The 57,671-nt window shown below is 65.0% G+C and carries 48 protein-coding genes and 3 pseudogenes (1 of these 51 running past the window's edge); 35 read left to right on the plus strand and 16 right to left on the minus strand.

Annotated features, from left to right (window positions below):
- Positions 1-559: transposase (locus tag NX05_RS11780; RefSeq protein WP_162231351.1), on the minus strand; the 559-nt coding region annotated here is incomplete at its 3' end.
- 116 nt (positions 560-675) lie between these two features.
- Here NX05_RS11780 and NX05_RS11785 point away from each other — a divergent pair.
- Positions 676-1,212 (plus strand): annotated as a pseudogene (locus NX05_RS11785) (cupin domain-containing protein); the annotation flags it as partial.
- A 215-nt stretch (positions 1,213-1,427) separates the two neighbouring features.
- Here NX05_RS11785 and NX05_RS11790 read toward each other — a convergent pair.
- Positions 1,428-2,072: a DMP19 family protein gene (locus NX05_RS11790; RefSeq protein ID WP_039432107.1), complete on the minus strand. Its 645-nt coding sequence runs from the start codon at positions 2,070-2,072 to the stop codon at positions 1,428-1,430.
- Between the two features lie 141 nt (positions 2,073-2,213).
- Positions 2,214-3,104 (minus strand): phenylalanine 4-monooxygenase, encoded by an 891-nt coding sequence (phhA, locus tag NX05_RS11795; protein ID WP_010370761.1) that lies wholly within the window; start codon positions 3,102-3,104, stop codon positions 2,214-2,216.
- Positions 3,105-3,230: 126 nt separating this feature from the next.
- On the opposite strand from phhA, the gene NX05_RS11800 reads away from it, so the two are divergent.
- Together NX05_RS11800 and NX05_RS11805 are read left to right on the plus strand one after the other, a co-directional pair.
- Complete coding sequence (locus tag NX05_RS11800) at positions 3,231-3,713, plus strand: Lrp/AsnC family transcriptional regulator (protein ID WP_039432109.1); 483 nt, start codon at positions 3,231-3,233, stop codon at positions 3,711-3,713.
- A 293-nt stretch (positions 3,714-4,006) separates the two neighbouring features.
- On the plus strand, positions 4,007-6,220 hold the full coding sequence (locus NX05_RS11805; protein WP_039432111.1) for a TonB-dependent siderophore receptor: 2,214 nt from the start codon (positions 4,007-4,009) through the stop codon (positions 6,218-6,220).
- Positions 6,221-6,420: 200 nt separating this feature from the next.
- Here NX05_RS11805 and NX05_RS11810 read toward each other — a convergent pair whose 3' ends face one another.
- A complete protein-coding gene (locus tag NX05_RS11810) occupies positions 6,421-6,705 on the minus strand; it encodes a hypothetical protein (protein ID WP_010370755.1) in 285 nt (94 codons plus the stop codon).
- Between the two features lie 437 nt (positions 6,706-7,142).
- Between NX05_RS11810 and NX05_RS11815 the strand changes: the two genes are divergently transcribed.
- Positions 7,143-8,420, plus strand: coding sequence for a lytic murein transglycosylase (locus NX05_RS11815; protein ID WP_010379807.1), 1,278 nt, complete (start codon positions 7,143-7,145; stop codon positions 8,418-8,420).
- A 608-nt stretch (positions 8,421-9,028) separates the two neighbouring features.
- On the opposite strand, the gene NX05_RS11820 is transcribed toward NX05_RS11815, so the two are convergent.
- Positions 9,029-10,066 carry a patatin-like phospholipase family protein gene (locus NX05_RS11820; protein WP_039432214.1) on the minus strand — a complete coding sequence of 346 codons (1,038 nt, stop codon included), beginning with the start codon at positions 10,064-10,066 and terminating at the stop codon, positions 9,029-9,031.
- A 135-nt stretch (positions 10,067-10,201) separates the two neighbouring features.
- On the opposite strand from NX05_RS11820, the gene NX05_RS11825 reads away from it, so the two are divergent.
- On the plus strand, positions 10,202-11,614 hold the full coding sequence (locus tag NX05_RS11825) for an amidohydrolase (protein ID WP_039432113.1): 1,413 nt from the start codon (positions 10,202-10,204) through the stop codon (positions 11,612-11,614).
- Positions 11,615-11,642: 28 nt separating this feature from the next.
- Here the strand turns inward: NX05_RS11825 and NX05_RS11830 are convergent.
- Together NX05_RS11830 and NX05_RS11835 are read right to left on the minus strand one after the other, a co-directional pair.
- A pseudogene (locus NX05_RS11830) lies at positions 11,643-12,652 on the minus strand (TIGR00266 family protein).
- Positions 12,653-12,849: 197 nt separating this feature from the next.
- The gene (locus NX05_RS11835) at positions 12,850-13,695 is read right to left on the minus strand and encodes an ABC transporter ATP-binding protein (protein ID WP_010379810.1); all 846 of its coding nucleotides are present in this window, start codon (positions 13,693-13,695) and stop codon (positions 12,850-12,852) included.
- A 146-nt stretch (positions 13,696-13,841) separates the two neighbouring features.
- Between NX05_RS11835 and NX05_RS11840 the strand changes: the two genes are divergently transcribed.
- The 4 genes from NX05_RS11840 to NX05_RS11855 are packed head-to-tail and all read left to right on the plus strand — an operon-like array spanning position 13,842 to position 17,687.
- Positions 13,842-15,047: a DesA family fatty acid desaturase gene (locus NX05_RS11840; protein WP_039432215.1), complete on the plus strand. Its 1,206-nt coding sequence runs from the start codon at positions 13,842-13,844 to the stop codon at positions 15,045-15,047.
- A gap of 46 nt (positions 15,048-15,093) precedes the next feature.
- Positions 15,094-15,432 (plus strand): EF-hand domain-containing protein, encoded by a 339-nt coding sequence (locus tag NX05_RS11845; protein WP_104607716.1) that lies wholly within the window; start codon positions 15,094-15,096, stop codon positions 15,430-15,432.
- Between the two features lie 48 nt (positions 15,433-15,480).
- Entirely contained in the window at positions 15,481-16,218 is a 738-nt protein-coding gene (locus NX05_RS11850) for an ATP-binding cassette domain-containing protein (protein WP_039432115.1), read from the plus strand.
- The gene (locus NX05_RS11855) at positions 16,215-17,687 is read left to right on the plus strand and encodes an ABC transporter permease/substrate-binding protein (RefSeq protein WP_039432117.1); all 1,473 of its coding nucleotides are present in this window, start codon (positions 16,215-16,217) and stop codon (positions 17,685-17,687) included. The genes NX05_RS11850 and NX05_RS11855 overlap by 4 nt, the downstream gene beginning before the upstream one ends.
- 277 nt (positions 17,688-17,964) lie before the next feature.
- On the opposite strand, the gene NX05_RS11860 is transcribed toward NX05_RS11855, so the two are convergent.
- The gene (locus NX05_RS11860) at positions 17,965-19,146 is read right to left on the minus strand and encodes an aminotransferase class V-fold PLP-dependent enzyme (RefSeq protein WP_039432119.1); all 1,182 of its coding nucleotides are present in this window, start codon (positions 19,144-19,146) and stop codon (positions 17,965-17,967) included.
- 65 nt (positions 19,147-19,211) lie between these two features.
- Here NX05_RS11860 and egtB point away from each other — a divergent pair, with 65 nt between their 5' ends.
- From egtB to NX05_RS11875, 3 genes are read left to right on the plus strand one after another with little or no spacing between them, the layout of a single operon-like run.
- A complete protein-coding gene (gene egtB, locus NX05_RS11865) occupies positions 19,212-20,501 on the plus strand; it encodes an ergothioneine biosynthesis protein EgtB (RefSeq protein ID WP_017113554.1) in 1,290 nt (429 codons plus the stop codon).
- Positions 20,498-21,484 carry an L-histidine N(alpha)-methyltransferase gene (gene egtD / locus NX05_RS11870; protein WP_039432121.1) on the plus strand — a complete coding sequence of 329 codons (987 nt, stop codon included), beginning with the start codon at positions 20,498-20,500 and terminating at the stop codon, positions 21,482-21,484. Before egtB ends, egtD begins: the two co-directional genes overlap by 4 nt.
- Before the next feature lie 15 nt (positions 21,485-21,499).
- The gene (locus NX05_RS11875; RefSeq protein ID WP_010370703.1) at positions 21,500-21,769 is read left to right on the plus strand and encodes a DUF3253 domain-containing protein; all 270 of its coding nucleotides are present in this window, start codon (positions 21,500-21,502) and stop codon (positions 21,767-21,769) included.
- 565 nt (positions 21,770-22,334) lie between these two features.
- Here NX05_RS11875 and NX05_RS11880 read toward each other — a convergent pair.
- On the minus strand, positions 22,335-26,042 hold the full coding sequence (locus tag NX05_RS11880) for an indolepyruvate ferredoxin oxidoreductase family protein (protein ID WP_039432123.1): 3,708 nt from the start codon (positions 26,040-26,042) through the stop codon (positions 22,335-22,337).
- A gap of 194 nt (positions 26,043-26,236) precedes the next feature.
- On the opposite strand from NX05_RS11880, the gene NX05_RS11885 reads away from it, so the two are divergent.
- The 13 genes and pseudogenes from NX05_RS11885 to NX05_RS11950 all read left to right on the plus strand — a co-directional run bounded on the left by NX05_RS11885 (position 26,237) and on the right by NX05_RS11950 (position 39,780).
- Entirely contained in the window at positions 26,237-26,872 is a 636-nt protein-coding gene (locus NX05_RS11885) for a tetratricopeptide repeat protein (RefSeq protein ID WP_039432125.1), read from the plus strand.
- An 868-nt stretch (positions 26,873-27,740) separates the two neighbouring features.
- Positions 27,741-28,658 (plus strand): AEC family transporter, encoded by a 918-nt coding sequence (locus NX05_RS11890; protein ID WP_010370693.1) that lies wholly within the window; start codon positions 27,741-27,743, stop codon positions 28,656-28,658.
- A 359-nt stretch (positions 28,659-29,017) separates the two neighbouring features.
- Entirely contained in the window at positions 29,018-29,650 is a 633-nt protein-coding gene (locus NX05_RS11895) for a ParA family protein (protein WP_039432127.1), read from the plus strand.
- Positions 29,651-29,665: 15 nt separating this feature from the next.
- Complete coding sequence (locus tag NX05_RS11900; protein ID WP_017116160.1) at positions 29,666-30,142, plus strand: SixA phosphatase family protein; 477 nt, start codon at positions 29,666-29,668, stop codon at positions 30,140-30,142.
- A gap of 3 nt (positions 30,143-30,145) precedes the next feature.
- Positions 30,146-30,718 (plus strand): YceI family protein, encoded by a 573-nt coding sequence (locus NX05_RS11905; RefSeq protein WP_039432130.1) that lies wholly within the window; start codon positions 30,146-30,148, stop codon positions 30,716-30,718.
- Positions 30,715-32,736 (plus strand): phospholipase D family protein, encoded by a 2,022-nt coding sequence (locus tag NX05_RS11910; RefSeq protein WP_039432131.1) that lies wholly within the window; start codon positions 30,715-30,717, stop codon positions 32,734-32,736. Before NX05_RS11905 ends, NX05_RS11910 begins: the two co-directional genes overlap by 4 nt.
- A gap of 305 nt (positions 32,737-33,041) precedes the next feature.
- Complete coding sequence (locus NX05_RS11915; protein WP_039432133.1) at positions 33,042-33,470, plus strand: hotdog fold thioesterase; 429 nt, start codon at positions 33,042-33,044, stop codon at positions 33,468-33,470.
- 21 nt (positions 33,471-33,491) lie between these two features.
- Complete coding sequence (locus NX05_RS11920; RefSeq protein ID WP_172645702.1) at positions 33,492-34,391, plus strand: lysophospholipid acyltransferase family protein; 900 nt, start codon at positions 33,492-33,494, stop codon at positions 34,389-34,391.
- A 59-nt stretch (positions 34,392-34,450) separates the two neighbouring features.
- A complete protein-coding gene (locus NX05_RS11925) occupies positions 34,451-35,440 on the plus strand; it encodes a YheT family hydrolase (protein ID WP_039432136.1) in 990 nt (329 codons plus the stop codon).
- A 20-nt stretch (positions 35,441-35,460) separates the two neighbouring features.
- Positions 35,461-35,724: a hypothetical protein gene (locus NX05_RS11930; protein WP_017116166.1), complete on the plus strand. Its 264-nt coding sequence runs from the start codon at positions 35,461-35,463 to the stop codon at positions 35,722-35,724.
- Between the two features lie 128 nt (positions 35,725-35,852).
- Positions 35,853-37,925, plus strand: a complete 2,073-nt coding sequence (locus NX05_RS11935) for a tetratricopeptide repeat protein (RefSeq protein WP_039432138.1) — start codon at positions 35,853-35,855, stop codon at positions 37,923-37,925.
- A 154-nt stretch (positions 37,926-38,079) separates the two neighbouring features.
- A complete protein-coding gene (locus NX05_RS11940; RefSeq protein ID WP_039432139.1) occupies positions 38,080-38,691 on the plus strand; it encodes a YbhB/YbcL family Raf kinase inhibitor-like protein in 612 nt (203 codons plus the stop codon).
- A gap of 80 nt (positions 38,692-38,771) precedes the next feature.
- Positions 38,772-39,780: pseudogene (locus NX05_RS11950) on the plus strand (zinc-dependent alcohol dehydrogenase family protein).
- A 64-nt stretch (positions 39,781-39,844) separates the two neighbouring features.
- Here the strand turns inward: NX05_RS11950 and NX05_RS11955 are convergent.
- Positions 39,845-40,654: an META domain-containing protein gene (locus tag NX05_RS11955; RefSeq protein ID WP_039432142.1), complete on the minus strand. Its 810-nt coding sequence runs from the start codon at positions 40,652-40,654 to the stop codon at positions 39,845-39,847.
- A gap of 136 nt (positions 40,655-40,790) precedes the next feature.
- The gene (locus NX05_RS11960) at positions 40,791-41,588 is read right to left on the minus strand and encodes an undecaprenyl-diphosphate phosphatase (protein WP_010370651.1); all 798 of its coding nucleotides are present in this window, start codon (positions 41,586-41,588) and stop codon (positions 40,791-40,793) included.
- 220 nt (positions 41,589-41,808) lie between these two features.
- Between NX05_RS11960 and glnA the strand changes: the two genes are divergently transcribed.
- From glnA to NX05_RS11995, 7 genes are all read left to right on the plus strand, one after another.
- On the plus strand, positions 41,809-43,218 hold the full coding sequence (glnA, locus tag NX05_RS11965; protein ID WP_010379835.1) for a type I glutamate--ammonia ligase: 1,410 nt from the start codon (positions 41,809-41,811) through the stop codon (positions 43,216-43,218).
- A gap of 276 nt (positions 43,219-43,494) precedes the next feature.
- Positions 43,495-43,833: a P-II family nitrogen regulator gene (locus NX05_RS11970; protein WP_002808480.1), complete on the plus strand. Its 339-nt coding sequence runs from the start codon at positions 43,495-43,497 to the stop codon at positions 43,831-43,833.
- A gap of 22 nt (positions 43,834-43,855) precedes the next feature.
- Positions 43,856-45,298, plus strand: a complete 1,443-nt coding sequence (locus NX05_RS11975) for an ammonium transporter (RefSeq protein WP_039432144.1) — start codon at positions 43,856-43,858, stop codon at positions 45,296-45,298.
- Between the two features lie 265 nt (positions 45,299-45,563).
- Positions 45,564-46,619 (plus strand): two-component system sensor histidine kinase NtrB, encoded by a 1,056-nt coding sequence (locus tag NX05_RS11980; protein ID WP_017115809.1) that lies wholly within the window; start codon positions 45,564-45,566, stop codon positions 46,617-46,619.
- On the plus strand, positions 46,612-48,039 hold the full coding sequence (gene ntrC / locus NX05_RS11985) for a nitrogen regulation protein NR(I) (protein ID WP_039432147.1): 1,428 nt from the start codon (positions 46,612-46,614) through the stop codon (positions 48,037-48,039). The genes NX05_RS11980 and ntrC overlap by 8 nt, the downstream gene beginning before the upstream one ends.
- A gap of 589 nt (positions 48,040-48,628) precedes the next feature.
- The gene (locus NX05_RS11990) at positions 48,629-49,231 is read left to right on the plus strand and encodes a superoxide dismutase family protein (RefSeq protein ID WP_039432148.1); all 603 of its coding nucleotides are present in this window, start codon (positions 48,629-48,631) and stop codon (positions 49,229-49,231) included.
- 48 nt (positions 49,232-49,279) lie between these two features.
- Positions 49,280-49,927, plus strand: a complete 648-nt coding sequence (locus NX05_RS11995) for a superoxide dismutase family protein (RefSeq protein ID WP_039432150.1) — start codon at positions 49,280-49,282, stop codon at positions 49,925-49,927.
- 328 nt (positions 49,928-50,255) lie between these two features.
- On the opposite strand, the gene NX05_RS12000 is transcribed toward NX05_RS11995, so the two are convergent.
- Together NX05_RS12000 and NX05_RS12005 are read right to left on the minus strand one after the other, a co-directional pair.
- Positions 50,256-50,693, minus strand: a complete 438-nt coding sequence (locus NX05_RS12000; RefSeq protein WP_039432151.1) for a VOC family protein — start codon at positions 50,691-50,693, stop codon at positions 50,256-50,258.
- Entirely contained in the window at positions 50,690-51,574 is an 885-nt protein-coding gene (locus NX05_RS12005) for a hypothetical protein (RefSeq protein WP_017112150.1), read from the minus strand. Before NX05_RS12005 ends, NX05_RS12000 begins: the two co-directional genes overlap by 4 nt.
- Positions 51,575-51,663: 89 nt before the next feature.
- Here NX05_RS12005 and NX05_RS12010 point away from each other — a divergent pair, with 89 nt between their 5' ends.
- Together NX05_RS12010 and NX05_RS12015 are read left to right on the plus strand one after the other, a co-directional pair.
- Positions 51,664-52,959, plus strand: coding sequence for an acetyl-CoA C-acetyltransferase (locus NX05_RS12010; protein WP_039432152.1), 1,296 nt, complete (start codon positions 51,664-51,666; stop codon positions 52,957-52,959).
- A 127-nt stretch (positions 52,960-53,086) separates the two neighbouring features.
- On the plus strand, positions 53,087-53,611 hold the full coding sequence (locus NX05_RS12015) for a hypothetical protein (RefSeq protein ID WP_039432154.1): 525 nt from the start codon (positions 53,087-53,089) through the stop codon (positions 53,609-53,611).
- A gap of 285 nt (positions 53,612-53,896) precedes the next feature.
- Here NX05_RS12015 and NX05_RS12020 read toward each other — a convergent pair whose 3' ends face one another.
- The 3 genes from NX05_RS12020 to NX05_RS12030 form a co-directional block, all read right to left on the minus strand.
- The gene (locus tag NX05_RS12020) at positions 53,897-55,162 is read right to left on the minus strand and encodes a heme biosynthesis protein HemY (protein ID WP_039432156.1); all 1,266 of its coding nucleotides are present in this window, start codon (positions 55,160-55,162) and stop codon (positions 53,897-53,899) included.
- Complete coding sequence (locus NX05_RS12025) at positions 55,159-56,136, minus strand: uroporphyrinogen-III C-methyltransferase (protein WP_039432158.1); 978 nt, start codon at positions 56,134-56,136, stop codon at positions 55,159-55,161. The genes NX05_RS12020 and NX05_RS12025 overlap by 4 nt, the downstream gene beginning before the upstream one ends.
- Before the next feature lie 103 nt (positions 56,137-56,239).
- Positions 56,240-57,043: a uroporphyrinogen-III synthase gene (locus NX05_RS12030; protein ID WP_080764509.1), complete on the minus strand. Its 804-nt coding sequence runs from the start codon at positions 57,041-57,043 to the stop codon at positions 56,240-56,242.
- A gap of 175 nt (positions 57,044-57,218) precedes the next feature.
- Here NX05_RS12030 and NX05_RS12035 point away from each other — a divergent pair, with 175 nt between their 5' ends.
- On the plus strand, positions 57,219-57,671 hold the 5' portion of the coding sequence (locus NX05_RS12035) for a glycosyltransferase family 25 protein (RefSeq protein WP_039432161.1). The gene runs 357 nt beyond the window's last position; the window shows 453 of its 810 coding nt (coding positions 1-453); it begins with the start codon at positions 57,219-57,221; its stop codon lies off the right edge, out of view.

A 57,671-nucleotide genomic window follows, 5' to 3' on the forward strand; every position in this document is an offset into this window, starting at 1 on the left:
CATGCCGCTTGGCCAGCAGCACCAGCTTCTTGCGGGCCACCTCCAGCAGACGGCTGTCGGTCGGATAAGCGATCGCCTTTTCCTGCACCGTGGTATCCACGATCACCCGCGACAACTCGCGTGCGTCCACCGCCTGCATGGCATGCGCGGCGTTGATGGTGTGCGCCAGCAACTCTTCCATCCCCGCTTCGCCAAGCCGCTGCCGCCAACGCGTCAGCGAGCTGGCATCGCACGGCAAGCGCGTCTGGAACACGACCTCGCCAGTGAAAAACTGCCAGTACGGATTTTCCAGCCAACGCTCGCACACCGCTTCATCGGACAGGTCGTAGGCGTGCTTGAGGTAGAGCAAACCAGCGATCAGCCGCACCGGCAATGCCGGCCGACCGCCACCGGCCGGGGTGGCCGGCAAGCGCGATGAAAGTGCTTGCTCCAACGCCGTCCACGGCATCCGTTGGCTCAGCTGCGCCAGCGGATGCTGCAGATCGATCTGATTCTCCAGACGCGAACGGAACAACTCGTCGGCGGGTCTGTCTTCGGCAGCAGGACGGCGTGTACGCATGGGCGGAAATTGCAAGAAACCAGCCTTCAGCGTAGCGAACACTGGTAGTTTTAGCACGCCGGTGCAGACATCAAGGCCTTGCGGTCGTTGGGTGGTTGGGGTTTTTCAGGGGCGACTATTTCCTGTTCGTGCCCGACCAAGGCAAGGCCGACGGCACTCACTTCAGCCGCGCCGGCGCCACCGCCATCGCCTGCCTGGTGGTGCACGGCTGGGTGCAGCTGCAGCCAGCGCTCAAACCGCAGCTGCGTCGCGACGCCGATTGCGGTGTCGCGCCCGACATCGGCGCCCAACGCGCTGCACAGGCGCATCCCTCGCTGATGGTGCACGAGCGCGATCTCGCCCGCGAACAACCCGGCCCGCATGGCGGCGCCGGCCCAACCACGGCGTATCCGTTCTTCGCCGACGCACCTGGGTTGAAATTCGTGCTGCGCAAACGCGTGCTGCACAAAGGCGCCGGCATCGGCCTGCACCTGCACAACAAGGATGAGATCTATTACATCGTCAGTGGGCGCGGTTTATACGCGCTGGACGGCAAGCAATACGATGTCGCCGCCGGCGATGCATTGTTGACGCGGCCGGGCAGCACGCATGCCTTGCAGCAAACCGGCGAAGAGCCGCTGGTGCTGTTGCTGGCATATACCGCATCCAAGTAACCGTCGCGCCTCATACGGCGCAGCTGTAATGAGGCGACGCCATATCTTTCATGCGCGCCGCTCTGTCACTCGGAACGGCCTGACTGCAGTGACCTGCTTCCATTTGCAGATTAGCGCGCCGGTGGATCGGCGAAGCGTGGCCGTTCGTATGAGTACCGTATTGCGGCAGTCGTCGCCGCGGCCGGGAGCAAACAGCTGCAAGCGTTTCAACAGCGTCAGGCTTTATCCACCCCGTAATGCGTCAACCCCAGGCGCGCCAGTTCGCCCGAGCGGCGGTAGTAAACCTCTTCCCAGCCATCCACGCGCTGGCGGTCGGTTTCGTTCATGGCATCGAGAATGTCTTCGATGCTGAGCAGGTTGGGATCTTCTTCCAGTCGCTCGAACACGGCGCCCAGGCCTTCGATGGCTTGGCGCAGTTGTGCCGCGCCCATCGCGGCCAGCCCCCGCACCGCATCCTCGCGGGTGGCGGCATCCCAGCGGTCGAAATAGCGCGCGTAGTCGCTCTCGCGCATGTCTGCGTCCAGGCGCGCCAACGCCACCAGTTCGCGTTCGCCAGGCGATAACGCGTCCAGACGTCCGCGCAGGCTGGTGAGTTTTGCCAGCGCCCGCGCGCTGCGGCGTCGCCACAGCAGCTCGGGCATGTTGAGCAGGCCTTCCGGGGTGGGCGGCGCTACTGCGGGCCAATTCACCCCGAAGCCGTCTTCGGTGATCTGCCACTGCGCGCGCTGCGGCTGCGATGCCTTGAGCAATAACCGATGCGCCTGGATGGGCTCGTCGATGCGGATGCCGTTGGCCAGGGTGAACAGCAGGCGGGTGTCGTCCAGCTCCAAGCGCCGGATGCGCAGATGCGTCAGGTCCATTGAGCCAAGGCGGTGTGGGGAGGTTTGACCTTAGTCTGCGTTGGCAACGGTGTCGAGTAGGCGTACGTCACATCGCAGCTTCACCACCGCGCGGCGTTGCAGCTCGCAGCGGCCGGCGGTGCGTTATTCCATACAGTTGCCTCACACGTCGCCGTCACGGCTCCACCCCTCGCCGCTGCCACGCTGGATCACCCGATCGGTCGGCAGCACATCGCCGGCCGGCACCTGCGTCTGTTGCGCAAGATCGGCATAAATCGGCGTGAAGTCCGGCGCGGTGGCCTCCATCAGCTGCGCAAAGCTGTCGATGACGAAATAGGTCTTCTGGAAGCTGTCGATGCGGTAACGCGTGCGCATGATGCGTTGCAGGTCGAACCCGACGCGGTTCGGTGCTGCCGATTCCAGCGAATGCAGCGATTCGCCCTTGGACGATACGATGCCCGCGCCATAGATGCGCAGGCCGTGCGGCGTGTCGATCAAGCCGAATTCCACCGTGTACCAGTACAACCGGGTGAGGTTCTGCAGCGCATCCGGGCCGATGCCGTGCGCCTTGACCCCGCCGCGACCATAGGCCTGCATGAAGTTGGCAAACAGCGGATTCATCAACAACGGCACGTGCCCGAACAGGTCATGGAACAGGTCCGGTTCGGCGATGTAATCGATCTGATCGGGGCGGCGGATCCACCACGTCACCGGGAAGCGCTTGTTGGCCAGGTGATCGAAAAAATCCAGCTCCGGCAGCAGGCCCTGCACGCCGACCAGGGTCCAGCCGGTGGCGGCTTGCAACACCTCGTTAAGCGCATCGAAGCGCGGAATGTGCGTCTGGCCCATGCCCATCGCGTCCTGCGCCTGCAGGAATTCGTCGCAGGCGCGACCGACCAGCAACTCGCGCTGGCGCCGATACAAGGTGCCCCACGTGGCGTGATCGTCGGCGCTGTAGCTTTCCCACGGCTGCTCCACCACGGCGGTGGTGTAGACCGGCACATAGCCTTTATCGGTGAGTTGGTTTTCAACGCGTTGCGGGGCGGTATTCATGCGGCGGCACTTCCGATGATCAGCGCTCACCTTAGCCGGATGTGTGCGCAACGGGATTGCGAATCTTGTGTGGCGCGGCCGTAATAGCGCAAGATTCGTGCGTCATCGCCTGCTGCTGCGCAACATATGGATCAGCCCATCGCTCTGGACCGCACCGATTTGCGCTTGCTTGCCTTGCTGCAGAACCAGGGGCGCACGAGCAATGCCGAGCTGGCCGTGCAGGTCAATCTGTCTGCATCTGCATGCCTGCGACGTACCCAGCGGTTGGAGGCTGCCGGCATCATCGCCGGCTATGGCGCGCGCCTGGATGCCCGCGCGCTGGGGCTTGGCTTGCAGGCTTTCGTGCGTGTGCAGCTGGAGCAGCACGGCCAGGCCGATATCGAACATTTTGCCGAAGGCGTGCGCGGCTGGGATGAGGTGGTGGCGTGTTGGGCGCTCACCGGCGACATGGATTATCTGCTGCAGGTGCAGGTGCGCGACCTCGAACATTTCTCGCGGTTTCTGCTCGATCGCCTGCTCAATGCCACTGGTGTGTCGGATGTGAATTCCAGCTTCGTGTTGCGCACGGTGAAAGCGCCGGAAGGTCTGCCGCTGTCGCATCTGGCATAAGCGGGCCGAAGGGCTGAAGACGCATTGCCTTGCGCGGGTGATGCAACGCTGCAGGCAGCCGCCGCATGTGGTGCGACTTCTCGCTGGCATGCAAGAAATGTCCGGTTGCTTGCCCCGCAAACGATAACGATTTACATTTAACTCACATCTTGGCCGCGTCCGGCCATGTCGTTCGTGTCGCATCGCCAGCCCCTGCAGGGTCAGCCAGTCGGTTCGAGTGGACGCCCGCGTGTGCCTGTGCCTTTCCCTGTTGCGTGACGCGTTGCGTCCGCAGCGATCGACGAGAACCCCCCATGTCTGCTGCCATCGCTCCCCTTGGCCTGTTGTCTGCCGCGCTGCTATGCGCGCTGTCGACCTTGGCTTCCACCGCGTACGCCGACGAGGTCGCCGATGCGACCAACGCCAAGACGCTCGATCAAGTCAGCGTCAACGGTACGGTGAGCCGCGCGCAACCGGCCACCACCACGCGCTTGCCGCTGACCCTGCAGGAAACGCCGCAGTCGGTCAGCGTGATTGGGTTGCAGCGGTTGGAAGAGCAATCGCTTTTCAGCATCGACGATGTGATGCGTCACGTCACAGGCGTCAACGTGTCGTTCTACGACACCCAGCGGCCGTTGTATTTCGCGCGTGGCTTCCAGATCACCGATTTCCAGGTCGATGGCTTGCCGACCTACAGCGGCGCCACCAATCAGGAATACGACACGGTCTTCTACGACCGCATCGAAGTGATCCGTGGTGCCAATGGCCTGCTCAGCGGTGCGGGCATTCCCTCGGCCACGGTCAACCTGTTGCGCAAGCGCCCCGGCAAGGACTTCGACGCCTCGTTTGCAGTGAGCGCGGGCACCTGGGACTTCCGCCGCATGCAGGCCGATGTCAACGCGCCGCTGACCGAAGACGGGCGTTTTCGCAGCCGCGTGGTGGCCGCCTGGCAGGACCGCGATTACTACTACGACCGCTACCACGACAACAAAATGTCGGGCATGGCGGTGCTGGAAGGCGACCTGACCGAGAGCAGCACGCTCACCGTGGGCTACCAGCGCCAGGACAACACCCCGGTGGGTTCGACCTGGGGCACGGTGCCGTTCTTCGCTGCAGACGGCTCCTACGCCAACCTGTCGCGCTCGACCAACATGGCGCCGGAATGGACGCGCTGGCAGCGCGAGACCAGCACCGCGTTCGCCAACCTGGAACAACGCATTGGCGAGGACTGGTTACTGCGCGTCAATACTGCCCACACCAAGGGCACGGTGCAGAGCTTGCGCGTGTACGGCACCGGTTACCCGGCCGCCGATGGCAGCGGGGTGTTTCTACGCACCGGCGCCGGCCAAACGCAGGACACGCGCGACAGCGTCGACGTGTATCTCTCCGGCGGGTTTGCGCTGTTCGGCCACCAGCAAGATGTGGTGATCGGCGGCAGCTGGCAAGACCTGCAATCGACCACGTATAGCGTGGCGCAGCGCTATCCTGCCGATTGGGCGAGCTGCCCCAATGCGTTTGGCCCGCCCGAGCGCTGCTATTTCATTCCCAACATCCGCAACTGGAATGGCGATGCGTCCGAAGTGACGTATACGCGCACCGGCGCGCGTGGCGAGGCACGCACGACCCAGCGCGGTGTGTATGCATCCACACGCTTTCGGCTGGCCGACCCGCTGTCGTTGATTGCCGGCGCGCGACTGAGTTCGTGGGAAACGCGCACCCAGGCTTTCGATGCCAGCGGCACGTACACCGGCACCAGTGGCCGCTATGAAGTGAGCGACGAAGTCACCCCGTACGTGGGGCTGGTCTACGACATCGTGCCGGATGTGTCGGTTTACGCCAGCTACACCGAAATCTTCAACCCGCAGAATTACCGCGACAAGGACAACAACCTGCTTGCACCGGTGGACGGCTCCAACCTGGAAGCCGGCATCAAGGCGCAGTTGTTCGATGGTTATGCGATGGCCACCGCCGCCGTGTTCGAGGCCAAGCAGGACAACTACGCAGTGCGCGACATGACCCAGCCGGAGGCCTCGCTACCGGATGGCAGCTCGGCGTACATCGGCGTGGACGGCACCAAGAGCCGCGGCTGGGAAGTGGACTTCAATGGCGAGGTGCTGCCCGGTTGGACCATCAACGCCGGCTACACCCACGTCAAGGTGACGCGCGCGCCGACCGATGCGATCTACGCTAATCTGCCCGAAGACTACCTGCAGCTTTCCACCCAGTGGCGCCTGCCGGGCGCATGGGACCGGTTGAGCATCGGCGGCGGCGTGAGCTGGCAGAGCGCGGTGCGCGGCTTCAATATCGAACGCCCCACCGGTGACGGCAGCGGCGCCACCACGCCGGTCACCGTGGTGCAGAACCCGTATGCGCTGGTGCATTTCAATGCCAACTACCGCATCAGTGCGCAGTGGACCGCATCGCTTGCGGTGCGCAATGCGTTCGATAAAACCTATTGGGCGAATCTGGATTATCAGAACTACGGCGAACCGCGTTTTGTCAGCGTGTCGCTACGTTGGCGTTACTGAGGTCGATGGCGATGCAGGCGCCTGAGTGAGGCATGGCGCCGAGCGATGACAATTGGCAGAGTCTTTGTGCCGTTGCAGTCGTTCCAACGCCCCGCTTCACGCGGAGCTTTCTTGTGCTTGCGCCAGTCGCCGGCGACGCGTAGCAGCGCGCCGATCAACGTTTTGTACGATGACGGTGTACCCAGACCTCGCAAAGGCGATCAACTGAGACGTCTGCGGCGGATCTGCTCGCGTTCGTCTGCCGTCAGATCATCAATGTGGATGTAGTGGACGCCTAGACCGCGTGGTGCGCTCAGAAGCTGCGATTCGCTCTCGTCCTGGCTATTGTCGGGCGAAGAGATCAGGCCAACGATCGTTCCATGCGGGGCCACCCGCCATAGCGCCACGCGCTGGAAGACGCGTGGCTCATCGGCCTCGGCAGCTTGTGGATAGATGGCGTACCAACCATCGGCAGGCAGGTAGCGATAAGAACCGTAGTCGTTCATAGCGTCTCTAGGCGGATGCGAGATGACGCTCTGATTGTCGATATACGCGGGTAGGCGGGATGCGGGAGTTTCTGATTTGGCGCTGCAGCTACGCATCGGGCCATCTGGGCTTCGCTGCTGCGAGAAGGGTTTCGCGCATGACGCTCAGAGCACCGGATGGGCTGCGAGAGCTAACAGCTACGTGTGGCGGGGCGTTGGGACGGCCAAGCCGCACCTGAGCGGTCGACGCTGGCACCCTGCTCGCAATGCCAATGCGAGCGTGCCGATCGACTCCTCCCGGAGAATTCTTACGGCGACAACGCGTTAGGACGCAATCGGCTATTTTTTACCGGGCGAATCCTGCCTTCCCCTCGCGGTCAAAAATGCATAGCTGCAATAATTATATCCTGGGAACAGGAGGACTAGAGTGGCCGCTCAACCACCACCTCGGGTATCTCATGATCATGCCTTCGCGCCTTTTGCGTTTAACGCTTGGTGTCAGCGTCTGTGTGGCCGCAACTAGCGTAGCAGCGCAAGCCATCGCTCCCGAAACAACCGCATCCTCCGTAACCGACGCCGGTGGGCAACAGCAGGATTCCGCACCCACTGCGAGCTTCGAACAGTGGCTGGCCGACTTCCGCCAGCGTGCGCTTGCCGCCGGCATTGAAGCCACCACGCTGGATAATGCATTCGCTGGTGTCACACCCGATCCATCGGTGCAGAAACTTGATCAACAGCAACCCGAATTCACCAGCTATCTATGGGACTATCTCGACGCGCGTGTTACACCTTCCGCCATCCAGGAAGGACAGCAGCTGCTGATCAGCCAGCACGCCCTCTTCGAGAAGTTGCGGCAGCACTATGGTGTGGATCCGGGCATTCTGACCGCCATCTGGAGCATGGAAAGCGGGTACGGCACGCAGATCGGGGACTTTTATGTCATTCGCTCGCTGGCGACATTGGCGCATGAGGGGCGGCGCACCACATATGGCAACACGCAGCTGCTTGCGGCCCTGCAAATCCTGCAGACGGAAAAAAGCATTGCTCGCTCACAACTGGTGGGTTCGTGGGCCGGCGCCATGGGACAGACGCAATTCATTCCGAGCACCTATCGCGACTACGCCGTCGACGAGGATGGCGACCAGAAGCGGGATGTCTGGAATTCCAAGGCGGACGCGTTGGGCTCTGCGGCGAATTATCTCAAGCAGAACAATTGGACCAGCGCTGTTCCCTGGGGCCAGGAAGTCCATCTGCCAGCCGGCTTCGACTACGCGCAGGCCGACCTGACGATCAAGAAGACCGTCGCCGAATGGCAGCGCCTGGGCGTGGCGTCCCGCAAGCCGATTGCACCCGCACTGGCGCAGCAGCAGGCATCGGTGTTATTGCCCACCGGATACCGCGGCCCGGCCTTCCTGGTGTTCGATAACTTCCGCAGCATTCTGCGCTACAACAATTCCACCGCCTATGCCCTGGCGGTCGGCTTGCTGGCAGATGGCTATGCGGGCAGGGCCGGGGTCGAGCAACCCTGGCCTAAAGACGATCCGCCGCTCAATAGCACGGCCCAGATCACCGAGCTGCAGCAGAGACTGACCGATAAGGGATTCGACGTGGGCGGCATCGACGGTGTGCTGGGGGCGCAAACTCGCCAGGGAATCCGTGCATTCCAGCGTAGCCAGCAATTGCCGCAGGACGGTTACGCCAGTACGTCGCTGCTGGCGCGGCTGCGGGCCGCCTGATCGGGGGATGTACGTCAGAGAAGACGTAGGCGACCCGGTGCTGGGCGGCCCCGCTCGAGCGGCGCAGGGAGTGCGTGGCCCCCCGCGTCGGCCGTACTGCACCCGGGTTGCAGCTGCAGGTCGCCAGCGTCGCCACCCCTGTACCAGGCTAGTACGGGCGCTCGAGAGTCGACGCCGACTTGGTGTGGCCGCTAGGCTACGCACGGCGCCCTGCAGGCACCGCTGACCAGCAGGGGCTACTGAGAGTTGCATCCTCTTTGCCTAGTTGCACTGACTCTGCCAATTCACACGCGACACGCATTGCAGTGCGATGTGTGCGGTGTGGTAACCGGGACGGCATCGCGGCCAGAGCCGCTCCTACAAGAGCGGCGCTGGCCGTGCCGACGTCGCCGATACACCCAAAGACCCCCGCCCCGGTAGGAGCGGCCCCGGCCGCGACCTTGTCCGGCCACCCTCAGTGCATCAACACAAGGCATCAACAACGCAGTCGCTCTACGCATCTGGTTTGAATGCGCGCGTCTCGAAACAGGTGCCCCACGCCCGCTCAGCTCCGCATGAACTTGTGCGGCACCCGCATCAACTGCGCATCGCCTCGCACCGCAGCCGCATCACGGTGCTACGCAGGCCTCTTCCTTGCCGCGCAATTTTTCCCAACGCGAACGTTGTTCCAGGCAGCGCTCGTAAGCCTGCTGCTTTGCCGCTTTCGCCTGGTCGGCGGCGGTCCGTGTGGCGCTGCTGCGCGCCGCCTGCAGCTGCGCGATCTTGGCGCGAATCTGCGGCATCACCGCCATTGCAGCGCGCTCGCCTTCCAGGATTGCCGCCGCACGCTGGTTGAAATCGGCCGAGCCGATCTCGTTGACCTTCGGGCGAACGACCACATCGGCACGTTTGAGTTCGGCCTCGCCCAGGCGCTGGCCCATGATCGAAATCGACTGGTTCACCGTGCCCAGCAGGTCGCCCGGATTCTTGCCGCTGGCTTTGCTGGAAATATCCACCGCCACCACGAATTCGGCACCCAACTGGCGCGCCGCATCCACCGGCACCGGGCTGACCACGCCGCCATCGACGAAGTGATAGTGGCCGATGGTCACCGGCTCGAATACGCCCGGGATGCTGCTGGACGCGCGCACCGCCTGGCCGGCATTGCCGCGCACGAATACGGTGCGTTCGCCATCTTCCAGCCGCGTGGCGACCGCCGCGAACGGCTTGCGCAGTTTTTCGATCGGCTTGCCGCCCAGCTGTTCGTTGACGTAGTCCTGCAGTTTCTGGCCCTGCACCAGCCCACCGGAAAACAGCCGCACATCGCGGATGCTGGTCTGGTCGAGCGCGACGGCCTTTTCTTGCATTTCGAACGCATCCATGCCGCTTGCATACAACGCGCCCACCACGCTGCCGGCGCTGGTGCCGGACACCACCACCGGTGCGAAGCCGTTGGCCTCGAGCATCTTGATCACCCCGATATGCGCAAAGCCCTTGGCCGCACCGCCACCGAGCGCGACGCCGATCTTGATGGGCTTGGGGGCTGCGGCCGAAGGCGCCTGCACCACCGGCGCCGGTGTCGCCGAGCGCGGCTCGCCCCCGCAGGCGCTGAGCAGCCAGGCCAGTGACAGGGACAACAGGACACACTTACTAGGAAAGGCGGTCATGGCGAGCGTGCACAGGGCGCGATGTGGACAGCGGCGCAGCATACACGCCGCAGCCCTGGCCGCCGTCTGCATCGGCGGCGGGCGGCGGGGCGTCGATGCGCAGATATTGCGCGCTGCGCGCACACCTCGCCTGTCATGATGGTATCGGGCGTCCTTGTGTTGATAGCGTACGGCATGAACTCGGCCAACCCCACAGTTTGCAGAAGCATCATCTTCAATCACGTATCGGCGCGGTTTCCGCTGCGTGCACTGGCGCTGTTCCTGCTGGTAGCCGCATCGCCCTGTCATGCGCTGGACGCGGTAGCGGTCAAGCGGCAGGTCGATGGCATTCTGGATCGAGACTATCCACGGTGGGAGGCCCTATACCGGACCGTACACCAGCATCCCGAACTCGGCTTCGAGGAAACCGCGACTGCGCAACGGCTGGCCAAGGAAATGCGCGCGCTGGGGTTTCAGGTCAGCACGGGCATTGGCCGGACCGGGCTGGTGGCGATGTACCAAAATGGCCCCGGCCCCACGATCATGGTACGTACTGAACTGGATGCGTTGCCGATGCGCGAAACCACGGGGCTGGCGTATGCCAGCGACGTCCATCTGCAGTCCAGGGAACGCGATACCTATGTGGCGCATACCTGCGGTCACGACATTCACATGGCGGCCTGGGTCGGGACGGCCGCAACCTTGGTGCAGCTGCGCGCACAATGGCGCGGCACGCTGATGTTCATCGCCCAACCGGCGGAGGAAAAGGGCCGCGGTGCGCAGGCGATGCTTGACGATGGCCTGTTTGCCCGGTTCGGCAAGCCGGACTACGGCTTTGCGCTGCATGTCGGCCCGGACGCCTACGGCCATGTGTTCTACAAGGCCGGGGCGGTGACTTCCAACTCCGATGCGCTGGAGGTGGTGTTCCAAGGCAAGGGCGGGCACGGCGCGATGCCCGCCGCGACGATCGATCCGATCCTGATCGCCGCACGTTTCGTGGTCGACGTGCAGAGCGTGATCAGTCGCGAAAAAGACCCGGCTGCGTTTGGCGTGGTCAGCATTGGGGCATTCAATGCCGGCACTGCCGGCAACGTCATCCCCGACCGCGCGCAGCTGCGCGGCACCATCCGCAGCCAGGACCCCCAGGTGCGCGACAAGCTGCTCGACGGCGTGCGACGTACCGCGCTGGCCAGCGCGCAGATGGCCGGCGCGCCGGCGCCGCAGATCGCCCTGGGCGAGCGCGGGTCCAGGGCGGTGATCAACGATGCAGCGCTGGCCGAGCGTACCGGGGCGGTGTTCGCGCAGGCGTTCGGGGTCGACGCGGAGCGCCAGCGCGAACCGAGTGCCGCCAGCGAAGACTATTCGGCCTTCGTCGCTGCCGGCGTGCCGTCGTTCTACTTCGGCATCGGTGGACTCGATCCGCAGTGGCTGCAGCAGGCCCGGCAAACGGGCGAGCGCATTCCGGTGAACCATTCGCCGGACTTCGCGCCGGTGCCGCAGCCAAGCATCCGGACCGGCGTGGAAGCGATGACACTGGCGGTGATGAACGTGATTCCGCCGCCGTCCTGATCTCGGTGCGGCCGCGCCGGGATGGTGGTCAGAAGTTGTTATCGCCATCCAGCAAGCGGCCCAGTCCGCCCAGCACCGAGCCTTCGCCGCGCTGTTGGCCACCGGCTTGCGGGGCGGCCTGCAACATGCGGCCGGCCATGCGCGAGAACGGCAGCGATTGCAGCCAGACCTTGCCCGGGCCGGTGAGGGTGGCCAGGAACATGCCTTCGCCGCCGAAGAGCATGCTCTTCAGGCCGGCGACACGGCGCACGTCCATGTCCACGCCGGCGTGGTAGGCGACCACGCAGCCGGTGTCCACGTCGATGCGCTCGCCGGGGCCCAACTCGCGTTCGACGACCGTGCCACCTGCATGCACGAACACCCAGCCGTCGCCTTCGAGTTCTGCATAATGAAACCCTCGCCGCCGAACAGGCCGGTGAGGATCTTGCGCTGGAACGCGATGCCCAGCGACACGCCGCGGGCGCCGGCCAAAAAGCTGTCTTTCTGGCAGATTAGCTGGCCCCCATGTTCAGACAAACGCAGCGCCAGCACCGTGCCCGGGTAGGGCGCGGCGAACGCGACCTTGGCCTTGCCGCTGCCGGCGTGCGTGAACACGGTGGTGAACATGCTTTCGCCGGTGACCACGCGTTTGCCGGCCGACAGCAACTTGCCCATCAGCCCGCCGCCGCCGCTCTGGCCGGCATGCGAATCATCGCCGAACACGGTGTCCATTTGCACCGCGGCGTCCTTGTACATGAGTGCACCGGCCTCGGCGATGGCGCTTTCACCCGGGTCCAGCTCGACTTCGACGAACTGCATGTCGTTGCCGACGATGCGGTAGTCGATCTCATCGGCGCGCCCGGCCGCACCGGTCAGCGGTGGCGGCGCGCTGCTGCTGCCATGCAGCTCGGCCAGCTGACGGGCCGGGGTCCAGCCATCGAGCCCATCGCGCCAGGCCAGCGCATTGGGCTGGCGCTGCGCATGCGCGCGGGCGTTGGCATCGTCGAGCGGGCCGATACGCTCGGCCTGTCCGGGAGTATGGAAATACCACTGCGCCATCGGACGACTCCTGTCTGTGTGTGCGGCGAGTCTAAGCGCAACCGCGGCAGATGCGTCCCTTGTCCAAGGTCATGTCTGAAGTGCGTGGTTGGGACGTGGTTGCGGCCCGTCCGGAGCGCTTCGCCGTCGCGATGCCGAGCGTCGGCGAGCAACGCGTGCAAGGACGCGGCCTGTGCGCGCTGCGGGTGGGGCTGCCCTTAGTCGCCCACCGTCGCCCAATAACGCTCGCCATCGCGCTGCACTCGCACTGGGCCGTCGAACACCGCCGACAGGCTGGCATCGGTGAGCAGCGCATCGCGCGTGCCATCAGCCACCACCTTGCCGGCGCGCAGCAGGATCACCCGCGCGATCTCCGGCACGATTTCTTCGATGTGATGGGTCACCAGCACCAGCGTGATGCCTTGTTGGGCGAGATGCCGCATCGTGTTGAGCAGGTGCTGGCGCGCGACCAGATCCAACCCGGTGGACGGCTCGTCCAATAGCAGCGCCTGCGGGCGATTGACCAGCGCACGCGCAATCAGCACCCGTCGGGTTTCGCCGGCCGACAACTCGGCAAATTGCCGGTCCACTAGCGGCAATGCGCGCGCCAGCGTCAGCGCTTCGCGCGCGCGTGCACGCATGTCGTCGCTGATCTCGCGATGTGGCGGCACCACGTAGCTGGCGAAGAAGCCCGACAGCACCGCACTTTCCACATCCAGCCCGGGCATGTCGGCCAGATTGACGCTCAGATCGCCGGTGACGATGCCCAATTGCGAGCGCAGACGATCCACCTGCCAGCGCGTTTGTCCCAGCACTTTCACGGCCGGCTGGCCATCGGCACGCGCCAGCGGGTACAGCTCGCGCGTGATCAATTTGATGAAGGACGATTTACCGCAGCCGTTGGGGCCCAGGATCGCAGTGTGCTGCCCCAGCGCGATGCGTAGACGCAGCGCATGCAGAACACGGACCTGGCCGCGCATCACACTGGCTTGGTCGAGTTCGATCAATGGGGTGGCGTTCGCAACGGCAGCGGAATCGGCAGCATTCTCGGTAGCAACAGTCATACGGGCGACATCAGGCGCAATGGGGAGGGAACGTGTGAACCGCTTTAGAAATGTAGGTGCAACTCTACGCATCCGGAGGGTGAAGTTTGCCGCGATCGCCCCCATCATGTCTGCATCACCCCGAGAGCGCTGCTGTGGAGATGCCGATGTTGTCCGAACCGATCATCGACTTTTTGACGTCAGGCGTTGCGGGGCTGGGGGTGTGGGGCATGCTGGCAGTGCTGCTGGTGTTCACCCAGCTCACCATCTTTGCGGTGACCTTGTACCTGCATCGCAGCCAGGCGCATCGCGGTGTGGATTTCCATCCGGTCATTGCGCATTTCTTCCGCTTCTGGACATGGTTAACCACCTCGATGATCACCCGCGAGTGGGTAGCGATCCATCGCAAGCATCACGCCAAGGTCGAGACCGAGGAAGACCCGCATAGCCCGCAGACCAAGGGCATTTCGCAGGTGTTCTGGCGCGGCGTGGAGTTGTACCGCGAGGCACGCACGCAGCGCGCCGATATCGAGCAGTACGGCAAGGGTGCGCCGACCGACTGGATCGAGCGGCATCTGTACACCCCGCATGCCAACGCCGGCCCGATCGCCTTGCTGGTGATCAATTCCTTGTTGTTCGGGTTGCCGGGCATTGCGTTGTGGGCGATCCAGATGGCGTGGATTCCGTTCTGGGCGGCCGGTGTGGTCAACGGCCTCGGTCACTGGTGGGGCTACCGCAATTTCGAATCGGCCGACACCTCCACCAACCTTACGCCGTGGGCGCTGTGGATCGGCGGCGAAGAACTGCACAACAACCATCATGCCTTCCCGAGTTCGGCACGCTTTTCGATGCGGCGTTGGGAGCTGGATATCGGTTGGGTCGTGATTCGTGGCCTGCAGGCAATCGGCCTTGCCAAGGTGTTGCGGGTGGCACCGTCGCTGGATATCCGCCCCAATATCGCCGTGCCCGATGCCGACACGCTCAAGGCGCTGTTGTCGCACCGCTTCCAGGCCATGACCGACTATCAGCGCAACGTGCTCAAGCCGGCGCTGTGCGAAGAAGCGGCCGCCACCGGCGCCAAGCTGCGCGAGTTGCTGCCGCGCCGCCTGCGCAAGGGCCTGGTCGACGACGGGCGCTGGCTCAAGCCGCAGGCACGTGCGCAGTTGCAGACGTGGGTGGCGCAGCGTCCGCGCATGCGCACGCTTGTCGAGTACCGTGCGCGGCTGACGGCCGTGCTGGAAGCGCGCAGCCACGATGCCTCCGAACGGCTCAGGCAGTTGCAGCAGTGGTGCCACGAGGCCGAAGCCAGCGGCAATGCAGCCTTGCAGGCATATGCGGCACGGCTCAAAGGGTATGCGTTAAGTGGTGCGTAACGCGGGTGGCAGGCGCGCCGTGGTGCGTGCACGCGGCGCGTGCGGCGTGATCGTGCGGACTGGACTGATCGCATGTCTTGCGTCCTTGTCTGCAGTTGCAGCGCATGCCCAGGTGCAGGACAGCCAGCAATATCTGCAACGCATGGACACCGATGGCGATGGACGGGTGAGTCTTGACGAGTATCTGGCCTGGATGAGTTATGCCTTCGACCAGCGCGATACCAATCACGATGGCGTGCTGCAAGGCGATGAACTGCCCGGCCGTCGCGGCAAGCCGATCACCCGCGCGGCGCATCGCGCCACCTTGATCGGGCGTTTCGCGCGGCAGGATGCCAATGGCGATGGTTACCTGAGCGCGCGCGAACTGCTGGCGCCGCCACGCTGATGCGCGCCTTCGCGCGCGTCTGACGCTGCGTTCGGCAAGCTCGGCCGCATGTTCACTCTCGATCAGGTCAGCCGCCGCTACGGCCAAGCCACCGCGCTCGACGCGGTCACGCTGACGTTCGCCAGCGGCGTCACAACTGCATTGATTGGCCCCAGCGGCGCCGGCAAATCCACCGTGGTGCGCATGCTGGTCGGGCTGGAATGGCCGGACAGCGGCACGGTCGCCTTCGACGGCAGGCCGTTGCAGCGCGCCAACCTGCAGGCGCAGCGGCAGCGCATCGGCTACGTGATCCAGGAGGGCGGCTTGTTTCCGCATCTGGACGCGCGTAGCAACGTGAGCTTGCTGGCACAGACGCTGGGCTGGACGCGTGAGCGCATCACCGCGCGCTTGGAGACGCTATGCGCGCTGTGCCAACTGCCAGCGGACTTGCTGGTGCGTTACCCGGCCGAACTCTCCGGTGGTCAGCGCCAGCGTGTCGGACTGATTCGTGCGCTGATGCTGGACCCGCCGGCCTTGTTGCTGGACGAACCGCTCGGCGCGCTCGACCCCATCGTGCGCTACGACCTGCAGGCGCAGATGCGCGAACTGTTTGCGCAGCTGGGCAAGACCGTGGTGCTGGTGACGCATGACGTCGCCGAAGCCGCCTATCTGGCCGATAGCCTGGTGCTGATGCGCGCTGGCCGCGTCGTGCAGCAGGGCAGTGCGCGCGACTTGCTGGAGCAACCAGCCGATGCGTTCGTGCAGCGCTTTCTCACCGCGCAGCGCAGCATTGGCGATGCCGCATGATGGCGCGCGCGCTCATCGCCGTGGTGTTGCTGATCTGCAGCCTCGGCGTGCAGGCCGCGCAAGTCACCATCGGTTCGAAGAACTTCACCGAAGCGGTGATCCTGGGAGAAATCGCCACCGCCGCCGGCAAGCGCGACGGTGTGGATGTCCAGCACCGCGCTCAGCTCGGTGGCACGCGCATTCTGTGGCGCGCGCTGGAGACCGGACAGATCGATGCGTATGCCGAATACACCGGCACGCTGGCGCAGGAACTGCTGCAACTACCCAACGCCAATCAAGCCGAACTGCGCGCCGCACTCGACGCGCGCGGGCTGGCGATGACCGATTCGCTGGGTTTCCAGAATACCTACGCGTTCGGGATGAAGCGCGAACGTGCGCAGGCGTTGGGCATCGCCGCGTTGTCGGATCTGGCACGGCATCCCACGCTCAAGATCGGTTTGAGCAATGAATTCATGCAGCGTGCCGATGGCTGGCCGGGTGTGCGTGCGGCGTACGCGTTACCGCAGAGCGCGACTGGGCTGGATCATGACCTGGCCTATCGCGCGCTGCAGAGTGGCGCGATCGAAGTTACCGACCTGTACAGCACCGATGCGGAAATTCCGTATTACCAACTGCAGGTGCTGCGCGACGACCAGCATTATTTCCCGGACTACCAGGCGATTTTTCTGTATCGCAAGGATCTGGCGCAACGCTCGGCGGCGATGTTGCAGGCATTGCAGGGGCTGCAAGGACGCATCGATGAAGCCACCATGCAGCGGCTCAACGCACAGGTAAAACTGGAGCGGCAGTCCGAAGCGGCGGTTGCCGCGCATTGGTTGGGCGTCACGCCGGCCTCTGAAACGGACTCGCGTGTGACGCGGTTGCTTGTGCATACGCGCGAGCATCTGGCGTTGGTCGGCAGTTCGTTAGGGCTGGCGTTGCTGCTTGCGCTACCGCTGGGCGTGCTGGCAGCACGGCGTCCACGTCTGGGGCAGGTGGTGTTGTCGTTGACCGGTGTGCTGCAGACGCTGCCGTCGCTGGCAGTGTTCGTTTTCATGATTCCGGTGTTCGGGATCGGCGCAAAACCAGCGATTGCTGCGCTGTTTCTATATAGCCTGCTGCCGATCGTGCGCAACACCCATGCCGGGCTGACCTCAATCCCGCGCGAGCTGCGTCAGACCGCGCATGCCATTGGGTTACCGGCGTGGACACGCCTGTGGCGTGTGGAACTGCCGCTGGCCCGCCGCACGATTGTGGCCGGCATCCAGACCGCCGCGGTGATCAACGTTGGCACCGCCACGCTGGGCGCGCTGATCGGCGCAGGCGGCTACGGCCAACCGATTCTCACCGGTATCCGCCTGGACGATATTGGCTTGATTCTGGAAGGCGCCATTCCCGCCGCCGTGCTCGCGCTGTTGGTGCAGGCGGTGTTCGAAGGACTGGAGCGCTGGGTAACGCCGCGTGGGTTGCGGATGAGTCAGCGGCAGTGACGTGCTGTGGGCATCGGTGGCCGCAGGTGTGATGGACATGGGCACGAATGCCCTTCGCGGACGAGCCCGCTCCTAGAAAGGCTGGGCCAGTGGGCTTGCTAAAGGTCCTGGGCACTGCATCGCTGTTACCACCAACAATTGCGCGGAATCATCACCGGTCAGAGCGCGCTGGCGCGCGATGAAGCTCTATCGGTAATGCCTCATCGCGTGCGTTCGCTGCTACGCATGCCGGGCAACATACGCCAGATGCGTGTTATTCAACGCTAGCGCGCCTCGCTCACCTACCCGGGAGCGCTGCAATCACCCGTGACAACGCCTCGTCGGTGACGCTCAAATGCGGCGCGATCCGCAAGCGTCCGTGCCGCCGGGTGCAGATCACGCCGAGCGTGCCGAATAGGGTCGCCACTGCGTCCAACGCAGCTGCCGGTGGCCGCAGCGCAGTGAGATGCGGTGCATGACCAGGCGTGCACCAGCTGCCTAGACCACGCGCCTGCAAGGCCGCGTCCCAGTGCGTGGTCAATGCCCCCAACGTGTCCGCGATACGCACCGGCTGCCACGCATTGATCTGCTGCAATGCCACTGTGGCCATCGCGATCCGTAGCGGATCGGCAACTCCGCCGGCATCGAATCGCCGTGCACCGCTGCGATACAGCGGCGCGGTGGCAATCGGAAATTCCCAGCTGCTGCCGGCATCGCGGCCGATCCAGTGTTCTTCGATCGGCAGCCCGTCTGTGCGCCACTGCGGTGCCACCCAGAGCCACGCCAACCCCATCGGCCCGAGCAACCATTTGTGCCCGACGCTGACCACGAAATCCGGTTGCCAGCGCGGTAGATCAGGCGGCAACACGCCCAGGCTTTGGCTCAGATCCAGCACCAGCGCTGCCCCGCGCGCGTGCACGGCGGCGCTGATGCGGTCCAGATCCAGCGCCCGCCCGTCCAGCCAGTACGCATGCGGCAAGCTTGCGATACGCAGCGCAGGGGTCTCGGCAATGGTTTGCAGCACTGCATCGGTCAAGCTGCCATCGGTGCCCGTGGAGACCTCCACAAGATGCGCACCGGCCTCTGCGCAGCGGCGCTGCCAGATCAACAGATTTGAAGGGAATTGCCCTTCCAGCACCAGCACTGCGTCGCCGGGTTGTACGGGCAGATTGCGTGCGGCTGTCGCCAAGCCATGCGCAGCGGATGGCACCATCGCCACCGCGTGGGCATCGCCGTCGAACAGCGCGGCGGCAAGCACGCGCAATTGCTCGATCTGCTGTAACCATGTATCGAATGGCAACCGCCACGGCGCGGCCATCGCATCGACCGCCTGGTGCGCCACCGTCTGCACGGCGCGTAACAATGGACCGCGCGATGCTGCATCCAGATAAGTGACCTCGGCAGGCAGCGCAAATGCGTGATGGCGCTGGCTCCAATCGAGGGGAGTGGGAAGCGTGCTGGACAGAGAAGGCGATGACATTCCAACAGCTTACCGCTGGCTGCCACGCTGCCGACACGGCACGTTCACGGGCGCTCCCCAAGCATATGGGGATGTCTGCACTCTCCCCTCTGCTGGGCCACCACCAGCAACAGCAGTTGACGCTGCTGGAACGCTACGCGCAGACCCGCGCGCTGAGCGATCGTCTCGCCGCACCCTTGAGCGCCGAAGACGCGATGGTGCAGAGCATGCCCGATGCGAGCCCGAGCAAATGGCATCTGGCGCATACCACCTGGTTTTTCGAACGCTTCGTATTGCAAGCCGACCCGGCGTACCGCGTGTTCGACCCGTCCTGGGATTTCCTGTTCAACAGCTACTACCAGAGCGTGGGCCCGATGCATGCGCGCGCGCGGCGCGGGGTGCTGTCGCGCCCCTCGTTGCAGCAGGTGCGCCATTACCGCGCTGCGGTCGATGCACAGATGCAGCAGCGCCTGCGCGATGGCCTGCTCGATGCGCAGGCTTGCACCATCGTGCAGCTCGGCATCCAGCACGAGCAGCAGCATCAGGAGTTGCTGCTTACCGACATCAAACATGCGTTGTGGAGTAACCCGCTGCAGCCGGCCTATCGTGAGGCGGCAACGCCGCCCGCGGCTGTGGCAAGTACGCTGCGCTGGCATGCGCGCGACGAACAGATCGTCGAGATGGGGGCCGCAGCATGGCCGCAATCGGACACCTTTGCCTACGACAACGAATCGCCGCGCCACCGCGTGCTGGTCGGTGCACATGCGCTGGCAAGCCGCGTCGCGACGAACGCCGAGTTCCAGGAATTCATCGATGCCGGCGGTTATCGCAGCGCCGGTGCCTGGCTCAGCGATGGCTGGGCGATGGTGCAGGCGCAAGGTTGGCAACATCCCTTGTACTGGGATGCCGATGGCCGCGAGTTCACGCTGGACGGTTGGCGCACGCGCGATCCGCATGCGCCGGTCTGCCATCTGAGTTTGTTCGAAGCCGATGCGTTCGCACGCTGGGCCGGCGCGCGCCTGCCCACCGAAGCCGAGTGGGAACAGGCCGCTGCAGGCGTGTCGGTGCAGGGCAATTTCGTCGACAGCGATGCATTGCATCCGCGCGGCGCTGAAGCAGTCGACACCGGTATCCAGCAGCTGTTCGGCGATGTCTGGGAGTGGACCGGCAGTGCGTACCTGCCGTATCCAGGCTTTACGCCATGGCCCGGTTCGCTGGGCGAATACAACGGCAAATTCATGAATGCGCAGTGGGTGCTGCGTGGCGGCAGTTGCGCTAGCCCAGCCAGCCACCTGCGTGTCAGTTACCGCAACTTTTTCCCCTCCGATGCACGTTGGCAATTTGCCGGCGTGCGCCTTGCCAAGGATCTGCCTTGAACGCCGCCGCCCATGCCATGCAACGCGCGCACGCTGCGCTGACCGACCTGCGCCCACAGCCGGACGACATCACCGCCGACGCATCGGCGGGTCTGTCGCAAACCCCCAAGACGCTGCCGTCGAAATATTTTTACGATGCGCGCGGCTCGCAGTTGTTCGAAGCCATCACGCAGCAGCCGGAGTATTACCTCACTAGCACCGAACTGAGTTTGCTGGAAGCCAGCATGGCCTCGATCGCGCAGGCGATCAGTGCCGGCGTACATGTGGTCGAATACGGCAGCGGCAGCGGCCGCAAGACCGAATTACTGTTGCAGGGCCTGCGCGATGTGGTGGCCTACACGCCGCTGGAAATCTCGCGCACCGCGCTGCTGGAAAGCACCGCGCGGCTGACCCAGCAATTTCCAAAGATCCAGATGTTGCCGGTGTGCACCGACTTCACCAAGCCGTTGCGTCTGCCCGATGCGCAGCGCCCGGCGCGGCGCCACGTGGTGTTCTTTCCCGGCTCCACGTTGGGCAACTTCACCGACGCTGCGGCGATCGAATTGCTGGATGCGATGCGCCAGACCATGGGCAGCGACGGCTGCGCGCTGATCGGCATCGATCTGGACAAGGATGCCGGGCTGATCGAAGCCGCCTACAACGATGCGGCCGGTGTCACCGCCGAGTTCACCCTGAACCTGCTGGCGCGGCTCAACCGCGAGATCGGCAGCAATTTCGATCTGGACGGCTTTCGTCACCACGCGGTGTATGCACGTGAGCGCGGCCGCATCGAAACCTTCCTGATCAGCCAACGTGCACAGCGCGTGCAGGTCGGCGGCAAGGACGTTGACTTTGCCGAAGGCGAAGCGATGCAGGTCGAATACAGCTACAAATACACCGACGCGCGCTTTGCCGACCTGGCTGCCGCAGCCGGGCTCAAGGTCACGCATGGCTGGAACGATGCCAAGGATTGGTTCGGCCTGCGCCTTCTGCGTCCACTGTGATCACCCGGGGCAGGCGTGCAGCCGCCCGATGATGCGCAAATTGCCGCGCTGATCCGGCATTTGCTTGCGCAACGGCAGCCTGAGCAATCGATCTGCCCCTCCGAAGTGGCGCGCGCATTGAGCGATGACGCTGCCGTGTGGCGCAACCTGATGCCGCAAGTGCGTGCGGTGGCCGCAGCGGCCGCATGTGCTGGTGTCATTCGTGTCACCCAGCAAGGCAGAACAGTGCAATTGCCTGATGTTCGCGGGCCGATTCGCCTGATGCGCGGGCCGCGTTTCGGTTGAGGTTCGGCCTGCGCACTCAGGTCCCGATAGGACGACTTCGCATTGATCCATTGCAGAGCAGATGATCTCGACCCGCTGGTCGAAGATCGGTCGATCTGAAGCTTGGCTGCAGGGCCCTTGTCCGCCCACCATCGCAGGACACGCTGCAAGTACGTCCTTGTAAGCTCCAGTGCAGGCAACCAGCGAAGTTCGCTCTATGGAATAGACGCGGTCAGCTTGCAGCGCCCGAGCGCGAAGTCGTGCCGCCCTCGTATGGCGAGCTACTCCTTTGAGCCGCCGACCAATAACCTGGTGCGGTGTCCTTGCCGCTTGCGGGACCGTTGGCGGCATGGATGCGGCCATCGAGCCCCATGGACGGGTTTACGGCGTGTCCCGCGAGCGGCGAGGGCGCCGCTCGCTCGATTCAGCACGCTTTGCTCCAATCATTGAGTACATCCGAACGACGCAACGGTTTACCTGCCTCTCGCCTTGCCCCGATAAAGCAAACAGCAAAGCGGCGAAAAGGCCACCTCCTCATCAGAAAAAGTCGCAACCGTCCGCGCTAAAACGCTCGCCGAGCGCGGCCTCAGGCCGCCTGCACCACATGCAACGCCTTCGGATTGCGCCACTGCGCCAGCAGCGCGGTTTCGCGCGCCTTGGCTTCCTGCAGATGCGCATGTTTGACGTGGCCATAGCCACGGATATGTTCCGGAATGCTGGCAATCTGCGCTGCCAGGCCGACGGTATCGGCATCCAGACGTTCCAGGAGCATCTCGACCGTTGCACTGTAATCGGCAATCAACTGGCGCTCGCCACGCCGCTCTTGGCTGTAGCCGAATACGTCTAGCTTGCCGCCACGCAGGAACTTCAACCGCGCCAGTAGTTTGAAGGCAGTGAACATCCACGGCCCGTATTCGCGTTTGATCAGGTTGCCGTGCGCATCTTTCTTCGCCAGCAACGGCGGTGCCAGATGGAAGCGCAGCGTGTAGTCGCCTTCGAACTGCTGCTGCAACCGGCGCTGGAAGTCGCCACGCGTGTAGAGCCGCGCCACTTCGTATTCGTCCTTGTAGGCCATCAGCTTGAAGGCGTAACGCGCCACCGCCTCGGTGAGTGCGCTGCTGCCAGGCACGCGCTGCAGCTCGTGTGTGCGCACGCGTTCGACCAGGCTGCGATAACGCTGCGCATAGGCGGCATCCTGGTAGTCGGTCAAGAACCCAACGCGACGCGCGATGGCGTCGTCCAGCGATTGCGCCAGCTGCTCGTCGTCGAGCGGATCGGCCGGTGCAGCGACTTCGCCATGCAGCGTGCTGCCATCGGTCTGCGCCAGCGCACGCGGTGCGCCCTGACCGCTAAGGTCGTGCTCTTCCCAGCTGCCTGGGTCGCGCGCTTGCGGTATGTCGCCGTGCAGGTATGCAGGCGCGTCGGTGCCGGCCAGACCCGCGGCGCGTTGCACCGCCGGCAGATCGATCGCAGCCAAGCGGCCCCAGGCAAATGCCTGCTGATTCATCGCAACGGCCGCGCCATTGAGCTCGATTGCACGCATCAATGCGGCATGCGACAACGGCACCAACCCGTGTTGCCAAGCGTAGCCGAGCACGAACAGATTGCTGGCGATGGCATCGCCCAGCAATCCAGTTGCCAGCTGCGTGGCATCCAGCAACAACGGCTCCTTGCCACCGAGTGCGGTGCGCACACCGGCGATGATCTCGGCAGCGGGAAACTGCAGATCCGGTTGCGTGGTGAAGCTGCCTGGCATGGCTTCGTAGGTGTTGAGCACCACCTGGGTGCGGCCGTCGCGCACCTTGGACAGCACCCAATAATCGTTGACCACCACCATGTCGCAACCCAGTACCAGGTCGGCTTCGCCGGCAGCGATGCGCACGGCGTGGATGTCGTCAGGCTGGCGTGCGATGCGGATATGCGTGGTCACCGCACCGCCCTTTTGCGCCAGGCCGGTCTGGTCCAGCACCGTGGCGCCCTTGCCTTCCAGATGCCCGGCCATGCCGAGCAGCGCGCCGATCGTCACCACGCCGGTGCCGCCGACGCCGGTGATCAAAATATTCCAGGGCTGCTCCAGCGAGGTGCGCTTGGGCGGTGAGGGAAGCGTGTCCAGCAGCGTGCTGGCATCGCGCCGCTTACCCTTGCGCGGCGCGCCGCCATGCACAGTGACAAAGCTCGGGCAGAAGCCAGAAACGCAGGAATAATCCTTGTTGCAATTGGATTGATCGATCTGCCGCTTGCGCCCGAATTCGGTTTCTTTCGGCAACACCGACACGCAGAAACTTTTCTCGCCGCAATCGCCGCATCCTTCGCACACCAGCGAATTGATCATCACGCGCTTGGGCGGATCGATCAGTTTGCCGCGCTTGCGACGGCGGCGTTTTTCGGTGGCGCAGGTCTGGTCGAAGATCAGGATCGACACGCCTTTGGCGGTGCGCAGATGCTGCTGCACCGCATCCAGCTCAGCACGATCGTGAAACGCGACCTCGGCAGGAAACAGGTCGCGTCGCCGCGTCCACTTGCCGATGTCGTCGCTGACCACCGCAATGTCGTGGATGCCTTCGGCGCGCAGTTGATGCGCGATGTCCGGCACGGTGAGCGTGCCGTCCACCGGCTGGCCGCCGGTCATCGCCACCGCATCGTTGTAGAGAATCTTGTAGGTGATGTTGACCCCGGTGGCGACCGACTGCCGGATCGCCAACGAGCCACTGTGGAAATAGGTGCCATCGCCCAGGTTCTGGAACACATGCGGGGTATCGGTGAACGGCGCTTGCCCCGACCATGTCACGCCTTCGCCGCCCATGTGGGTGAAGGTGTCGGTGGCGCGATTCATCCAGGTCACCATGTAGTGGCAACCGATACCGCCCAGCGCGCGCGAGCCTTCCGGCACTGCGGTGGAGGTGTTGTGCGGACAGCCCGAGCAGTAATGCGGCACGCGCGGGAATTGCGCGCGCGGCAAGGCCATTTCCGCTTCCTTGGCATCCATCCAGCGCAGACGCTGTTCGATCGAATCGGTATTGATCGTGCTCGATTGCAGCAGGGGCTGGATGCGCCTGGCGATCACCCCCGCAATGGTTGCCGGCGTCAGCTCGCCGGTGGAGGGCAGGATCCACGCGCCCTGCTCATCGTACTTGCCGACAATGCTCGGCCGCGCGCCGGCACTGACCGGCCAGTTGTAGAACAGCTCCTTCATCTGGCGCTCGATGAAAGCCTTTTTCTCTTCCACCACCACAATGTCTTCCAGACCCTGCGCAAATGCGCTGATGCCCACCGGCTCCAGCGGCCAGCTCATGCCGACCTTGTACACGCGGATGCCGATCTGCGCGCAAGCCTGCGCGTCCAGGCCCAGGTATTCCAGCGCCTGCAGCACGTCCAGATAGCTCTTGCCGGTGGTCACGATGCCCAAGCGCGCGTGCGGCGAATCCAGCACCACCTTGTCGATGTGGTTTGCGCGTGCAAAGGCTTGCGCTGCGGCAATCGCATACCGGTGCAGGCGCATCTCCTGATCTACCGGCGGGTCTGGCCAACGGATGCTCAAACCGCCCGGCGGCAGTGCGAAATCCTCCGGCAGCACGATCGTGCGTGCGAACGGATCGATGTCCACCGACGCGGACGATTCCACCGTTTCGGCAATCGTCTTGAAGCCGATCCAGCGCCCGGTGTAGCGGCTCATCGCCCAGCCCAGCAGGCCCATGTCCAGGATGTCCTGCACCCCGGCGGGGTTGAGGATGGGCATCATCGCGCTGACGAATTCCTCTTCCGACCCATGCGGCAGGGTCGAGCTGCGGCACGCATGGTCGTCGGCGGCCAGCGCCAGCACGCCGCCGAAGGGAGAAGTCCCGGCGGCATTGCCGTGCTTGAACACGTCGCCGCTGCGGTCCACGCCCGGGCCTTTGCCGTACCACATGCCGTACACGCCCTGCACTTTCGCGCCGGGGAACAGGTTGGTCTGCTGGGTGCCCCACACCATGGTGGCGGCCAGGTCCTCGTTGAGGCCGGGAGTGAACGTGACCTTGGCCGCGTCCAGGTGTTTGCGCGCACGCCACAGTTCCAGGTCCAGCCCGCCGAGCGGGCTGCCACGATAGCCACTGATGAAGCCGGCGGTTTGCAGCCCGGCGGCGTCATCGCGCAGCCGCTGCAGCAGCGGCAGCCGCACCAGCGCCTGCACACCAGACAGATAGATGCGCCCATCGGTGCGCGTGTACTTGTGGTCCAGCGTGTAATCCGTATCCACCTGGCCGAGCTCCGGCGTGTTGGCAGAGTCGGGAGAAGAAAGCGCAGCGGTACTGGTCATGGCGTGCCCGGAAAGGTGGCTGGGCCCCGGTGCGCGTCATCTAAAACTATCTGACGCACCCGACGGATTCCAAAACGGCGGCGCAAAGTGTAACAGTCAGCTTTCACGCACCCGTCCCCGTGCGGATGCGCAGCCGACGCGCTGCAGGTAGGATGGGGACGGGAAGGAGTCGTTTGCTGTCAGGGGAAAATACAGTGAAAAGGAAATACGCGTGTGCCGCTCTGGCCCTGCTCGGAGGGGTGTGGTCGTTGGCGCAGGCGCAGAGCCTGCCCAAGCCCAAAGAGTTCTATTTCGACGAAGACCGCAGCACAACCAAGGCCGTGGTCGCCGTACAAGGCCAGGGCGATGCAGTCGTCGATCGGCTTGCGGCGATGGTGCAGCGTGATGCCCGTGCGGCCGATCCGCGCGCGCAGCTGGCGTCGCTGGCCTACGCCGGCGGGCGCACGCAGTTAGGTGATGAGCTCTACCAAGGCGCGCTGGCGCTGGTCTCCAACGGCAGTCAGCAGTACCGGGCCATTACCTGGAACTACGGATGGGATCTGCTGCGTGCCGACCAGCCTGACAAGGCGCTGCAGCAGTGGGCCAACCTGGCCAACGGCCGTCCGGCGACGGCGGCCTGGTTGCCGACGACGGCTGCACTCGCGCTCTGGCGCACAGGGCGCAAGCAGGAGGCGGTCGAGTGGTATGCGGCAGCCGTGCGCACCTGGCCCGACCTTTGGAGCAGCACCGCCAACTACGCAACCCTTTTGCCGGAATGGCGCGAAGCAGAGCGCGCCACCCTGGCCGAGGTCTTTGCCGCCTGGCAGGCCAAGCCGCCCGCGTTTCCGTAACCGCCTTGCCGCGCTGCGGGGATCTCCTGCAGCGCGGGTTGTGCACCGGATCGACGGGTTGCCGTGTACCTGATCGCTCGCTATCGATCTGGTGCGTTGCCTGCCGCTTACCTGCAGCGAAGGTTGGTAACGTCGATCCGCTAGCTCAGTGAAAGGCTGATCAGGTCTGCGCCTGATCGCGCAATCACGGCTGAGAACTTTGGCTTCCTGACATTGTGAGGTCGATGCGTGAGATGCAGCGCATTGGTCTGCAGCTTTCTGCAGGGCCCTTGCCGCCTACCATCGCAGGGCACGCTGCAAGTACGTCCCTGTAAGCTCCGTGGCTGCATCCATGCCGCCAAGGGTCCCGCGACGGTGAGCGGGCAAGGACCAATTGAGATGGTCGGTGTGTGAGTGCGGGCGACAGGTGGCGCTTGCTAGCTATGTAAACAAGCGCGGCCAGCTTGCAGCGTCCAAGCGCGAAGCCGTACTGCCTCCGCACCATGAGCAGCTTCTATAAATCCACCGACCAACTGTCTAGTGCGGTGTCCTCGCCGCCATCGGTCCCCCATGGACGGGTTCAAGGCGCGTCCCGCGAGCGTGAGGCCACCGCGCACTCGACGCTGTGGGTCTGCTGCAGGGCCTTGTCCGCTAAGCATCGCCAGACACGTTGCAAGGATGCGCTTGTCCAACTAACTGGCTGGAGCGATAAGGGCACCGCGCCTTCGATATGCTGGCTTCCGCATAGCCAAACAATGCCGTTGGAGCTTCGCGGTGACCGCAGCTTGGGTGGCGTGCGCCTCGCATCAGCCAAGCCAACAGATTCAACGATGCGCGCCACGCACGCTATGCGATCCTGTGCATCGCTTTCCAACGGACACGATCACACATGGCGGTAGATGCATTTGCCTTGATTCTGGCCATGTTGGGGCTGGGCCTGTTGTTCGCCCGCCTGCGGGTATTGCCGGACAACAGCGCCGATGTGCTCAACCGCATCGTGCTGTACATCTGCCTGCCGGCGTCGGTGCTGACCTATGTCCCGCGCCTGCATCTGGACGCCTCGCTGGGCGGGGTGATTGCCACGCCGTGGTTGCTCACCGCCATCATCGTGCCGTTGCTGTGGGGCTGCAGCCGCCTGCTGCGCGTCGGCCGCGCCGAATACGCCGCGCTGCTGATGTGCGTGGTGTTCACCAACTCCAGCTTTATCGGTTTTCCGATGGTGCGCGCGCTGCTCGGCGATCACGCGTTGCCGTATGCAGTGGTCTACGACCAGTTCGGCACCTTCGTGCTGCTGTCCACGTTCGGGCTGTACGTGCTGGCCCGCTACAGCGGCGATACCCCGCCAACCGCGCGGCTGATCCTGATGCGGGTGCTGCAGTTCCCGCCCTTGTGGGCGCTGCTGTTCGCCTTGACGCTGATGCCCGAGCAACCGCCGAACTGGATTGGCTCCGGCCTCAAGAACCTTTCCGATGCGATGTTGCCGCTGGTGATGCTGTCGGTGGGTTTTTCGCTGCAGCTGCGCCTGCCTGCGGACGAACTCAAGCCGCTGGCCGTGGGCCTGGTGTTCAAGCTGTTGCTGATGCCGGTCCTGGCCTTGCCGCTGTCCTGGGCGCTCGGCCTGCACGGGCAGATGCTGCAGACCACTGTGCTCGAATCGGCGATGCCCACGATGATCACCGCCGCCGCGCTGGCCATTTCGCACCGGCTGGCGCCACGTCTGGCTGCAGCGATGGTTGGCTACAGCATTCTGTTGTCGTTGCTGACGCTGCCGGCGTGGGCCTGGCTGCTGGCGTGGTTGGTGGCGTAAGGCTGCGGCACTGATATCCGCTAGAGGCAGCAGGACAGCAGCAGTGCTGCCCGCATGCGCTTGCGCCCGTCCCTTGGGTAAAGGGCGAGGCCCGATACCACTGCCATGCTGCATTGCGACGACGCCATCGCCCATGCAATGCACCCCTGCATTTGGGCAACACGTGTAGATGATCTTGCGCTGGGTGAGAGGTGTGTAGCCATTGCTTTGCGCACGTGCGGCACAAGGCGTTTGCGGCCATCTGCTGGAGGTCGGCGCTGTCTTTGCCTATACAACATCAACGCGTTTAACAGGTTTCGACTACTTCCTCACCTTGCCGCGGTGTACGCTGCCGGCTTGCTCCCGGAAGCGAGGCGTGCATGAAGACAGTTCTGGTGGCCGCCTCCAAAGGCGGCGTCGGCAAGACCACGATCGCCACCAATCTGGCCGCGCATGCGGCGTTGCAAGGCCAGCGCACCGTGCTGGCAGATGCCGATCCGCAAGGCTCGTCCACCCGCTGGGCGCAGCGCCGCGCCAGCCTGGAGAGTGCGGTACTGCCGATTGACGCCACCAAGCGCCGCAGCTGGCAGGCAGCCCTGCCGGACGGCACCGATGCCCTCATCATCGACGCGCCGGCCGGAGCGATGGCCGACGATCTGGGCGGATTCCTCGACCATGTCGATGCCATCGTGGTGCCGGTGTTGTCCTCGGCGCTGGATATCGAAGCGGTGGTCGGCTTTCTCAACACGCTCGCCAAGGTGCCGCGTGTGCACCAGCGCAAGCTGCCGGTGGGCCTGGTGCTCAATCGCGCCCGCCCCTGGACCCAAACCTCGCAACAGGCCGCCGACATGATCGGCAGCTGGCCGTACCCGCTGGTGACCCAACTGCGCGACACCCAGGCCTATGTAGTGATGGCCGGGCTGGGACGCAGCTTGTTCGATTACCGCTCGGCGCAGGTGCGCGACCATCAACAGGACTGGGAGCCGCTGTTCAAGTGGCTCAAGAAGTCCTAGAACCGGAAAGTTCCTATGCGCGAATTGATCTTGTTGCGACACGCCCACGCCGAACCGGCCGATACCGGCCAGGCCGATTTTGATCGCCCGCTGTCGCCGCACGGCATCGCTGAGGCTGAAGCGGCCGGGCGTTGGCTGCGCGAGCAGCGGCTGGTGCCCGACCGGGTGCTGTGCTCGCCGGCCCGGCGCGCCCGCGAAACCCTGGAAGCGGTGCTCGAGCTCACCGGCTATATCGAACAACGGCTGGACGAACGCATCTATGAGGCCACACCCGGCACCCTGGCCAGCCTGGTGGACGAACATCGCGAGGCCGAGCGCCTGCTGCTGGTCGGCCACAACCCTGGCCTGGAACGGCTGGCGGCGCTGATGCACAGCGGGCAGACCGGCGATTACCGTGGCATGCCCACTGCCTCGATTGCGTTGATGGCCCTGCCGCTGGACGCCACCATCGAGCCGGGCATCGCCCGCCTGACCGCCTTCTGGTGGCCTTGATCCGTGTCATCGTCGCTGCGCTGGTTCGCCTGGCTTGCGCTCTGGGTCACGCTGCCCTGCCTGGCGCAGCAGAAGGTGCATTCCATCGACCCGGCGCAATCGCGCTTCGGGTTCGAGATCAAAACCCGTTTCGGGATGAAGATCGAGGGGTTTTTCCCGCGTTTTCGCGGTGAAGTGGTGAAACTGCCCGACAAACGCCAGCAGGTGAGATTCCGGCTGGATGCCACCCAGGTGGAGATTCCCGGCAAGGATCGTTACACCAGCTGGATGCGGGGCGAGGATTTTTTCGATGTCGCGCAGTACCCGGTCGTTGAATTTGAGTCTCTGCCGTACACCGAGGATGTGATCAAGGGCGGTGGCGACATCACCGGCAACCTGACCATCCGCGGAATCACCCATACCGAGACCCTGCACTTGGCCCCGGCCGAATGCACCCGGCCGGGCTATGATTGCGACGTGATCAGTCGAGGTACGGTCCTGCGTGGACGTTACGGAATGAATGCGTGGCAGATGGCCCTGGGCGACAGGGTGACGTTCATTCTGCGTGGGCGCTTGCAGGAGGCGCGCCGCCCGTGAAGTGCCTGTTGAGGGTTCTCGTGCTGGCAACGTTGTTGCTCGGCACCGGATGCGCCAGCCTGTCGCAAACCGAACGCAACCGTGCCGCCGGCGTCGCCGCTGCGGCACGCAGCACCGTGGTGGATTGCACCCAGGCCAATCGCTGCGCGCAGCCGTCGCCGCTGCGCGCGCTGGGCGGCGAGGCGATCACTGCCTCCACACCGGCGGTGCCGCGGCATTACGCCACAATCGTTGACCACGGCGAAGAATCGCTGGTGGCCCGGCTCAATCTGATCCGCAGCGCCACCCGCAGCGTTGACCTGCAGACCTACATCTTCGACAAGGACGACAGTGCGCGCATGATCATGGACGCGCTGATGGATGCCGCACAACGCGGCGTCAAGGTGCGCATCCTGATCGATCAGCTGTCGGCGATCACCGATCTGCAGATTCTCGGTGCGCTGGCCAGCAGTCACGAAAACCTGCAGCTGCGCATCTACAACCCCACCTTCGGCAAGGTCAAACTCAACTACTTCGACTATGCCGGCAGCGTGCTGTGCTGCTTCCGCCGCTTCAATCAGCGCATGCACAACAAGCTGCTGGTGGTGGACGACGTGCTCGGCGTGGTTGGCGGGCGCAATTACCAGGACGACTATTACGATTGGGACAGCGAGTACAACTTTCGCGACCGCGATGTGATTCTGGCCGGTCCGGAAGTGCGTGCGATGGCCGCCAGTTTCGATGCGTTCTGGCGTGCCCGGCGCAGTGTGCCGGCCGAGCGGTTGAACGATGTCGGGCGCGTGCTGCTGGAGCAGGGCGTCCCGCAGATGCCACCAGCGAACTTCCGCCGGCCCGACCGGGTGGCGCGGGTGGATCACGAAGCGCGCGATGCGCAATTCGTACGCGAGGCTTTCGTGACCCCGGCCATACCGGTGCAGCACGTGCTGTATGTGGCCGATCTGCCACAAAAACACCGCAAGGAACATGCGGCCAAGGCGGTTTCCACAGCGCCGGAACTGGATGGCCTGATTGCCGGGGCGCAGCAGGAAGTGCTGCTGCAGACGCCGTACTTGGTGTTGTCTGACCAGGCGCAGGCGATCTTCCGCACGTTGCGCACGCACCCGCAGCCGCCGCGCATCGTGGTGTCGACCAATAGCCTTGCGGCCACCGACAATCCCATCGTGTATGCGCTGTCGTACAAGTTCAAACGCCGCAACATGCGCGAGCTGGGCTTCAATGTGTACGAGTTCAAGCCATTCCCGCTGGATGCGCCGGTGGATTACGCCAACCTGGTGCCGGATCCGCTCAACCCTGCTTCCGAAATCAACCAAGACAGCCGCAACAATCGCCTGATTGGCGGCAGTGCGGCTGGCAACGCGATGCGCGGCAGCAGCGGTGCAGATGGGAACACAAGCGCAAGTGCTGGCAGCGTGTTACGCGGCAGCAGTGGCAGTGGTCGTACACCGGGCGGCAGCGAGGTCGATCGGCGCGTGCTGCGTACCGAAACGCGGCCCTCGTTCCTGGGCACGCGCGCAGTCAACAAGCCGCTGCCGGTGACCCGCGCCGGTGCGCGCATGGGCTTGCATGCCAAGTCGCTGGTGGTGGATCGCCGGATCGGCGTGATCGGCACGCACAACTTCGACCCGCGCAGCGAGAACTACAACACCGAAGCGGCCGTGGTGATCGACGACCCGCGCTTTGCGCAGGCGCTGGCCGCCAGCATCGAACGCGATATGTCTCCGGAAAATGCCTGGACGGTGGCCCCGCGCGAAAAACCGCCGGTGCTGAGCGGGTTGAACTACAGCGTGGGCAGGGTCTCCGAAGCCTTGCCGGTGCTGGACTTCTGGCCGTGGCGCTACGCTACCAATTACCAGTTCCAGCCCGGCCCGGATTGCCCGTTCCCGCTCAAGCGCCAGGACCCGCAGTTCCGCAAGTGCTATGTAGCGGTGGGCGACTTCCCGGAGGTCAATGTCGGCCCGAAATGGCTGCTGGTTCGCATGCTCACCGCCTTCGGCGCCGGGCTGGTGCCGATTCTTTGATCGGCTGATGCGTTGCACTGGTGAAGACAGGTTGATGCAAGATGTTGCGCTGTATTGCCGGTAGATCGTCGTAGATGTGCGCAGGTTGCTAAGAGACGGTACGTAATAAGAGCAGCGCTGAGAAGTTGCACCCGTCGCAGACGGATTTGTTCAACGCATCGCATCATCGCTGCTGGCTGTTGGCACCCAGCCGCACTGTAACGTTGCATCGCACGCCAGGCACGTGGATGCTCTTGCGATTCCCGATTCCCGATTCCCGATTCCCGATTCCCGATTCCCGATTCCCGATTCCCGATTCCCAGCCCATGACCTTCCGCGAACCCGTCGATCTAGTTGCCCTCAACGCCGCCAGCCGTGACACCTTGATCGCACATCTCGGCATCGTGTTTACCGAAGCCGGTGACGATTGGCTGCGCGCCTCCATGCCGGTGGATGCGCGCACCAGGCAGCCCTATGGCCTGTTGCACGGTGGCGCCTCGGTGGTGCTGGCCGAAACGCTGGGCAGCAGCGCCGGCAACCTGTGCGTGGATATGTCGACCCAGATCTGCGTGGGGCTGGAGATCAATGCCAATCACCTGCGCGCCGCCACCCAGGGGCTGGTGACCGGCACCGCGCGCGCGGTGCACGTGGGGCGCAGGACGCATGTTTGGGACATCACCATCGAAAACCCGGCCGGCAAACGCGTCTGTGTGTCGCGGTTGACCCTGGCGGTGGTTGCGCGCGGCAATGGCTGAGCTCGCTCGGCAGTGGCATGCATGGAACAGCGTCGCCCGCTGCCGGCACTGCGCGGCAGCCACGCTGCTGTCACAATGGTTGCGCTTCCTTCCCCCGTTACCGGTTCCGTTCGTCGAATGAGCGAGTCATCCCTGTACGCCACGCGCGATGCTGGCGGCGCGTTGCGTTTGCTTCGTTACCTGTATCGGGTGCCGTTGCTGTTGCTGCATGTGTGTCTGTGCCTGCCGGTCACTGTGCTGTGCGTGATGGCGCCGCCGCTGGCACGGATTCGCGTCGGGCACGACGACACCCTCGACGAGCTGATGATCCGCTGGTGGCAGGGCAACCTGATGCGCGTGTTTGGCTTCCGGCTGCGCCACTTCGGTACGCCGTTGCCGGGCGCGACCCTGTTCGTGGCCAACCACGTCAGCTGGGTGGACATCTCCATGCTGCACAGCCAACGCGTGATGGGATTTGTGGCCAAGCGCGAAATCGCCGGCTGGCCGCTGGTGGGCTGGCTGGCGACCAAGGGCCAGACCATCTTCCATCAGCGCGGCAATACCGAATCCATGGGCGGAGTGCTGCAGGAAATGCTGCTGCGTCTGCAAAGCGGCAAGCCGGTCGGTGTGTTCCCGGAAGGGCGCACCCGCAGCGGCACCGAGGTTGGCCTGTTCCATGCGCGCATCTTCCAAGCGGCGGTAGAAGCCGGTGTGCCGGTACAGCCGGTGGCGCTGCGTTACGGCGTGCGCGGCAGTGCGCAGGCGGTGGTCGCGTTCGGTGAGCGCGAGAGTTTCTTCGCCAATATCGTGCGTCTGCTGGGCGAGCCGTCGCGGCTGGCCGAAGTGCACTTTCTTGAGCCGATTCGCGCGCTGGATATCGAAGGCCGTCGCCGACTGGCCGACATCTCGCGCCAACGCATCATCGCGGCGATGGAGTCCTAGCCGGCGATGCGCACGCACCTCTTCCCTGCGGTCAGCCGCGACACCGGTGCGATGCGCGCATGAACGCCTCCGATTATCTGCCGCCGCGCTGGCTGCGCAATCCGCATGTGCAATCGGTGCTTGGCGGCAGCGCCTTGCGGCGCATCCGTAGCCGCCAGTTGCTCGCCGCCAGCGGCGCGGTCACCAGCGAACACATTCTCGATGGCGGCGATGGTGTGCGCCTGCAGGGCTGGATGAGCATCCCGCCCGGCGATGCGCCGCTGCGCGGCACCGTGCTGTTGCTGCACGGCTGGGAGGGCAGTGCCGATTCCAATTACATGCGCCTGACCGCCGCGCGCCTGCTTGGCCTGGGCTACCAAGTGTTCCGGCTGAACTTCCGCGACCACGGCGGCACCCACCATCTCAATGTGGATCTGTTCCACTCCGATCGCATCGAAGAAGTGGTCAATGCCGCAGGCGATCTGTGGCGGCGCTTTCCCGCGCCGCAGTTGCTGGCTGCAGGGTATTCGCTGGGCGGCAATTTCGCGCTGCGGCTGGCATTACGTGCGCCCGCCGCCGGCCTGCCGCTGGCACGCGTGGCGGCGGTGTGCCCGTTGCTGGACCCGGCCGCCGCCATGACGCAATTGGAAAAAGGCCCGCAGTTCTACGACTGGTATTTCCGTCGTAAATGGCGCGAATCGCTGCTGCGCAAGCGCGCGTTGTTCCCCGACCAGCACGGCTACGACGACGCCACCCTGGCGCTGGACATGCGCGGGCTGATGGCCTGGCTGGCGGTCAAACACACCGGGCACGGCTCGCTGGAAGCGTATTTCGACAGCTATTCGATTGCCGGCGAACGCCTGGCCAACCTGCAGGTGCCGGTCGACATCCTGATGGCCGAAGACGACCCGGTGATTCCGTTCGAGGATTTTGCCGCCTGGCAGTTGCCGGCGCATGCGCAGCTGGAAATCGCGCGCTGGGGTGGCCACTGCGGCTTTCTGGAAAACGCCCGCGGCGACGGCTTTGCCGAACGTTGGGTGGCCGAGCGGCTGACGTCAGCTCGCGAATGATGCTGGGACGACATCCGTACATGGATGCCGTCGTCGCCGTTTTAGCAGTGGTTGTCGGTTGCGTGATGGTCTACTTCAGCGCGATCAGCCTCTACACCTATCTGCAGACCGGAGAGAGGGTGTTCCGCTCACGCGCAGGAGTGGTTTCCGTCGGCGCGCACGCTGCGCTCTGGCACATGGGCCAGTTGGTGTTTGGAGCGCTCGGTGTGGCCTGTGGCGCACGCGTGCTGCGTCGAACGTTGGCAAGCGTTCAACCGCCTGACCGGCGCGATCGGTTGATGTGAGTTCAAGGGCGATGACGCACGCCTTGCACAAGACGCCGGCGTCGCGGTACACGCCAGCGCTCCTGGCACAGCGAGTCGCGGCACCGCGCATCGTTACAATAGCGGTTTGTCCGGGACCCACCGCCGCCATGCAAGACGCCATTCTTCAAGCCCTGCGCCGCAATGCGGCCGACGATGCAGTGGCGTTGGCCCGCGAGTGGGCAACCACCGCGCCCGACGACGTTGCCGCGCACCGCTGGCTGGCGGTGGCGCTGCAGCAACAAGGACAGCCGGCGCTGGCACTGGACAGCATCGACACCGCGCTGATGCTGACGCCCGAAGATGCCGACCTGCATCTGCTGCGCGCCGGCGCGTTGCTGGCGACACGTGATCTGTCTGCCGCCGATGCCGCGCTGTCGCGCACAACCGCGCTGGATCCCAACCAATTCAACGCCTACGTGATGCAGGCGCATCTGGCAGTGGCACGTGGCGATCTGGACGAGGCCGAGCGGCTCAGCCGCACCGCCGCGCGCCTGGCGCCGGAGCACCCGCAATTGCTGGCGCTCGATGGCGTGGTGGAGATGCGCCGGGGCCAAAGCGACCGCGCGCTGTCGCTGCTCACCCGCGCCGCCGAGCAACTGCCCGACGATGCACGCGTGTTGTTTTCGCTGGGCTTTGCGTATCTGCAGAAGGAGCATTTTGCGTTCGCCGAGCGCGCCTTCGAGCGCGTGATCGAGCTCAATCCGCCCGGCATCGCGCTACGCGCCTTCATTGCGCAGCTGGCGCAGCGCCAGGGCCGTCTGGACGATGCGCTGGCGGCGATGCAGGGCGTGCTCGAGCAGCCCGGCGGCGATCTGCCGGCCATGCGCCGGCTTGCCGGCGAGATGGAACTGCAGGCCGGTCGCCCAGACCAAGCCGCCGCGCATCTGCGCCTGGCGCTGGCGCACTGGCCGGCGGACCGCCGCACGCTGCATGCGCTGCTTACCGCCTGGGAGCGACTGGGCGCGGTGGACGATGCGCGCGACACCCTGGATGCGGCGCTGGCCACCTCGGCCACTGCGCACGACCTGTGGCTGGCCCGCCTGGCGGTGGAGCCGGTCGGCGGGCCGCAGGCACAGGCAGTGATCGAGCGCTGGCTGCTGGCCATGCCCGAGCACCTGCCGGCGCTGGAAGCGCTGATGCGCGTGCACGACATGCAGGGCCATGCCGACGCAGCGGAGATGGTGGCGCGCCAGATCGTGGCGGTGGAGCCGGGCCGCATCAGCGGCGAGCAGCGCATTGTCGAAGCCTTGCTGGAGCGCGACCCGCCGGCGGCGATCGCCTGTGTCGAATCGTTGATCGAATCGCTGCCTGCGCCGCAGCAGACCGTGCTGCGGCCGTGGTTGGGCAATGTGCAGGACCGCGCCGGGCAGCCCGATGCCGCCGTGGGCACCTGGATGCAGTTCCACCGCGAACAGGCCCAACACCGGTTGCCGTTGCCGCCGCAGGCAACCAAACAGCCGACGCAGTGGCCGGCGCTGGGGACCATCCCCGACACCGTCACCGCGCGCCCGCTGTTTGTGTGGGGCATGCCCGGCTCGCATGTCGAACGCCTGATCGCGGTGATGGACACGGCCACCCCGCTGGTGCGCGGCGACCGTTACGGCACCACGCCGCCGTCGGATGCGCTGCAGAGCTACCGCACGCTCGAACAGCTGGCTTCCGGCGAACTGGCACCGACGGCGCTGGTGGAAGGCTGGAAGGCACAACTGCCGCGCCGCGGCATCGACGATGGCAATGTCATCGACTGGCTGCTGTGGTGGGACAACACCTTGTTGACCGCGCTGCGCCCGCACCTGCCCGAGGGTCGGCTGGCGATTGCGCTACGCGACCCGCGCGACATGCTGCTGGACTGGCTCTCGGCCGGCGCGTCTGCGCCGCTGGCACTGCAGTCGCCAAAGCAGGCCACCGAGTGGTTGCTGATCGCACTGGAACAACTGGCTGTGCTGCACGAACGCGATCTGTACCCGCACCGGATCATCCGGCTGGACGGCATCGAGAACGATCCGCAGGGCATTTCGACGGCGCTTGAACAGGCCTTCGGTCTGAGCTTCCCGTTGGTCGAGCCACGCGGCCCGGCGCGGTTGGCCTCCGGGCGCTGGCGCAATTACCGCGGCGTACTCGGCGCGCAATTCGATCTGCTCACCCTGATCGCCGTGCGCTTCGGCTACCCGCAGCACTGAGGCGCGAACAACGCGGTTGTCGTATTGCTTGCCGGCGCACTGCGCGGGCAACGGTAAACCCGACCGAGCGCATCAGAAGGTTCCATGGCGAGGTCTTCCGCTGCGGCACGGACCCAGGCACCCTGGTCCGTATCGCTTCCCTCGGAGATCCTCCATGCGTTTGACCAGCACCAGCATCGACAACGGCAAGCCCATCGCAGTGGAATTTGCCGCCGGTACGCCGGACGGCTTTGCGCCCAACCGCAACCCGCATCTGGCCTGGAGCGAGGTGCCGGTCGGCACGCAGTCATTCGCGCTGCTGTGCCTGGACCCGGACGTACCGACCGTGCCCGACACCGTCGGCCGCGACGATCTGCAGATTCCGGTGGAGCAGCCACGCACCGATTTCGTGCATTGGGCGATGGCCGATCTCCCCGCCGATGTGCATGAAATTGCCGCCGGTAGCTGCAGCGACGGCTTTGTGGTCAAGGGCAAGCAGCAACCGCCCGGCCCGGCCGGTGCCCGGCAGGGCCTGAATTCCTACACCCAGTGGTTCGCCGGCAATGCCGACATGGCCGGTGACTACCGCGGCTACGACGGCCCATACCCCCCGTTCAACGACCTGCGCATGCACCGCTATTTCTTCCGGGTGTTCGCGCTGGACGTGGCCACGCTCAGCCTGCCCGACAGCTTCACCGCCGCCGACGTGCTGTCGGCAATCCAGGGCCATGTGCTGGCGGAAGCCGCATTGCACGGCACCTACACGTTGAACCCATCGTTGCGCTGAGTGATCGCGACGGCGGCGGCGATCGTTCCATCCCCATGACGCCAGCCACCTTCGGACGGCGTCTGAGTACAGGTAATCCCTTGAAAGCATTCCAGATTGGCACTCAAACCGGCCTCGAGAGCCTGGTCGCGGCCGAGATCCCCGAGCCGGTTGCCGGACGGGTCAGGTCGTCGTCGCTCCACGACTGGTTGGCGTGATCAACCGTGACCTGCAGATCCCGTAAGGCACCCACGCCGGCAAGCTCGCGGAAACGCGCGTTCCCGTTGCCGAAGGTGTGGGCATCGTCACATCCGTCGGTGCAGGCGTCAGCGACGTCGCGCCGGGCGACCGTGTCGTCAGCGGGCACTTCCCCACCTGGCTGGAGGGCAGGTTCGCAACCGAGATGTTCGCCCATGATCTGGGCGTCACCCACGATGGCTGGCTGGCGGAAAAGGTGGTGCTGCCTGCCTCCACGCTGATCAAGGTGCCCGCATCGTTGGACGATCAGGATGTCGCTGCGCTGGCATCGGCAGCAGTCACCGCTTGGCACGCCTTGGTGGAAGTTGCCAGGATCAAGGCCGGGGATCTGGTGCTCGTCTGGGAACCGGTGGCGTCTCGATGGCCGCGTTGGAACTCGCCAAGCTCCACGGTGCCCGCGTCGCCATCACCTCATCCAGCGACGAGAAGCTCGCCCTCGCGCACCGCCTGGGCGCCGAGATCACCGTCAACTATCGCACCCATCCCCACTGGGCCGGGGCGGTGATGCAGCTGTCCGGCGGTGGCGCCGACGTCATCATCGAGACCGGCGGGCAGGACACTTTGGGACACTCGATCAAGGCGGCAGCTGACAACGCGACCATCGTGGTGATCGGCGTCACTCCCGGCACCTCTTCGCCGATTCCCGACTATGTGTCGTTGATCCGCAAGAATGTGACCATTCGCGGTATCGCCAACGGAAGCCGGGCGATGTTCGCGGACCTGCTGCGCGCGATCGAGCAGCACCGCATCAAAACCCTGCACAGCAAAATGTTCCGGTTCGATGAGGCGCCCCAGGCCTTCGCTTACTTCGCCAAGGCGCAGCACATGGGTAAGGTCCTGATCCAGTTCTGACGCGCCGCAATGGCGTCGCAGCTTGCGGCGCCGTTGACAGGCCCAATGCTGCGCCGGCGCTGGGTTAGCTGCTGGCTTCGATCATCTGGTCGAGCACGTACACCTGTTTGGCGTTCGGGTCCGTGCCGGCCGGGTCGCGGGTCACGCGCAGCAGATTGCGGATGCCGTCTTCGTGCTCGAAGCCTTCGATCGTGCCCTCGAACGGCTGCCAGTCGTGTGTGGCCGGTTGGCCGGCCTGCGTCTGCTCGCGTATTTGCAGGCAGCGCCGCGTCGGGTCGGACACGCAGGGCACCGTGTCTGCGGCCACTTCGATCAACAGCGTCTGCCCTGGACCGCTGTAGCGGGTGGTTGCAGTGGGGGTGCCGCCGAAAATCAGCCGGGTGCCATCGCTGCGGGTCAGGGTCAGTCGGGGCGCCGCCGCGGCGGTGTCCATGACCACGGCGAAGCGGCCGGACAGCAGGTCGCTGGCAGCGCGCTCCTGCGCCATCCGGCGTGCGTCGGCGCACATCCGCCTGCTCGAGACCACCCGGCCGATTTGCACCTGCGCCTGGGCCACGCTGTAGTTGGCGCCCAAGGCGTTGCAGGTCTGGCTGACCTGGATGCGCTGATCGTTGAAGTCCAGTTGCACCGGTGGTGGCAGGCCGTCGACGAACAGGCTGCGCAAGGCGGTGCCGTGCGCATCGCTGGCCTGCTGCAAGTGCCAGTGCTGCGCGCGCAAAGCGTTGCGCAACGGGGCGTTATCCGCATCAGGGGTGGCCATGACAGGCGCCTGGGCAGTGGCGTGGTGGGAGCCGGGCAGGTCCGGCGAGGTGCCCGATCCGCAGGCCGTCACGCCCGCCGCCAGCAAAGCAGGGGCGAAGAACACGGCACGCATGCGCAGCTCCCGGGGATCGATGCGTCAGTGATACCGCCAGCGTGCGCCGGGGGCAATGACCGGCGTCGCGACGTGGACGCCGGGCCTGCACGTCGCGGTGATCGCGATGTGCAGGCCCGACAGTTGTCGTTGCGTCTCAGCCCGTCGCAGCCGGCAGCCACAGCAACAAGGCCGCGCCGAGCACGATGCGGTAGACCGCAAACACGGTGAAACGGTGCTTTTTGATGTAGCCCAGCAGCCACTTCACCACCACAAAACCGGTGATGGTCGCCGCCACGAAGGCCACGGCCACATCGGCCCAGTTCTCGGTGCCGAAACCGCCTTCCTTGTACATCTCCAGCAACGCGTAACCGCTGGCCGCAAACATGGTCGGAATGCCCACCATGAACACGAAATCCGCCGCTGCCGAGCGCCGGCTCAGGCCCAGCAACATGGCGATGAAGATCGTCGAGGCAGAGCGCGAGGTACCGGGAAAAACGCCGGCCACGACCTGCGCCAGGCCCACCGCGATGGCTACCTTCCAGGTCACCACGTCACGCTCGGGCAGCTTGCCGGCGAAGTGTTCGGCCACCAGCATCCATACACCGCCGATCAGCAGCGCCCAGGCGACGGGCTGCAGGGTTTCGGGCAATTGCCAGCCGGCCTTGCGCACGATCAGCCCGACCACCGCAGTGACCAGGAAGGCCACGCTGACCTTGAGCACATAATCGCGGTTGTCGCGCTCGCCCAGGCCGGTGGCCAGGGTCCACAACCGCTGCCGCAGCGCCAGGCAGATGGCCAGGATCGCGCCGGCCTGGATGACGATATTGAAGAAGTCAGTACGGCGTCCGAGCCATTGTTCGGCGATCAGCAGGTGGCCGGTGCTGGAGATCGGCAGGAATTCGGTAAGGCCTTCGAGAATGCCCAACAGCAGGGCGGAAATCAGATCGGACATCGGACTGGAGAGGGTTGGGGGAGGGTCAGGATAGTGCATTGCGGCACGCACCATATTGGTGCTTTATGGTTGGTGATTTGCACGGTTGCGGTGCTAAGTGTATCTAGCGGTCGCGAGCGATGTAAGCAAAATCAAGGGCTTGTGAAGTTCAAAGGCTTGGCACGGTCCCTGCTCTAGTACCGCCCACGAACCACTTAACTCCTGCCTGAGGTTTCTTCCGATGTCCGTGGAAAATGTTGAAAAGCTGATCAAGGACAACAAGGTCGAGTTTGTCGACCTGCGCTTCGTCGATATGCGTGGTGTACAGCAGCACATCACCTTTCCGGCCAATATCATCGAGCCGGCGCTGTTTGAAGAAGGCAAGATGTTCGACGGCAGTTCGATCGCGGGCTGGAAGGGCATCAACGAGTCGGACATGGTGCTGCTGCCGGACGCTGGCACTGCGTATCTGGATCCGTTCTTCGCCGATCCGACCATCGTGCTGACCTGCGACATCCTCGACCCGGCCACCATGCAGAGCTATGAGCGCGACCCGCGCGGCATTGCCAAGCGTGCGGAGGCCTATCTGAAGTCATCCGGCACCGCCGACCAGGCCTTCTTCGGTCCGGAGCCGGAATTCTTCATCTTCGATTCGGTGCGCTTTGCCAACGACATGGGCCACACCTTCTTCCAGGTGGGTTCGGAAGAAGCGGCCTGGAACACCGGTGAAAAGTACGACGGCGGCAATAGCGGCTACCGTCCGGGCGTGAAGGGCGGCTACTTCCCGGTTCCGCCGACCGACACCTTGCACGACCTGCGCGCGGAAATGATCAAGACGCTGGAACAGGTCGGTATCGAAACCGAAGTGCATCACCACGAAGTGGCCACCGCCGGCCAGTGCGAGATCGGCACCAAGTTCAGCTCGCTGGTGCAGAAGGCCGACGAACTGCTGACGATGAAGTACATCATCAAGAACGTCGCCTACCGCAACGGCAAGACCGCTACCTTCATGCCCAAGCCCATCGTGGGCGACAACGGCTCGGGCATGCACGTGCACCAGTCGCTGGCCAAGGGCGGCGTCAACCTGTTCACCGGCGACGGCTACGGCGGCCTGTCGCAGATGGCGCTGTGGTACATCGGCGGCATCTTCAAGCACGCCCGTGCGATCAACGCCTTCGCCAACTCCGGCACCAACAGCTACAAGCGTCTGGTCCCGGGCTTTGAAGCGCCGGTGATGCTGGCCTATTCGGCGCGTAACCGCTCGGCCTCGTGCCGCATTCCGTGGGTCACCAACCCGAAGGCGCGTCGCATCGAAATGCGCTTCCCCGATCCGTTGCAGTCCGGCTACCTGACCTTTACCGCGCTGATGATGGCCGGCCTGGATGGCATCAAGAACCAGATCGACCCGGGCGCACCGAGCGACAAGGACCTGTACGACCTGCCGCCGGAAGAAGAGAAGCTGATTCCGCAGGTCTGCTCCAGCCTGGATCAGGCACTGGAAGCGCTGGACAAGGACCGCGAGTTCCTCAAGGCCGGCGGCGTGATGAGCGACGACTTCATCGACGGCTATATCGCGCTGAAGATGCAGGAAGTCACCAAGTTCCGTGCTGCGACCCACCCGTTGGAGTACCAGCTGTACTACGGCAACTGAGTTCCACCGCGGCGATGGTGGAGGCCCCCCTCCCACCTCTGCCATCGCCGCACACTTGTTTGAGCGATCCATGGCACCGGCCGTGGATTGCAGGGGTAATGAGAGAGCACATCGTTCGCGGCGCGCGGGCCTGACCTCTCCCACGAGGCGGATGCATGACATCCGCTGGGGTCCGCGCAATCGCGAACGATCGGATGCCGGGGTTGGCATCCAGGTGACTGACACTGCCGGGCGGCGCAATGCCGGCCGGTTCTTTCCACCATTCGGGGTATGCGCATGAAATTGATCACCGCCATCATCCGGCCGTTCAAGCTCGACGAGGTCCGCGAGGCCCTGTCCGCAGCGGGCGTGTCGGGCATCACCGTGACCGAGGTCAAGGGCTTCGGGCGCCAGAAAGGCCACACCGAGCTGTACCGCGGTGCTGAGTACGTCGTCGACTTCCTGCCCAAGATCAAGATCGAAACGGTGGTCACCGATGACCGCCTGGACGCCGTGGTCGAGGCGATCCAGAACGCCGCCGGCACCGGCAAGATCGGCGATGGCAAGATCTTCGTCACCGCGATCGAGCAGGTGGTGCGTATTCGCACCGGCGAGATCGGCGCCGATGCGCTCTGACCCCACCAGCCCCGGAGTTCGTATGAAGACAGCTCTTTTTGCCGGGTGGAAGGCCCGGTTCTACAGCATGTGCATGCTGATGTTGTTCAGCGCACTGGTGGTCGTTGGCATGGCCAGTGCAAATGCGCAGTCCACACCGCAGGTCACCCCACTGCCGACCGAGCCGGTCACCACCGAACCGCTGCCGTCGGCGCAGCCGGCCGCCTCGCCAGCCGCCGCTGCCGAAGCCGCCCCGGTGGTGGAGAAGGGCGATGTCGCCTGGATGCTCACTTCCACTTTGCTGGTGCTGCTGATGGTGGTGCCGGGCCTGGCGCTGTTCTACGGCGGCATGGTGCGTGCCAAGAACGTGTTGTCGGTGTTGATCCAGGTGGCCACGGTGTTCTCGCTGCTGACCATCCTGTGGGTGCTGTACGGCTATAGCCTGGCATTCTCTGGCGAAGGCGCGTGGATCGGCAATCTGGACAAGGCGCTGCTCAAGGGCGTCACCATCGAAACCTTGTCGGCCACCTTCACCAAGGGCGTGAGCCTGCCGGAATACGTGTTCGTCGGATTCCAGGCGACCTTCGCCGGCATCACTGGCGCACTGATCGTCGGCGCCTTTGCCGAACGCGCCAAGTTTGCCGCGGTGCTGCTGTTCTCGGTGATCTGGTTCACCTTCGGCTACTTGCCGCTGGCGCATATGGTCTGGGCTACAGGCGGCTATCTGTTCGGCTTGGGCGCGCTGGATTTCGCCGGCGGTACCGTGGTGCACATCAATGCCGGTGTTGCCGGCCTGGTCGGCGCCTACTTCGTCGGCAAGCGTGCCGGGCTCGGGCGTGAGGCGATCAAGCCGCACAACGTGACCCTGACCTTCGTCGGTGCCTCGCTGCTGTGGGTGGGCTGGTTCGGCTTCAACGCCGGCTCCAACCTGGAAGCCAATGCCGGTGCGGCGCTGGCCTTCCTCAACACCTTGCTGGCGACCGCCGCCGCCATCCTGGGCTGGTCGCTGACCGAGAAGATCATCAAGGGCAAGTCGTCCGCCCTGGGTGTGGCCTCGGGCATGGTGGCCGGCCTGGTCGGCATCACCCCGGCCTGCGGCACCGTGGGCCCGTTCGGCGCGATCGTCATTGGTCTGGCTGCGGGCGTGCTGTGCGTGTGGGGCGTCACCGGCCTGAAGCGCCTGCTCGGTGCCGACGATAGCCTGGATGTGTTCGGCGTGCATGGCCTGGGCGGCATCATCGGCGCGATCCTGACCGGTGTGTTCTCGGCGGCCTCGCTGGGCGGCCAGAAGGGCGGCGATTACGACATCGTCCATCAGGTGGGCATCCAGGCGCTGGGCGTCGCGATCACCCTTGGCTGGATCGGCGTGGTCTCGGTGGTGGGGTTTGTGGTCGCCAAGCTGGTGTTCGGCCTGCGCGTGAGCGAAGAAGCCGAGCGCGAGGGTCTGGATATCACCTCGCATGGTGAAGCCGCGTACGAGTCCTGAGCATGCACACCCGCGGCCACGCTGCCGCGGGTGGCGCAATGACCCGGATGGGACTGCCCAGCCGGGTCCGTTTTCCCCCCGTCGCCCCGTTGGCGCGGAACAACCGCCGAGGTCCCTGCATGACCAGCCCCACGCCCGTGACTGCCGGCGCGGATGCACGCTGGATCGGTGCGCCCCGTCGCCGTCCAGCCAGCATCGTTTCAATACACGCTTCGTTTTGCGCGCCATCGGCGCATTCCCATTCTGTTTGCACTAAATTGGTGCAATGGTGACCTCCTCTTCCATGCCATCGCTGGACAGCCTGGGTACGCCTGTGGCCTGGGCCGACCGCGAGGGACGCGTGCTGGGTGTCAATCCGGCATTCGCGCGCTGGCTCGGGGTCAGTACGCGGCGGTTGGTCGACCAGCCCTTAGCCGCGCTGGAAGTGCAGGGCGATGCGCTGGCGCGCTTCCTGCTCAACGACGAGCGTGATGTGTTGCGTCTCCACCGGCTGGCGCTGGGCCTGCCCAACGACGCGCCGCGCTTTGCCGAAGGCTGGCTGTCGCGGCTGGACGATGGCGGCTGGCTGCTGGAAACCCACCCGGTCGACGAATTCCCTGCGCTGGATCCCACCCACGCCTTGCCCAATGCCTTGAGCGCCGCGCTCAAGGGGCTGGCGCACGAACTGCGTAACCCGTTGGCCGGGCTCAAGGGCGCCGCGCAGCTACTCGCACGCCGCTCGGCTGGACGCGATGAAGACGAGCGTGAGCTGCTCGAGCTGATCGGCACCGAGATCGAGCGCCTCAACACCCTGCTCGAACGGCTGCTCTCGCCCACCCCGGCGCGCCCGCACGACCGCCTCAACATCCACGTGGTACTCGAACGGGTGTTGCGCCTGGCCGAAGCCGAGGGCGGCTGGTCGGTGCAGGTGCAGCGCGATTACGACCCCAGCATTCCGGACATTCTGGGCGATGGCGACCGCCTGACCCAGGCGGTGTGGAATCTGGTGCGCAACGCCTTCCAGGCCGGCGCCACCCGTGTGACCTTGCGCACCCGCGTCGAACACGGCCAGCGCATCCGCGACCGCGTGCATGCGATGTCGCTGCGGCTGGAAATCATCGACGACGGCGGCGGCGTGCCGGAAGAACTGGCCGAGCACCTGTTCCTGCCATTGGTCAGCGGCCGCGCCGAAGGCAGCGGGCTGGGCCTGGCGCTGGCCCAGCAGGTCTCGCGCGAACACCACGGCACGCTGACCTATCGCTCGCGTCCGGGCCATACCGTTTTCACCCTGCTGCTGCCCGAGCTGGCCGGCGATCACGACAAGGAGCATCTGCATGGCTGAGGCCGCCGCCGTATCCCACATCTGGGTAGTCGACGACGACCGCTCGGTCCGCTTCGTGCTGTCCACCGCCTTGCGCGATGCCGGCTACGCGGTGGACGGCTTCGACAGCGCCGCCGCCGCACTGCAGGCGCTTGCCATGCGGCCCACGCCGGACCTGCTGTTTACCGACGTGCGCATGCCCGGCGAAGACGGCCTGACCTTGCTCGACAAACTCAAATCCAAACACCCGCAACTGCCGGTGATCGTGATGTCGGCCTACACCGACGTTGCCAGCACTGCCGGCGCCTTCCGCGGCGGCGCGCACGAGTTCCTGTCCAAGCCCTTCGACCTGGACGATGCGGTGGCCCTGGCCGCGCGCGCGCTGCCGGATGCCGATGCGGGCGCCGAAGAAATCGTCGCCACGCGCCTGGCCGAGGGCTCGGCCTCGTTGATCGGCGACACGCCCGCAATGCAGGCCTTGTTCCGCGCGATCGGGCGTCTGGCGCAGGCGCCGCTGTCGGTCTTGATCAACGGCGAAACCGGTACCGGCAAGGAGCTGGTCGCGCGCGCGCTGCATAACGAATCGCCGCGCGCGCGCAAACCCTTCGTCGCACTCAACACCGCCGCCATTCCCGCCGAATTGCTGGAAAGCGAGTTATTCGGCCACGAAACCGGCGCCTTCACCGGTGCGACCAAACGGCATATCGGCCGCTTCGAACAAGCCGATGGCGGCACGCTGTTTCTGGATGAAATCGGCGACATGCCGTTGCCGCTGCAGACCCGCCTGCTGCGCGTGCTGGCAGAGAACGAATTCTTCCGCGTCGGTGGGCGCGAACTGATCCGCGTCGATGTGCGCGTGATCGCCGCCACCCATCAGGATCTGGAAGCGCTGGTTGAACAAGGCCGCTTCCGCGCAGATCTGCTGCACCGCCTGGATGTGGTGCGGCTGCAACTGCCGCCGCTGCGCGAACGCCGTGGCGACATCGCACAACTGGCCGAAAACTTCCTGGCCATGGCCGGGCGCAAGCTCGACATGCTGCCCAAACGCCTTTCGTCGACCGCGTTGGAAGACCTGCGTCAATACGATTGGCCAGGCAACGTGCGCGAACTGGAAAACGTGTGCTGGCGCCTGGCCGCACTGGCCACTGCTGACATCATCGACGTGGTCGATGTGGACGCCGCACTGGCACGTGGTGGACGTCGTCACCGCAGCGGTCGCAGCGATGGGCAATGGGACGACATGCTCTCCAGCTGGGCCGCGCAACGCCTGAGCGAAGGTGCTCAGGGCCTGCACGCCGAAGCGCGCGAGCGCCTGGACCGAACCTTGCTCGAAGCCGCCCTGCATCTCACCCAGGGCCGCCGCGCCGAAGCCGCCGCCCGCCTGGGCCTGGGCCGCAACACCGTCACCCGTAAACTTGGCCCAGGGCGCAAACGCCGCTGAGGTTGCCCAAGGCCTCTCCCGTTGGAAGGTCTCGCGCTGGAAGATGGATCGACGCCTAAGCGATACACGCTTATCGCAATCGCGCAGCAGACCACGCGCGGAGTTGAGCCCTCTCCCACTGGGGCGACAAGGCGCGGCTTGCGCACCGCAGGTGCACGTGTTGTGGAGCGCCCGCGCCGCTGGCGTGGGCCGGGGGCGCGAAGGGGGGGAGAGGGTACGGGGCGCAGCCTTCGCGCACTTAACCTGCACTCGGCTTCGCCGGTACTTCATCCGGCTACGCGCCATCTTCATCACCCACGAAGGAGGACGACGCCCCGGCGGGAAAGGGAGCAGCGACACCGTACCCTCATCCGCCCTTCGGGCACCTTCTCGCGGCGGGAGAAGGGGACATAGCGCGCGGCATGGCGCGGCGCGCGCGATCCATGTTTATCGCACTCCCACAATCAGCTAGCGCGCACCCATCAACCCAGGCCTCAAACGCCCGACCACCCATCGCAACCCGTAAACTCCTGAGCCGCCGCCACGTGCATTTCATGACACGTGAACATGCGTCCGCATAGGTTTCCAGCCTGATCAGGAGAACTGCTTGATGCGTTACCGGTCGCCGACGATCGTTGTCCTCGCCGCGCTGGCGCTGGTCGCCTGCAGCAGCACGCCACCGCCACCGAAGGCGCCGCCACCGCCGGGCGCTCGCGTGGTGCCCACTCGCCCAGTGCAACAGGCCGAAGCAGTGCTGACATCGGCCTCGGGCAGTTTGGTCAGCGGCCGGGTGGTGCTGGTGCCGGCATTGCAGGGCATTCGCCTCACCGGCACCGTCGGTGGCTTGCGCGCGGGTGGCGTGTCCGGCTTCCATGTGCACGAGCGCGGCGATTGCAGCGCGGCCGATGCCAGCAGCGCTGGCGCGCATTTCAACCCGGGCGGTGCGCCGCACGGGCGTGCCGGCGGCGGCGCGCATCATCTGGGCGACATGGACAATTTGCGTGCAGACGCCGAAGGCGTGGTGCATCTGGACATGATTCTGTCCGGCATCAGTCTGGGCGACGGCGCTCCGACGGATGTGGTCGGCAAGTCGCTGATCGTGCATGCCAACCCCGACGACTATCGCAGTCAGCCCAGCGGCAATGCCGGCGCGCGCCTGGCCTGCGGCGTCATTCGCGTCACCCAATGGGGCACGCCCCCTTCGCAGCCCTGAGTTAGGGCAACAACGGCTGCAGTTGCGGCCTTTCTTCAGGAGTACTCCATGCGTATTGTTCCGACCACCTTGTTTCTGGCCACCGCCCTGGTGTTGACTGCGTGCAAGCGCGACGAGCCCGCGCCGGCCGAGCCGTCACCCGCGCCGCAGGCCAGCACGCCGTCCGAAGCGGCGCACGGTGGCGAACACGCCGCCTCCATGGTCACCGAAGCGGCCGCCACCACCACTGCAACCGCCGAGCTCAAGCCGACCAAGGGCAATGACGTCAAAGGCACGGTGACCTTCAAGACCGTCGACGGCGCACTGCGTGCCACCGGTCAGCTGAGTGGCCTCAAGCCCAATACCGAGCACGGCTTCCACATCCACGAAAAGGGCGATTGCAGCGCGCCAGACGGCAGCAGCGCAGGCGGCCACTTCAACCCCTCCCAGTCCGCTCACGGCAATGTCAGCGCCGAACCGCACCACGGTGGCGACATGCCCAACATCAAGTCCGATGCGCAGGGTAACGCCAGCATCGACGGCCCGGTGTCGAGCAACGTCAATCTCGGCAAGGCCGATCAGTTTGATATCGCCGGCCACGCAGTGATCGTGCACGCAGATGCCGACGACTACAAAACCCAGCCCACCGGCAACGCCGGCGGCCGTCTGGCCTGCGGCGTGATCACCACCGATAACGCGCAGGCGGCGACCAAGTAAATGGGCGAATGCCGCTGCTAATGCATCGCAGCGGCTGATTCACCATCACTGGGGATACCGGCAACTGACGTGTGGTGCCGATATGGGCAGTGATTGAGTCGACAAAGAACGCCGCAGCGGTCATCGTTGCGGCGTTTTTTTTATAGGTACAGCTGTATTCGTCGAAGCGCGGCTGTACGCTCAATGCAGAGAACACATCGAAACGTTCGCGTGGATGCAGTACAAGCGGACGCAGAAGCTCAGGTCATGCATCCAGAGCGTCGATTGCGTCGATAGCTTCACTGTCCATCGATAGGTGCAACGTAGTTCAAGCAGCAGCAACGACCACTCAATAATTCGCCCACAACCCCGGTGTCGCCAGCTCCAGCAGATGTGCATCGGGATCGCGGAAGTAAATGCTTTGCCCGCCGCCTGGCCATTGCGTGCGGCCTTCGATGACGACACCGCAGGCATGCAAATGGTTTTCCCAGCCGGGCAGGGCATCGGTTGCGATGGCCAGTGCAAAATGCTGGCGCCCATTGCCGTCATGCGGCGGAATCGTGCCGCCCGGTAGCGTGACCGTCGCTGAGGTGCTGCCTTGCAGAAACAGCAACAAGACCTGCCCGGGCGCAATCGCATACGCAGCCATGCGCGCATCACGATGCATCGGTTGCAGGCCCAGTACACGTGCGTAGAACGCGCATGCGCGTTCCAGATCCGCCACATACACTCCGGTTTCCAGCACGCCCTGTAATGCAGGGGGCATGGATACCGGCGTCAGGCTCATGCCGCCAGTGCCTGCCGCGGATCCTGGCCCGGTTCGACATGCACGTAGAGCACCGGCAAGCCATGCGCTTCTAGCACGGCGGCCATCTGTCGCTGGCGCGCCAGATAGTGCTCGTACACACCGCGCAGGCGTTCGCAGTTTTCGCGGTCGTGTGCGTAGTAGTCGCACCAGCCGGCCGGGTCGAACAGGGCGATGCGTACTTCGCCATCGGTGTAGCGCAACACCGGCTCGGGTGGTTGTTCCAGCCATTCTTCGGTTTGGGGTGCCAACAGCGCGGCTTCGATCAGCGGCCACAGCGGCGCTAAGCCCTGGTTGTCGTACTGCATCGACATCATCGCCGCCAGATCGTTGGCGGTGAGATAGCGCGCATGCTCGATGCGGGCGCCAAAACTCTCCTGCGCCAGCAACGCGGTGTCGGCCTGCGCCATGCCCTGAGCGAGCAAGACTTCTTCCATTGCATCGGCCACGGTGGCGACCGTTTGCGGATCGCCGGACAGCAGGAACGGCAGCACGCGCAGCCCACCGCCTACCAGCTGCGCATCGGCCCGGAACGGCAGCGGAATCTCGCCCTGCGCATCGGCACCGAAGGCCAACACGCGCGGGCCCTGGTCACGACCAGGTGCGCGCGCTTGCAGCTCTTCCAGACGCCGATGCAGTGGCCAGCCGGGCCGCAACACTTCGGCCGGATCGAAATGCGCCAGCGCCACGCTCAGTTCCAGATCGCGGATTTCGGGGATCCATTGCGCCAGATCGCGGCCAATGCGTTCGGCCAGCATGCCGGCCTGTTCGGGCGCCAATGCGCCACGCTCGGGCGCGCTTCCGCCGGTCAATTCCAGCGCCAGCACACCCATGGCAGTTACGCCGTGTTCGGTCTTACTCATGATTCGCGGTTGGCCCATCACGGGGTCGAAGCTACACTGCGGGCCATTATGCCTGCCGGCCCTGTGCAGGCCATGTCCCCGAGTCCTCCATGCCAGGTCAGCCGATGCCCGCAGCCCGTCCCGTCGCCATTCTGGGCGGCGTTCGTATCCCGTTCTGTCGTCAGAACACCGCATACGCGGATGTGGGCAACCTGGGCATGTCGGTGCGCACGCTGGGCGCGCTGGTCGAGCGCCTCGGGCTGCATGGGCAGCAATTGGGCGAAGTGGCGATGGGCGCGGTGATCAAGCACTCCTCGGACTGGAACCTGGCGCGCGAGGCGACGCTCTCGTCCGGTCTGTCGCCGCTGACGCCGGGCATCACCCTGCAGCGCGCCTGCGGCACCAGCCTGGATTCGGTGATCACCATCGCCAACAAGATTGCGCTGGGGCAGATTGATTCGGGCATTGGCGGCGGCTCGGACACCACCTCCGAAGTGCCGATCGTCTACGGCAAGAAGTTGCGCGCGCGGCTGTTGGCCGCCAATCGCGCCAAGGCCACCGGCGACAAGCTCAAGACGCTGCTGCGCGGCTTCAAGCTGGCCGAGCTCAAGCCGGAATTTCCTGGCGTGGCCGAACCGCGCACCGGCAAGAGCATGGGCGACCACTGCGAAGACATGGCCAAGGAATGGAACATCTCACGCGATTCGCAGGACGAATGGGCGGTGGCTTCGCACCACAAGCTGGCCGCTGCGTATGAGCGCGGTTTTTTCGATTCGCTGATCGCCCCGTTCCGCGGCGTCTCGCGCGACAACATCCTGCGCGCCGACACCTCGCTGGAAAAGCTCGCCACGCTGCGCCCGGCCTTCGACAAGACCTCCGGCCGTGGCACGCTTACCGCGGCCAATTCGACCCCGCTGACCGATGGCGCCGCCGCAGTGCTGCTGTCCAGCGAAGCCTGGGCGCTGGCGCACGGCCACACGCCAATGGCCTATCTGCGCGACGCGCAGGTGTCGGCGGTGGATTTCGTGCACGGTGAAGGCCTGTTGATGGCACCGACAATTGCGGTGCCGCAGATGCTGGCGCGCCAGGGCCTGACCTTGCAGGACTTCGACATCTACGAAATCCACGAAGCTTTCGCCGCGCAGGTGCTGTGCACGCTGCGCGCATGGGAAAGCGAGGATTACTGCCGCAACCGGCTGGGCCTGGATGCGCCACTGGGCCGCATCGACCCCGACAAGATCAACCCGCTGGGTTCGTCGCTGGCCACCGGCCACCCGTTCGCCGCCACCGGTGCGCGCGTGGTGGCGACTGCCGCCAAGCAGCTGGAAGAACGCGGCGGCGGCCGTGCATTGATTTCGATCTGCACCGCCGGCGGCATGGGCGTGGTGGCGATCGTCGAGCGCTGATGCCGCTGCGCGACACGGGATTGGGCATTCGTGATTCGGGATTTGGGGATTCGCAAAAGTAGAAGTGAATCCCGTTCTTACGAATCCCAATCCCGAATCCCAAATCTAAACCTGCAAGGACACATGGATGTCGAATACTGATGGACGTGAGCCACCCACGCTGTATCTGACCCCCGCACACGGCGATGTGTGGCGCGAGGACGATGTACTGGTGTGCACGCCGGGCGCGAATCTGCCGCCGCGTTGCATCAAGTGCAATGCGCCGACCGACATGCCATCGCGTCGCTACATCTTTCATTGGCATCACCCGGTGATCTACCTGGCGTTGCTGATGGGGGTGCTGCCGTATGTGATTCTGGCCATCGTGTTGCGCAAGCGCAGCGCGCATGTGTTGACGCTGTGCGCGCACCACGAGCAACGCCGCGTGCGCTATGTGGCCATCACGATGGCATCGGTGCTTGCCTTGCTGGTGTGCGGTCTGTCGTTGCAGAGTGAGCTGCGCTGGGTGATCGGCGCCGGCGTGATGGCGGTGATGCTCGTGGTCGGCAGGCTCGGTGCGCGGGTGCTGTCGGTACAGTCGATCGATCACCAGCAGGCACGCTATCTCGGGGCTTGCGACGACTTCTTGCGGGCGTTGCCGGCCGCGCCATAGTTGCTGCGGATTCGATCCAGATCGCGCATCACCAGAACCATGTAAAAGGGCCGCATGGGCCGAGTGTTCACCGCTCAGTGCACAACGAATACGGAAGTGCCCAAGCTGTCACGATACGCAGTGGATGAGTTGCGGCGTCTTCTCGAGGCGACGCCCAAGGCTGTGAGCGGCGATATGCCAAGCGCAATTTCGTCGATGAACTGCATACCTGCATGACGCGCATTGGCAAGCGTTGTCAGCCAAACAGGTGCGGCGTAAGCGAACCGCATACCGCCGCTGTTTCGATTACAGAATGCGATCGTCCGATGCATGCGGATCGGCGGGCTGAGTGTCATCCGTCGCCATGATCGGCGCGCACACGGACTGCTGCGGCATGCCGTCGTGCACCGGTTCGCCGCGCGCAGCGCGCAAGGCATTGGCGTAGCAATGCTGGGCCGACAGCAGATCGCCTGATGCGGCAAAACCGCGTCCCAGCTCTTCCCAGGCTTCGCTACCGGCGCCGTTGGCGATCGCGCGATGCAGGAATTCTTCGGCCTGCGACCACTGCTGTTGATGACGTGCGAGCCGCGCCAGGGTTAGCAGCAGGCCCGGACTATCCGGGTATTGAGTCAACCAGCGCTGCGCACTAGCGCGGCGCGAATCGTATTTTTCCAGCGGCAGCACGCCGTACAGTCGCACCAGCGATTCGTCCCATTGCGCGTCCAGCGCCTGCTCCAGGCTATGCACGGCCGCATCGTCCCAATGCAGTACGGCCGCGCGCTGCGCGTAGGCGCCGACCACCGCTGGCGTGGTGCGCAATGCTTTAGCCAATGCTTCCCAGCGCTCGGCCAGCGCATTGGCGTCGCTGGCCTGCAACAGGGTCTGCTCGGCCAGCGTCGCTTCCAGCGTGCTGTAGGCATCGGGCGCCAACACCGCCTGCTGACGCAGGGCGCCAAGCTGGCCGTAGGCTTCGTCGGCGCGGCCGATCTGGGTCAGTGCATGCGTGCGCAGCAGTAGTCCGCGTGCCGGTAGCGGCTGCGCGTTGGCGCTATCGAGCGCATTGATCGCTTCCACCGGGCGCTGGCGTGCCAGATGCCGCTCGCCCTGCAGCAGTGCATAGGCGGTGGGATCGCGCTCGGCCAGTTGCTGTGCAAGTGCAGTCGCGGCCGCGTCATCGCCGCGCGCATCGGCCACCCGCACCGCCGCGGCCAGGGCAATGTCGCTCACTTCATCGTCTTCGCTGGCACTGACCAGCAGCCGCTCGGCACGCTGCCATTGGCCATGATCGGCAGCGCGCAGGCCTTCGATCAAACGCGCACGGCCCTTCTTGCGGCGGTATTTGCCCCACACGCGAAATGGCAGGCTGATCAACGTCCATAGCAGCCACAGCACCAGCAAGGCGATCAGCAGCATCAACAGCGCTTGCGGCATGGCGGCGTGGTAGTCGTTGCCACCTACGCTGACCACCACGTTGCCCAGGTCGTAGCTGTTTTGGTGCGATAGCCACTGCGCACCAAGCACGCCCAGCGCCACGGCAACCAGCAGAATCAAGACGGTACGCAAGACTTTCATTGGGTGGATATCCCTTCACGCATGGCCTGCAGTTGCAGCAGGGTGGTGCCCAGTTCCGGCAGGCGCGGACGCAGTGGCGCTTGTTGCAGGCCGCGCAGGCGTTTACGCAGCTGACGACGTTGCGGCGAGTCCGGCCACAGCCGGGTGGCCCAGGTATCCACGCGGCGCAGCGATTGTGCGAACCCGACGGCATCGCCGCGTTCTGCGGCTGCACGGGCCAGGCTGATTTCGATTTGCAAAGCATCGCGCGCGGCATGTCGATCACTGCCGTTGAGCAAGGCATCGCCGCGGCTGGGACGAATCTCCACCAACGGTGACAGCACCTTTTGCCACCATGGTTGCGCCGCGCCGCTGTCCTGTGCGGTCTGCTCCGGCAGGCGCTGCAGTTCGGCCGCCACGCTGTCCAGGGTCTGGCCGACTTCCGCCTGCGGGCCTGCGCCGAGACGATCTAGCGCATCGCGTTCCTGCACCAATGCCTGACGCAGATTGAGGTAACCGGGGTCGTCGATGCCGTTGAGCGCGCCGTTGGCCAGCGCATACGCGCGCCGCGCGCCGTCAGCATCGCCGGCGATGCTCAGCCGTTGCTGGCCAAGCCGCAGCAGCAGCTCCACTTCATCCAGACGCAGCGCCTGCGCGCCGTGACGATTGGGGTCGGCCAGCTTCTGCACGGTGTCTTCGAGCAACGCGCTGCGTTGACTCATGCCCAGCATTTCATCGCGCAGCACACGGTTGGTGGCGGCCGCATCCTGCAGGCGCTCGTTAGCCAGGCGCTGATCGCGGCGCAGTGTTTCCAGCATTTGCTGGGTGCCATCCCAGCGCTGCTGCTGCGCCTGCTCAGCCTGCAATTGTGCGGCTTGATAGCTCTGCCATGCGCGCCAGCCCAGGAACAGCGCAACGCCAGCGGCCGCCACGGCCACTGCAAGCAGCAGCCATGCCAAGGGAAAGCGTCGCATGGGAGCGGGCATTTCGGTCATTCGGACATCCTCGGGCGGTCATAACCGGCGCAGGCGCCGCAGTCATCTGCCACAGCATGGCGTGCAGCGGCGGACACTCGCAAGCTGTGCATGACTTCCCAGTTCAGCAAGGTCGCGGTGGTGTCACGATCGCTGCCGCAGCAGCGGCAAGCTGCATTGGCAGTGGACCTTCGGCGCGTATGACATGGATGAAGCCAGCGGCGTGCGCGGCATCCAGCATCCGATCGCTGGACGCGACTACCGGCCGCTGTTGCCATCTCTCAATCAGTGCAGCAGGCAGCTGTTGCAGGACCAGCGTCAGTGCTTCGGCACTGCTCAATGCCAGCACGCTGCGCGGCAATGCGTGCGCGAAGGACTGGATGGCGAACGCGCGCAAGCGCAGCGGGATGCGTTGATAAACATCGACACGCACAATGCGCGCACCGCGCTGTTCCAGCGTTGGCGCCAGCACGCCGCGTCCGCCGGGTGCGGTGATCAGCCCGACGGCCTGCAGCGGCGCCTGCAGCAGCGGCAGCGCGAGCAGGCCTTCGCTATCCATGCGCGTCGGGCGCACCACAGTGTCGATGCCGCAAGTCTGCAATGCGCGCGCAGTGCCATCGCCTACGCTCATCCAGTGCGCCTGCGCCGGGCGCTGCAGCGGCGCCAGCCGATGCGCCGCGTGCACGGCCGCCGGGCTGGTGAACACTGCAATCGGTGCTGCCAACGCCTGCTGCAGCGCGTCCCGCACCTGTGCGGTGTCGTTGGTCTGCAAACGCCACGGCGACAGCGCGAGCACGCGCCCGCCATGCCGGGCAACTGCCCGCCGTAGCGGCGCGTGTTCGCCGCCGGGGCGCAGCGAAATCAGGGTCCAGGCAGCATCGGGATGGGCAAGGCCGGTCATGGCGTGATTATGCGAGAGCGCTGACACCTGCGGCGCACTGTCGCCGCATCCAGGTGTGCCAGTGCGAATCGATGGCGAAGTGTAGGCAGCGGGAGCGATGTTTTGGCTCCCTGACTGGCGCCATTCGTCTCAGTCCAGAACCTATTGCAACCGCTGGGAATCCCGTCACGATCCTGGCCTGCAACCGTGCTGGAGTGGCGTCGTGATCAAGTCCTACCTTATCAATATGCAGCGCAGCAGCGACCGGCTACAGGCCATGTCGGCGCGCTTCGATATGCTGGGCCTGCCGTTCGAGCGCATTGCAGCGGTGGATGGCGCCACGTTGACGGCCGAGCAGATCGCCGACTTCATACGCGAGCGCCCATTGGAAGGATCGGGCGATGCCTTCAGCACGGGCCCGCGCACGTGGACCGCATCCAACATCGGCTGCTTTCTCAGTCACCAGGCCGCGTGGCGCATTGCGGCCGACTCCGCTGACGCCTATACCGCAATTTTCGAAGACGACATGCATCTGTCCGATGCGCTGCCGACGCTGTTGCGCAGTACCGATTGGCTACCGGGTGGCAATAGCATCGTGCGCCTGGAGCCGTCCTATAACCGCATCAAGCTCGATGCCAAGGTTGCCGACGTCGCCGGGCGCCAACTGCGCCTGGTG

It is taken from the genome of Xanthomonas vasicola (assembly GCF_000772705.2).
In the GTDB taxonomy this organism is placed as follows: domain Bacteria; phylum Pseudomonadota; class Gammaproteobacteria; order Xanthomonadales; family Xanthomonadaceae; genus Xanthomonas; species Xanthomonas vasicola.

Coding starts and splice junctions, on each gene's coding strand:
- NX05_RS11800 (WP_039432109.1), top strand. CDS start 3,231: ATGGATCAGCCCATCGCTCTGGACCGCACCGATTTGCGCTTGCTTGCC.
- glnA (WP_010379835.1), top strand. CDS start 41,809: ATGTCCGTGGAAAATGTTGAAAAGCTGATCAAGGACAACAAGGTCGAG.
- NX05_RS11850 (WP_039432115.1), top strand. CDS start 15,481: ATGTTCACTCTCGATCAGGTCAGCCGCCGCTACGGCCAAGCCACCGCG.
- NX05_RS11975 (WP_039432144.1), top strand. CDS start 43,856: ATGAAGACAGCTCTTTTTGCCGGGTGGAAGGCCCGGTTCTACAGCATG.
- NX05_RS11855 (WP_039432117.1), top strand. CDS start 16,215: ATGATGGCGCGCGCGCTCATCGCCGTGGTGTTGCTGATCTGCAGCCTC.
- ntrC (WP_039432147.1), top strand. CDS start 46,612: ATGGCTGAGGCCGCCGCCGTATCCCACATCTGGGTAGTCGACGACGAC.
- phhA (WP_010370761.1), bottom strand. CDS start 3,104: ATGAATACCGCCCCGCAACGCGTTGAAAACCAACTCACCGATAAAGGC.
- NX05_RS11815 (WP_010379807.1), top strand. CDS start 7,143: ATGATCATGCCTTCGCGCCTTTTGCGTTTAACGCTTGGTGTCAGCGTC.
- NX05_RS11880 (WP_039432123.1), bottom strand. CDS start 26,042: ATGACCAGTACCGCTGCGCTTTCTTCTCCCGACTCTGCCAACACGCCG.
- NX05_RS11805 (WP_039432111.1), top strand. CDS start 4,007: ATGTCTGCTGCCATCGCTCCCCTTGGCCTGTTGTCTGCCGCGCTGCTA.
- NX05_RS12000 (WP_039432151.1), bottom strand. CDS start 50,693: ATGAGCCTGACGCCGGTATCCATGCCCCCTGCATTACAGGGCGTGCTG.
- NX05_RS11835 (WP_010379810.1), bottom strand. CDS start 13,695: ATGACTGTTGCTACCGAGAATGCTGCCGATTCCGCTGCCGTTGCGAAC.
- NX05_RS12025 (WP_039432158.1), bottom strand. CDS start 56,136: ATGACCGAAATGCCCGCTCCCATGCGACGCTTTCCCTTGGCATGGCTG.
- NX05_RS11895 (WP_039432127.1), top strand. CDS start 29,018: ATGAAGACAGTTCTGGTGGCCGCCTCCAAAGGCGGCGTCGGCAAGACC.
- NX05_RS12010 (WP_039432152.1), top strand. CDS start 51,664: ATGCCAGGTCAGCCGATGCCCGCAGCCCGTCCCGTCGCCATTCTGGGC.
- NX05_RS11940 (WP_039432139.1), top strand. CDS start 38,080: ATGCGTTTGACCAGCACCAGCATCGACAACGGCAAGCCCATCGCAGTG.
- NX05_RS11980 (WP_017115809.1), top strand. CDS start 45,564: ATGGTGACCTCCTCTTCCATGCCATCGCTGGACAGCCTGGGTACGCCT.
- NX05_RS11810 (WP_010370755.1), bottom strand. CDS start 6,705: ATGAACGACTACGGTTCTTATCGCTACCTGCCTGCCGATGGTTGGTAC.
- NX05_RS11915 (WP_039432133.1), top strand. CDS start 33,042: ATGACCTTCCGCGAACCCGTCGATCTAGTTGCCCTCAACGCCGCCAGC.
- NX05_RS11840 (WP_039432215.1), top strand. CDS start 13,842: ATGTTGTCCGAACCGATCATCGACTTTTTGACGTCAGGCGTTGCGGGG.
- NX05_RS11820 (WP_039432214.1), bottom strand. CDS start 10,066: ATGACCGCCTTTCCTAGTAAGTGTGTCCTGTTGTCCCTGTCACTGGCC.
- NX05_RS11960 (WP_010370651.1), bottom strand. CDS start 41,588: ATGTCCGATCTGATTTCCGCCCTGCTGTTGGGCATTCTCGAAGGCCTT.
- NX05_RS11990 (WP_039432148.1), top strand. CDS start 48,629: ATGCGTTACCGGTCGCCGACGATCGTTGTCCTCGCCGCGCTGGCGCTG.
- NX05_RS11935 (WP_039432138.1), top strand. CDS start 35,853: ATGCAAGACGCCATTCTTCAAGCCCTGCGCCGCAATGCGGCCGACGAT.
- NX05_RS11955 (WP_039432142.1), bottom strand. CDS start 40,654: ATGCGTGCCGTGTTCTTCGCCCCTGCTTTGCTGGCGGCGGGCGTGACG.
- NX05_RS12020 (WP_039432156.1), bottom strand. CDS start 55,162: ATGAAAGTCTTGCGTACCGTCTTGATTCTGCTGGTTGCCGTGGCGCTG.
- NX05_RS11970 (WP_002808480.1), top strand. CDS start 43,495: ATGAAATTGATCACCGCCATCATCCGGCCGTTCAAGCTCGACGAGGTC.
- NX05_RS11925 (WP_039432136.1), top strand. CDS start 34,451: ATGAACGCCTCCGATTATCTGCCGCCGCGCTGGCTGCGCAATCCGCAT.
- NX05_RS12005 (WP_017112150.1), bottom strand. CDS start 51,574: ATGAGTAAGACCGAACACGGCGTAACTGCCATGGGTGTGCTGGCGCTG.
- NX05_RS11995 (WP_039432150.1), top strand. CDS start 49,280: ATGCGTATTGTTCCGACCACCTTGTTTCTGGCCACCGCCCTGGTGTTG.
- NX05_RS11920 (WP_172645702.1), top strand. CDS start 33,492: ATGGAACAGCGTCGCCCGCTGCCGGCACTGCGCGGCAGCCACGCTGCT.
- NX05_RS11790 (WP_039432107.1), bottom strand. CDS start 2,072: ATGGACCTGACGCATCTGCGCATCCGGCGCTTGGAGCTGGACGACACC.
- NX05_RS11930 (WP_017116166.1), top strand. CDS start 35,461: ATGGATGCCGTCGTCGCCGTTTTAGCAGTGGTTGTCGGTTGCGTGATG.
- NX05_RS11890 (WP_010370693.1), top strand. CDS start 27,741: ATGGCGGTAGATGCATTTGCCTTGATTCTGGCCATGTTGGGGCTGGGC.
- NX05_RS11900 (WP_017116160.1), top strand. CDS start 29,666: ATGCGCGAATTGATCTTGTTGCGACACGCCCACGCCGAACCGGCCGAT.
- NX05_RS11860 (WP_039432119.1), bottom strand. CDS start 19,146: ATGTCATCGCCTTCTCTGTCCAGCACGCTTCCCACTCCCCTCGATTGG.
- NX05_RS11825 (WP_039432113.1), top strand. CDS start 10,202: ATGATGGTATCGGGCGTCCTTGTGTTGATAGCGTACGGCATGAACTCG.
- NX05_RS12015 (WP_039432154.1), top strand. CDS start 53,087: ATGTCGAATACTGATGGACGTGAGCCACCCACGCTGTATCTGACCCCC.
- egtB (WP_017113554.1), top strand. CDS start 19,212: ATGGGGATGTCTGCACTCTCCCCTCTGCTGGGCCACCACCAGCAACAG.